The organism is Vibrio sp. E14 (genome assembly GCF_020515785.1).
Taxonomy (GTDB): domain Bacteria; phylum Pseudomonadota; class Gammaproteobacteria; order Enterobacterales; family Vibrionaceae; genus Vibrio; species Vibrio diabolicus.
The window spans coordinates 173014-230684 of sequence record NZ_JAHPJI010000006.1; the positions used below are offsets into that span (position 1 = coordinate 173014).

The 57671-nt window shown below is 44.3% G+C and carries 48 protein-coding genes and 1 pseudogene (1 of these 49 running past the window's edge); 23 read left to right on the forward strand and 26 right to left on the reverse strand.

Annotation, left to right across the window (positions count from 1 at the left end):
• Positions 1–57: 57 nt before the first annotated feature.
• Together LIX84_RS17100 and LIX84_RS17105 are read left to right on the forward strand one after the other, a co-directional pair.
• Positions 58–714, forward strand: a complete 657-nt coding sequence (locus tag LIX84_RS17100) for a 2OG-Fe dioxygenase family protein (RefSeq protein WP_226421875.1) — start codon at positions 58–60, stop codon at positions 712–714.
• On the forward strand, positions 698–1933 hold the full coding sequence (locus tag LIX84_RS17105) for a cysteine desulfurase-like protein (RefSeq protein WP_006742611.1): 1236 nt from the start codon (positions 698–700) through the stop codon (positions 1931–1933). The genes LIX84_RS17100 and LIX84_RS17105 overlap by 17 nt, the downstream gene beginning before the upstream one ends.
• A gap of 95 nt (positions 1934–2028) precedes the next feature.
• Here LIX84_RS17105 and LIX84_RS17110 read toward each other — a convergent pair whose 3' ends face one another.
• Positions 2029–2853 carry a DUF2797 domain-containing protein gene (locus LIX84_RS17110; RefSeq protein WP_005393189.1) on the reverse strand — a complete coding sequence of 275 codons (825 nt, stop codon included), beginning with the start codon at positions 2851–2853 and terminating at the stop codon, positions 2029–2031.
• A 336-nt stretch (positions 2854–3189) separates the two neighbouring features.
• Here LIX84_RS17110 and LIX84_RS17115 point away from each other — a divergent pair, with 336 nt between their 5' ends.
• On the forward strand, positions 3190–4527 hold the full coding sequence (locus LIX84_RS17115) for a GGDEF domain-containing protein (RefSeq protein ID WP_226421815.1): 1338 nt from the start codon (positions 3190–3192) through the stop codon (positions 4525–4527).
• Between the two features lie 141 nt (positions 4528–4668).
• Here LIX84_RS17115 and LIX84_RS17120 read toward each other — a convergent pair whose 3' ends face one another.
• The 3 genes from LIX84_RS17120 to LIX84_RS17130 all read right to left on the reverse strand — a co-directional run bounded on the left by LIX84_RS17120 (position 4669) and on the right by LIX84_RS17130 (position 8836).
• Complete coding sequence (locus LIX84_RS17120; protein WP_005395853.1) at positions 4669–6039, reverse strand: SLC13 family permease; 1371 nt, start codon at positions 6037–6039, stop codon at positions 4669–4671.
• 219 nt (positions 6040–6258) lie between these two features.
• Positions 6259–6993: a SanA/YdcF family protein gene (locus tag LIX84_RS17125; RefSeq protein WP_031780501.1), complete on the reverse strand. Its 735-nt coding sequence runs from the start codon at positions 6991–6993 to the stop codon at positions 6259–6261.
• A gap of 154 nt (positions 6994–7147) precedes the next feature.
• The gene (locus LIX84_RS17130; RefSeq protein ID WP_005395857.1) at positions 7148–8836 is read right to left on the reverse strand and encodes an NAD-dependent malic enzyme; all 1689 of its coding nucleotides are present in this window, start codon (positions 8834–8836) and stop codon (positions 7148–7150) included.
• Between the two features lie 213 nt (positions 8837–9049).
• Between LIX84_RS17130 and LIX84_RS17135 the strand changes: the two genes are divergently transcribed.
• The 3 genes from LIX84_RS17135 (at position 9050) to LIX84_RS17145 (ending at position 14073) form a co-directional block, all read left to right on the forward strand.
• Entirely contained in the window at positions 9050–11404 is a 2355-nt protein-coding gene (locus LIX84_RS17135) for a helicase-related protein (RefSeq protein ID WP_226421816.1), read from the forward strand.
• 288 nt (positions 11405–11692) lie between these two features.
• Entirely contained in the window at positions 11693–12070 is a 378-nt protein-coding gene (locus tag LIX84_RS17140; RefSeq protein ID WP_005377965.1) for a hypothetical protein, read from the forward strand.
• Between the two features lie 329 nt (positions 12071–12399).
• Positions 12400–14073 (forward strand): alkaline phosphatase D family protein, encoded by a 1674-nt coding sequence (locus tag LIX84_RS17145; protein ID WP_226421817.1) that lies wholly within the window; start codon positions 12400–12402, stop codon positions 14071–14073.
• A gap of 79 nt (positions 14074–14152) precedes the next feature.
• Here LIX84_RS17145 and LIX84_RS17150 read toward each other — a convergent pair whose 3' ends face one another.
• From LIX84_RS17150 to LIX84_RS17180, 7 genes are all read right to left on the reverse strand, one after another.
• Positions 14153–15256, reverse strand: a complete 1104-nt coding sequence (locus LIX84_RS17150; RefSeq protein WP_226421818.1) for a phosphoribosylaminoimidazolesuccinocarboxamide synthase — start codon at positions 15254–15256, stop codon at positions 14153–14155.
• A 203-nt stretch (positions 15257–15459) separates the two neighbouring features.
• Positions 15460–15852 carry a SulA-like leucine-rich domain-containing protein gene (locus LIX84_RS17155; protein ID WP_048626264.1) on the reverse strand — a complete coding sequence of 131 codons (393 nt, stop codon included), beginning with the start codon at positions 15850–15852 and terminating at the stop codon, positions 15460–15462.
• A 413-nt stretch (positions 15853–16265) separates the two neighbouring features.
• Positions 16266–16448 carry a hypothetical protein gene (locus LIX84_RS17160; RefSeq protein ID WP_005377960.1) on the reverse strand — a complete coding sequence of 61 codons (183 nt, stop codon included), beginning with the start codon at positions 16446–16448 and terminating at the stop codon, positions 16266–16268.
• 177 nt (positions 16449–16625) lie between these two features.
• A complete protein-coding gene (locus LIX84_RS17165) occupies positions 16626–17600 on the reverse strand; it encodes a J domain-containing protein (protein WP_226421819.1) in 975 nt (324 codons plus the stop codon).
• A 76-nt stretch (positions 17601–17676) separates the two neighbouring features.
• Entirely contained in the window at positions 17677–18336 is a 660-nt protein-coding gene (locus tag LIX84_RS17170) for an OmpA family protein (RefSeq protein ID WP_005377956.1), read from the reverse strand.
• A 217-nt stretch (positions 18337–18553) separates the two neighbouring features.
• Positions 18554–19249 carry a DUF2786 domain-containing protein gene (locus LIX84_RS17175; protein WP_005395879.1) on the reverse strand — a complete coding sequence of 232 codons (696 nt, stop codon included), beginning with the start codon at positions 19247–19249 and terminating at the stop codon, positions 18554–18556.
• 209 nt (positions 19250–19458) lie between these two features.
• The gene (locus LIX84_RS17180) at positions 19459–20139 is read right to left on the reverse strand and encodes a DUF3334 family protein (RefSeq protein ID WP_006742601.1); all 681 of its coding nucleotides are present in this window, start codon (positions 20137–20139) and stop codon (positions 19459–19461) included.
• Between the two features lie 263 nt (positions 20140–20402).
• On the opposite strand from LIX84_RS17180, the gene ydiJ reads away from it, so the two are divergent.
• Complete coding sequence (gene ydiJ, locus LIX84_RS17185) at positions 20403–23438, forward strand: D-2-hydroxyglutarate dehydrogenase YdiJ (RefSeq protein ID WP_226421820.1); 3036 nt, start codon at positions 20403–20405, stop codon at positions 23436–23438.
• Positions 23439–23511: 73 nt separating this feature from the next.
• Positions 23512–23973 (forward strand): methyltransferase family protein, encoded by a 462-nt coding sequence (locus tag LIX84_RS17190; protein ID WP_053807257.1) that lies wholly within the window; start codon positions 23512–23514, stop codon positions 23971–23973.
• Between the two features lie 110 nt (positions 23974–24083).
• On the opposite strand, the gene LIX84_RS17195 is transcribed toward LIX84_RS17190, so the two are convergent.
• The 6 genes from LIX84_RS17195 to hutC all read right to left on the reverse strand — a co-directional run bounded on the left by LIX84_RS17195 (position 24084) and on the right by hutC (position 31564).
• Positions 24084–24809 carry a DUF3581 domain-containing protein gene (locus LIX84_RS17195; RefSeq protein ID WP_226421821.1) on the reverse strand — a complete coding sequence of 242 codons (726 nt, stop codon included), beginning with the start codon at positions 24807–24809 and terminating at the stop codon, positions 24084–24086.
• A 337-nt stretch (positions 24810–25146) separates the two neighbouring features.
• Positions 25147–26682 carry a histidine ammonia-lyase gene (gene hutH / locus LIX84_RS17200; RefSeq protein WP_226421822.1) on the reverse strand — a complete coding sequence of 512 codons (1536 nt, stop codon included), beginning with the start codon at positions 26680–26682 and terminating at the stop codon, positions 25147–25149.
• An 11-nt stretch (positions 26683–26693) separates the two neighbouring features.
• Positions 26694–28391, reverse strand: coding sequence for a urocanate hydratase (gene hutU / locus LIX84_RS17205; RefSeq protein WP_005395885.1), 1698 nt, complete (start codon positions 28389–28391; stop codon positions 26694–26696).
• A gap of 73 nt (positions 28392–28464) precedes the next feature.
• Positions 28465–29475, reverse strand: coding sequence for a formimidoylglutamase (gene hutG, locus LIX84_RS17210; RefSeq protein ID WP_226421823.1), 1011 nt, complete (start codon positions 29473–29475; stop codon positions 28465–28467).
• 1 nt (position 29476) lies between these two features.
• Positions 29477–30727 (reverse strand): imidazolonepropionase, encoded by a 1251-nt coding sequence (gene hutI / locus LIX84_RS17215; RefSeq protein ID WP_226421824.1) that lies wholly within the window; start codon positions 30725–30727, stop codon positions 29477–29479.
• A 129-nt stretch (positions 30728–30856) separates the two neighbouring features.
• Entirely contained in the window at positions 30857–31564 is a 708-nt protein-coding gene (gene hutC / locus LIX84_RS17220; RefSeq protein WP_006743323.1) for a histidine utilization repressor, read from the reverse strand.
• 247 nt (positions 31565–31811) lie between these two features.
• Between hutC and LIX84_RS17225 the strand changes: the two genes are divergently transcribed.
• Complete coding sequence (locus LIX84_RS17225; RefSeq protein ID WP_152812314.1) at positions 31812–32555, forward strand: sporulation protein; 744 nt, start codon at positions 31812–31814, stop codon at positions 32553–32555.
• A 6-nt stretch (positions 32556–32561) separates the two neighbouring features.
• On the opposite strand, the gene LIX84_RS17230 is transcribed toward LIX84_RS17225, so the two are convergent.
• Entirely contained in the window at positions 32562–33539 is a 978-nt protein-coding gene (locus LIX84_RS17230; protein ID WP_226421825.1) for a DUF3187 family protein, read from the reverse strand.
• Between the two features lie 410 nt (positions 33540–33949).
• Between LIX84_RS17230 and thrS the strand changes: the two genes are divergently transcribed.
• The 12 genes from thrS (at position 33950) to pheT (ending at position 48323) form a co-directional block, all read left to right on the forward strand.
• Positions 33950–35878, forward strand: a complete 1929-nt coding sequence (gene thrS / locus LIX84_RS17235) for a threonine--tRNA ligase (protein ID WP_005395892.1) — start codon at positions 33950–33952, stop codon at positions 35876–35878.
• A 3-nt stretch (positions 35879–35881) separates the two neighbouring features.
• Positions 35882–36433 (forward strand): translation initiation factor IF-3, encoded by a 552-nt coding sequence (gene infC / locus LIX84_RS17240; protein WP_074191168.1) that lies wholly within the window; start codon positions 35882–35884, stop codon positions 36431–36433.
• 121 nt (positions 36434–36554) lie between these two features.
• Positions 36555–36749: a 50S ribosomal protein L35 gene (gene rpmI, locus LIX84_RS17245; RefSeq protein ID WP_005377932.1), complete on the forward strand. Its 195-nt coding sequence runs from the start codon at positions 36555–36557 to the stop codon at positions 36747–36749.
• Between the two features lie 40 nt (positions 36750–36789).
• On the forward strand, positions 36790–37143 hold the full coding sequence (gene rplT / locus LIX84_RS17250) for a 50S ribosomal protein L20 (protein WP_004727974.1): 354 nt from the start codon (positions 36790–36792) through the stop codon (positions 37141–37143).
• 190 nt (positions 37144–37333) lie between these two features.
• Positions 37334–37651: a heavy metal-binding domain-containing protein gene (locus tag LIX84_RS17255; protein ID WP_005377919.1), complete on the forward strand. Its 318-nt coding sequence runs from the start codon at positions 37334–37336 to the stop codon at positions 37649–37651.
• Positions 37652–38017: 366 nt separating this feature from the next.
• Positions 38018–38827, forward strand: coding sequence for a helix-turn-helix domain-containing protein (locus LIX84_RS17260; protein WP_006741660.1), 810 nt, complete (start codon positions 38018–38020; stop codon positions 38825–38827).
• A gap of 487 nt (positions 38828–39314) precedes the next feature.
• On the forward strand, positions 39315–40103 hold the full coding sequence (locus tag LIX84_RS17265; protein ID WP_005395898.1) for a TetR/AcrR family transcriptional regulator: 789 nt from the start codon (positions 39315–39317) through the stop codon (positions 40101–40103).
• 246 nt (positions 40104–40349) lie between these two features.
• Positions 40350–42728 (forward strand): efflux RND transporter permease subunit, encoded by a 2379-nt coding sequence (locus LIX84_RS17270; RefSeq protein ID WP_226421826.1) that lies wholly within the window; start codon positions 40350–40352, stop codon positions 42726–42728.
• Between the two features lie 18 nt (positions 42729–42746).
• Positions 42747–43538 (forward strand): outer membrane lipoprotein-sorting protein, encoded by a 792-nt coding sequence (locus tag LIX84_RS17275; RefSeq protein ID WP_226421827.1) that lies wholly within the window; start codon positions 42747–42749, stop codon positions 43536–43538.
• Positions 43539–43548: 10 nt separating this feature from the next.
• Positions 43549–44724, forward strand: a complete 1176-nt coding sequence (locus LIX84_RS17280) for a hypothetical protein (RefSeq protein WP_167426676.1) — start codon at positions 43549–43551, stop codon at positions 44722–44724.
• 191 nt (positions 44725–44915) lie between these two features.
• Positions 44916–45899, forward strand: coding sequence for a phenylalanine--tRNA ligase subunit alpha (pheS, locus tag LIX84_RS17285; protein ID WP_005385470.1), 984 nt, complete (start codon positions 44916–44918; stop codon positions 45897–45899).
• A gap of 18 nt (positions 45900–45917) precedes the next feature.
• The gene (gene pheT / locus LIX84_RS17290; RefSeq protein ID WP_226421828.1) at positions 45918–48323 is read left to right on the forward strand and encodes a phenylalanine--tRNA ligase subunit beta; all 2406 of its coding nucleotides are present in this window, start codon (positions 45918–45920) and stop codon (positions 48321–48323) included.
• Between the two features lie 216 nt (positions 48324–48539).
• Here pheT and LIX84_RS17295 read toward each other — a convergent pair.
• Positions 48540–49417: pseudogene (locus LIX84_RS17295) on the reverse strand (AEC family transporter).
• A gap of 533 nt (positions 49418–49950) precedes the next feature.
• Between LIX84_RS17295 and ihfA the strand changes: the two are divergent.
• Positions 49951–50247: an integration host factor subunit alpha gene (ihfA, locus tag LIX84_RS17300; protein ID WP_005377899.1), complete on the forward strand. Its 297-nt coding sequence runs from the start codon at positions 49951–49953 to the stop codon at positions 50245–50247.
• 123 nt (positions 50248–50370) lie between these two features.
• Here the strand turns inward: ihfA and LIX84_RS17305 are convergent, their stop codons facing one another.
• The gene (locus tag LIX84_RS17305) at positions 50371–51150 is read right to left on the reverse strand and encodes a RelA/SpoT domain-containing protein (RefSeq protein ID WP_006741655.1); all 780 of its coding nucleotides are present in this window, start codon (positions 51148–51150) and stop codon (positions 50371–50373) included.
• Between the two features lie 316 nt (positions 51151–51466).
• On the opposite strand from LIX84_RS17305, the gene LIX84_RS17310 reads away from it, so the two are divergent.
• Positions 51467–52117, forward strand: coding sequence for a thiopurine S-methyltransferase (locus LIX84_RS17310; RefSeq protein WP_041853041.1), 651 nt, complete (start codon positions 51467–51469; stop codon positions 52115–52117).
• 72 nt (positions 52118–52189) lie between these two features.
• Here the strand turns inward: LIX84_RS17310 and purT are convergent, their stop codons facing one another.
• The 6 genes from purT to LIX84_RS17340 form a co-directional block, all read right to left on the reverse strand.
• Positions 52190–53365: a formate-dependent phosphoribosylglycinamide formyltransferase gene (gene purT, locus LIX84_RS17315; RefSeq protein WP_226421829.1), complete on the reverse strand. Its 1176-nt coding sequence runs from the start codon at positions 53363–53365 to the stop codon at positions 52190–52192.
• A gap of 145 nt (positions 53366–53510) precedes the next feature.
• Positions 53511–54398 carry a cytidine deaminase gene (gene cdd / locus LIX84_RS17320; protein ID WP_005397788.1) on the reverse strand — a complete coding sequence of 296 codons (888 nt, stop codon included), beginning with the start codon at positions 54396–54398 and terminating at the stop codon, positions 53511–53513.
• 443 nt (positions 54399–54841) lie between these two features.
• Positions 54842–55519, reverse strand: a complete 678-nt coding sequence (locus LIX84_RS17325) for an LrgB family protein (protein ID WP_005377888.1) — start codon at positions 55517–55519, stop codon at positions 54842–54844.
• 1 nt (position 55520) lies between these two features.
• Entirely contained in the window at positions 55521–55895 is a 375-nt protein-coding gene (locus LIX84_RS17330; protein ID WP_005397786.1) for a CidA/LrgA family protein, read from the reverse strand.
• A 55-nt stretch (positions 55896–55950) separates the two neighbouring features.
• The gene (gene sbcB / locus LIX84_RS17335) at positions 55951–57372 is read right to left on the reverse strand and encodes an exodeoxyribonuclease I (RefSeq protein WP_226421830.1); all 1422 of its coding nucleotides are present in this window, start codon (positions 57370–57372) and stop codon (positions 55951–55953) included.
• A gap of 156 nt (positions 57373–57528) precedes the next feature.
• Positions 57529–57671: the end of an L-cystine transporter gene (locus LIX84_RS17340; protein ID WP_226421831.1), read on the reverse strand. It continues 1231 nt past the right edge of the window; 143 of the gene's 1374 nt are visible here — the last part of the coding sequence; its start codon lies off the right edge, out of view — the gene reads right to left on this strand; it ends in the stop codon at positions 57529–57531.

Sequence of the window (57671 nt, forward strand, 5' to 3'; positions counted from 1 at the left end):
CGTAACCTAGTGTGTGAATTAAATGTTAATTAATGTGCCTCATTAAAGGAGACAATGATGTTACATTCACGTGAGAATACTCTGCATTTAACACAGCTCAGCATGGCAGCAATTGAGCAGCTTTCCCCATCGTTTGAAGAACTGCCTCGTACCGAGCATGCAGATGGTCAGTATCGACTAAGACGTTATTCTGTGGTTGGTTTTGATAACGACAAAGTCATTGACTTAAACAAAAATAGCTTTGTTCAATCGTCTGATATCAACCGATTCCAAGGTGATGTTGTAAGACAATTTGAGCCGATTGAGAAGGATATTCTCACCAGTGATGGTTTCCGAGAAATGTGCGAATTGTTTGTCAATGTGAATCATCTGCCTAACGGCCAGGAAATAGAAATTCACCAGATTCGAATCACAGCGCTAGAAGAAGAAACTCAAGTGGCACCTGAAGGTGTACACCAAGACGGTTTTGATCATATTGCAATGGTTGGCGTAGGACGCCATAACATCATTGGTGGCGACATCATGCTGTACAGCAGTCATAACCAAGCCCCATTTTTCCGTAAGGTGTTAGAAACGGGTGAGGTTGCAATATTGGCAGACAGTAAACTGTGGCACAACGCGTGCCCAATCCGTTCTGTCATTGATGATGAAGCGGGTCATATGGATGTGTTTGTACTCACGGCTACGGATAAGCGCAATGAACTTCAATCTTAATCTGATCAGAGAGCAGTTTCCGGCACTCGCTCAATACCATAACGACAAACCTGTGACGTTTTTTGATGGTCCAGGCGGGTCACAGGTACCTCAATCAGTGCTAGACAGCATGGTGGGGTATTTAGGTCGTTTCAACGCCAACTTAGGCGGGCATTATTTTTCTAGCCAAAAGACGGTTGACGTGATGCAAAACGCACGCGAGTCAGCGCAAGCTCTGCTTAACGCGCCGTCATCTGGCAATATCGTCTTCGGTGCGAACATGACATCGTTAACCTTTCAGCTCAGCCGTGCGATTAGCCGAGATTGGCAAGAGGGAGATGAGATCATTGTTTCTGCTTTGGACCACTATTCGAATGTGTCCAGCTGGCAACAAGCGGCAGAAGATCAAGGCGTTATCGTTCATCAGGTTCGTATCAACGAAGATGATTGTACGTTGGACTTGGAGCATTTAAGCAGTCTTCTTTCTGATAAAACGCGCCTTGTAGCGGTGACCTATGCATCGAATACGACTGGTTCTATCGTGGATGTGCAGCGAGTAGTAAGCATGGCGCACAACGTCGGGGCACAAGTTTATGTGGATGCCGTTCATTACGCGCCGCATCACTTGGTTGATGTTCAAGCGTTGGGTTGTGACTTTTTAGCGTGCTCTGCTTACAAGTTTTTCGGCCCGCACGTTGGTATTGCTTACATTGCCGATCAGTGGCTGCACAGTATTCGTCCGTACAAAGTCGAGCCAGCAACCAATATTGGCCCAGGCCGATTTGAAACGGGGACGCAAAGTTTTGAAGGTCTTGCTGGTGTCGTTGCTGCGGTTGAGTATCTGGCTCAATTTGGTGAAGCCGGTTTACCTCTTCGTCAACGATTGGAACAAAGTTACCAGTTGTATGAACAACATGAGCAACGCTTGAGTGAGCGTTTCTTACAGCGTCTGAGTGCACTAGATGGTGTCAATCTATTTGGCATTGCGAAAGAAGATAGCCAGCTCCGCACACCAACTTTTGCGCTAACATTCGACCGATATTCTCCAGAGTTTATCGCGAAAACGCTGGGTGAACACAACATCTGTGTTTGGAACGGCCACTTTTATGCGCTGGGCTTAGTTCGTCAACTTGGTCTAGAAGAGTCGGGTGGTGTGGTACGAATTGGTTGCATGCATTACAACACAATAGAAGAAGTCGACATGTTGTTCGATGTACTAGAAAACATCCTTGATGCGTAACTGATTATATCTTCCTGATAGAAAAAAAAGCTCGAGTCAAACTCGAGCTTTTTCGTTTTTATTTCAACAAACCAGCTATATATATGTATATGCAGCTAGGCGCTTACTTCCACTTCATAGGAAGTGAATTTTCTTACGTTGATCACGCCAGTGTCAAAAATGAGGTATTGACCTTTGATGCCTTGCAAAGTGCCAGTAACAACCGGGTTTTTATCGAAATTATGCGAGGTGATCTTAGTTGGGTGCTGTTGCACCGGATAGCTAAGGTCGGTAATGCTTTCGCTTAATATTTCAATTGCATCTTCACCGAATTGCTGTTTTATCTCAGCAATCTTATCTTCGACTAAAGGTAATAGCTCAGCAAAACGATCTTGCAGTGCCATTGGTTCACCGTCGCCTTTCAGCAGTGTGCGCCAATTGGTTTTATCTGCGATATGTTTCGCCAGTTCAACTTCAATTAAACCGGAGATATGGCGAGTTTTTACCTTAAAAATTGGCAAACCCTGAGTCGCACCTTGATCAATCCAACGAGTTGGGATTTGCGTATGACGAGTGATACCAACTTTTAAGCTGGATGTATTGGATAGGTAGACAAAGTGATCCACCATGCAGTTCTCTTCGCCCCATTGTGGCTCGCGACAAGTCCCTTGGTCGTAGTGGCAAGTCTCTGGCTTCATGATGCACATATCGCAGCTTGCTAGCTTTTTCATACAGACAAAACAATGGCCTTGCGAATAACTCTTTTTCGTTTTCTTACCACATGAGCAACAAAAAATATTGCCCGTGTGAGTCAGTGTGAGCGTTTTACCCAGAAACGGCGATAGATCAATTTCTTCCTCACCAACAGGTAGACGGTAACTGACAGCACCGTCCAGAGATGCACGCATTTTATTTAGCGTACCAGTTGCAATTAATGACATGACATTACTCATTATTGTGTTTTTGCACAGTATATCCGAAGTGGTGATGAGATGCAGGGTTGACAGGCACATTAAAGCGAAATGTATCGCTCTGAAATGTTATGCACTGGCCTTCATGGGTTAGGAAATACGGCTGTGAAATGCTTCGCAAATAACAAGTGAACCGCATTTTTGAGAGATTTAAAAACGTGATAACGGTTCAAAACACGTTACCATGTATCGAAAGTAAGAACGAAAGCTAAAAGTAATTTTGTTTCTTGATAAATGACTTTGTTTGAAGTTAGAAAAATCATTGAGTACATTGTGTTGTATATAAGCTGAGCAGGTCACTCGCCCATGAAGTGGATCCATAAATTTATCTTTGCCCTCTCTATTTGCACTATTAGTTTGGTTGCGCTTTATAGTGTTCTTGGCGATACACGAAAGCTGACCATTACACCAGAACATTTCAATATCTATGCGACTAAAGACGCCAGCGAAGGTGGCTTGAGTGAGGCTGATATTTTTTACGATAAGCAAAGCCTAGTTCTCAGCTGTGACTTAAAGCAAAGCTCGTATGCTTGGCCTTATTGCGGAATCTCTGTTTATACCGATTCCACAACGCCAACACAGGGGATTGACCTTTCCAATTACCATACGATTCGATTGAAAGTGAGATATGAAGAGGCGGGGGTGGGGCCCAATCCGAGCCATGATTTGCGTTTATATCTGCGCAACTATAACCCTGAGTATTCCAAACCAGACGACGAGTACACGATTAAATACAATGGCATGCAGTTTTCTCCGTCCGGTTCAAACGACATCATCGAAATTCCGATTAAAAATTTACAGGTGATGACGTGGTGGTTAGTAGACAACAAAGTCGCGATTGAACACTCTGCACCTGAATTTTCAAACATCACACGTATTGATATCGCGACCGGATCTGGTGCGGCACTTGGTGAGCACAAAATTGTGATTGATAAAATTGAGTTTGAAGGCGCTTACCTTGCACAAGAAACGTTACTGTATGCGCTCTTACTCTCTTGGATGGCGCTTGGACTGGCATTTTCGCTGCACGAATTACGAAAAAATCGAGTCGCTTATGAAAAAGCGAAAAAACGTCATCGTCATTTAGAGAAGGTGAATGGTACGTTGCGAGCTCAAAACTATGAGTTTGCAGAGTTGGCGCATCGCGATGCGTTGACGGGAGCGATGAACCGTCACGCAGTGCAGCACTGGCTTGAGCAGCAATCACGGCAAGTTCGCTGGGGGCATAGTACATTCAGTATCCTTTATATGGATTTGGATAAATTTAAGAAGGTGAATGACAAATTTGGGCACCAAATGGGGGATGACATATTGCGCGAATTTGTCATGGTGGTGGCAAGTTCCATCTACCCAGATGACCGACTTGTTCGCTGGGGGGGAGAAGAGTTTGTTGTATTTTGCCCTGACACCAATATTGAGCAAGCTGTGAAGAAGTCGGAAATGATTCGCAAAAATGTGGAGAGTCATTTGTGGGTACACGGTGAATCATTAACATGCAGCATTGGCGTCGCCCAAATGCAAAATGAACGTGTCTCAGAAACCATGGCGAGAGCAGACGAAGTGCTTTACCAAGCGAAGCGCAATGGTCGTAACCGGGTCGAGGTTCATTATGGTTTGCTTGCCTGCGAAAGGAAGCAAGCCTAACGATTCGTAACTCAAAGGAATAAAAAAAGGTGGCCAACTGGCCACCAAGAGGGAAACTGCTGAACACCACTTAGGGGGAAGTTTGGGTCATCGATATGATTACCGTGAGCAGCAGTGTAGTGCTAATCGAACTTGCTGTTTTTACCAGAACAACCAAGCGAAAAGCGTTAGTGCAGCAATACAGGCAATGTTTAAGACGAAGCCAATTCGCATCATTTCTTTTTGCTTGATATGACCCGTACCGAACACAATCGCGTTTGGAGGTGTTGCAACTGGTAACATAAATGCACAAGATGCAGCGACGGCAATCAATGCAGAGAGAATGACCGGAGACATGCCTAAGGCCTCTGCGATGGTTGCAAATACAGGGACCAGCAGTGCAGCACTGGCGGTGTTACTTGCAAACTCAGTCAAGAAGACAACAAAAGCAACCACTGCAAGAATCGTTAGAAGAATACCGGCTTGCTCAAGGAAGCCTGACAAGCTATGAGCCAAAAATACGCTTGTTCCGGTTGCTTTTAGGACGTTACTCAAACAGATGCCACCACCAAATAGGATTAACACACCCCAGTCGGTTGTTTTCTCAATATCTTTCCACTCTACAGCGCGAGAAGCACCAAGTAGAAGGATCGCGCCAATGGCTACAAGAGTATCGAACTTAGCGAAGCCACCCAGCATAGCGTTAATAGGCTTACTGAAAATCCACAACGTGACTGTCAGTAAGAAAATCGCCAGCGTAATCATTTTGCCGTTTGTCCACTCGACTGGTTGATGGTCAAGGTCAAACTTGTGGCTAAGGTCAGGCTTAGTCATGGTGTACAAAACGAGAATAGCGATTGGCATTAGTACTAATGAGATAGGCACACCGAGCTTCATCCACTCAGTAAAACTTAGGCCGACTTCAGCTGCTGCAATGGCGTTTGGTGGGCTACCAACCAGCGTTGCAATACCACCAATCGAAGCGCTGTAAGCGATGCCGAGCAGAACAAACAAAAAGGTATTGTGATTTTTCTTCGCGTCTAGCTTTGTCATCACACCCAGTACAAGGGGCAGCATCATAGCGGCAGTGGCGGTGTTTGAAATCCACATCGACAGGCCAGCACTAACACCAAATAGCATGAATACAGCGACAGACATTTTGCCTCGTGCGAGTAACAGCACTTTATCAGCAATAGCTTGGTCTAACTTCTGTTTATGCAAAGCCGCAGCAAGTGCAAAACCACCTAAGAATAGAAAGATGATGGAGTTGGAGAAGTTGTTCAGCGCGGTCTGAGTGTTAAACACGCCTAAAAATACCGCAAGTAATGGTATAAGCAGCGCGGTTATGCTGACGTGAATCGCTTCGGTTAGCCAAAGAATAGCAACAAAAACTAAGATGCTTAGGCCGGTTACTACTTGTGGCTCAAAGGGTAGGGTATTAAACAAGATAATGAACAATACGATATTCGCGTTCAAAATCATGCTGTTGCGAGTGAAGAACCAGTTCTTCAATGTCACAGCGAGTGCGGTCATGGGTAGTGCTCCTTTTGCATTGCCTTTTGTCGGTTTTTTTATGGCAAAGTAACTGACTTGTAGTTATTTATTGATTAAATGTTACTTGGAATGCAAAAAAGAGTTTTGCCTGAATCGTAGAGCAAATTAGAAAATGTGATGTTGAGAATTGGAAATGGGTAGAAAACTACCCATTTGTTTTATAGAAATGTTATTAACCTTGTGAGCTGCGTTGTTCCTCTATTCGACGGGAACTTGCAGAGGCTCATTAGAGATTTTTTCAGGCTCTTTTACTGCAACGATAGGTTCTTGAGGACCAAGAAACTTGGGCTGCGTATTAATAATGTAGAGGTCTAAAAAGGCTTTCACACGGGCGAGCAACTCTCGAATACGCATTGATGTTTTTTGTTTGTTTGTCGTAGGTCCTGCTACCGCAAGACACTGCGCATCAATGTTGTAAGCATCGGCAATAAACAGCGCTCGCTCACAATGAAAGCGCTGAGTCACAATCAGAAAGCGCTCCGAAGCAAAAATCTTTTTCGCCCTCACAATCGAATCTAGAGTACGAAAGCCAGCATAATCAAGGTGAATCACTTCCTCAGGCACGCCGGCTTTAAGTAAGTCGCGTTTCATCGTCCACGGTTCGTTGTAGGAGCGATGGGCGTTATCGCCACTCAATAAAAACTGTTTTACTTTGCCTTGGTTGTAAAGCTCAATCGCCGCATTAATGCGATGAGTGTAGTAAGTGTTGAGGATCTTACCGATGTATTTACTGGTACCGAGAACCACAGCAACCTCATGTTGAGGTATTTGTTCGTATTCAGTGAAAATGCTTTCTTTGGCTTGTAAAACCACCCACCGGTCGATGGCAATAACAGAAACAAGCAGACTAAGTACAGAGATCGACAAAATCAAAGCAAGTCGCTTCCAGGAAAATTTCAGCTTCCACTTTGATCTTATGCGAGAAAACAACAAAACGTTTTATATCCTTAACTAAAAATGTAGTTCTCATCATATCTGATAGAAACAAAAAGAGAGAAGCCCATTTATGCCAAAATCTGGTTAGGATGATAAAAAAATAAAAGCCCCTACATGGTAGGGGCTAATTATTAAACGAAATGTCTCAAGCTTAAAACGCAGTGCGTTTGTAGCGACGGTAAACCGGTTGCCAGAACGATTGCTCAATCGCTACGTTTAATGCTTCATCAGTAATTTCTAATGCCACACCTTGTTCGATTGCCTTCTTACCAACAGCAAACGCGATTTTTTTCGATACCGAGTGAATCTCTTCCAACGGTGGAAGTAGTGCACCACGACCGTTGATTGCTAGAGGAGAGCATGTTGCGAGCGCACGGCTCGATTCCATTAGCATTTCGTCGGTGACACGTTTTGCGTTTACAGCAAGTACACCAAGGCCAATGCCAGGGAAGATGTAGCTGTTGTTACATTGTGCAATAGGGTAAGTGCGACCTTCATGAACCACAGGCTCAAATGGGCTACCTGTTGCAACCAGTGCTTCACCATTTGTCCAACGAATGATGTCGTTCGGTGTCGCTTCCACGCGGCTTGTTGGGTTAGACAGTGGGAAGACAATCGGACGCTTACAGTGTTTATGCATTTCTTCGATGACTTCTTGGCTAAATAGGCCAGGAGCACCAGAAACACCAATCAGTACCGTTGGTTTGGCGTTACGCATAACGTCGAGGAGTGAGAAGCCATTTCCTTCATTTTCCCACTCTTTCGTATTGGTATGTTTCTGCACCAGGCGTTGTTGGAAATCAAGAAGGTTAGGCATACCTTCTTGTAACAGACCCCAACGGTCAACCATGTAAACTTGTGAGCGAGCTTGCTCGTCAGAAATCCCTTCCGATACCATTTGTGCGATGATCGCTTCTGCGATACCGCAACCAGCAGAGCCAGCGCCCAAGAAGGTGATACGCTGTTTAGACAGCTGAGTGCCTGCTGCTTTACAGGCTGCAAGTAGAGAGCCAACAGTAACGGCCGCCGTGCCTTGAATATCATCATTGAAGCAGCACACGCGATCTTTGTAACGCTCAAGAAGAGGCATCGCATTTTTCTGAGCAAAGTCTTCGAACTGGATCAAGGCATCAGGCCAACGGCGCTGTACTGCTTGAATAAACTCTTCTACAAATGCATCGTATTCTGCACCCGTAATACGAGGGTGACGCCAACCCATGTACATCGGATCAGCTAAACGTTGCGGGTTATTGGTACCCACATCAAGCACGATTGGTAGCGTGTAAGCAGGGCTGATACCACCACACGCGGTATAAAGTGACAGTTTACCAATAGGAATACCCATGCCGCCGATACCTTGGTCACCCAAGCCAAGGATACGTTCACCATCTGTCACAACAATCACTTTAACGTTGTGGTTTGCTGCATTATTCAGCAAGTCGTCAATACGGTCACGGTTCGGATATGAAATGAATAGACCACGACCACGGCGGTAAATGTTAGAGAAGTTTTCACATGCTGCGCCGACAGTTGGCGTGTAGATGATAGGCATCATCTCAGAAATGTGGTTTTGCACTAGGCGGTAATACAGTGTTTCGTTGGTGTCTTGGATATTACGCAGATAAATGTGCTTATCCATATCGCTTTCGAAACTCTTGTATTGCTGGTAGGCACGTTCCACCTGCTCTTGGATTGTTTCGGTAGACTCTGGAAGCAAGCCTTCTAAGTTGAATGAACTACGTTCTTCAGCAGAGAATGCACTGCCTTTGTTCAAAAGAGGGGTTGCTAAAAGAGCCGGACCCGCATATGGAATATATAGTGGGCGTTTATCGTTGTTCATTGGGTGCCTTATGTAGGGTTGAAGGATGCGCACCAAATTTTAACGGGTTCACCATTTAGTTGTAAACATGCGTTGATGCACATCAATGTAATGTCTCAAAAAAACTCAGATACCGCCGAAAATATCGGCAATATTGGTTGTTTAGAGATACCTAAAGCAGGATTTTTTTACTTGGGTATAATGTTCTGCATCATCAAATCAAATCCAATTTCTATGTTTCAACTACCTATCGACAGCCTGCAAGCTGAGTTTGACCAACATGTGAACCAAAACCATCTCGTGGTGGAAGCCGAAACCGGGTCAGGTAAATCTACCCGTTTGCCTATGTGGGCGGCAAAACACGGACGCGTGCTGGTTATTGAACCACGTCGAATTGCTTGTACCTCGTTGGCTGAATATCTTGCGGAGCAATCTGGTGAGCCAATAGGTCGCAAAGTCGGTTACGCGATCAAGCTTCATGCCTACTTTGATGAAAAAACCGAAGTTGTATTTGTGACTCCGGGAGTCGCACTGCGTTGGTTTGCGGAAAACAAGCTAGCAGGCTTCGATATCGTGATAGTGGACGAATTTCACGAGCGACGCTGGGATATTGATCTATTAACCGCAATTTTGAATCAAGAAAATCAACATCGGTTGATCGTCACTTCCGCTACGCTGGAGGGCGAAAAGCTAGCGCGTTACCTGAATGCGAAGCGTCTGCGATCTGAAGGGCGTTGCTTTCCAGTCACGGTGACACATCGTTCTTTAGACAGCCGTTATTTACCGAATAAGAAGGGATGTGAACAAGAGGTTTTCAGAGCGGTAAAAGAAGCATTGGAAGATGAAGATGGCGATATTCTTGTTTTCCTGCCTGGACGCAAAGAGATCACCCAATGTGCTCAGATGCTACAAAGTTGCGGCGAAGTCATGGTGGTCAAACTTCATGCCTCGGTTAGTGATGAAGAACGGCACCGCGCGTTAACTACGCAAAAACAACGAAAAGTCGTATTGGCAACCAATGTTGCGGAAACCTCCTTAACGATACCTAACATCCGAGTTGTCATTGATAGCGGCTTAGAGCGCAGAACTGTACAACGAAATGGACGTACAGCACTGACGCTAACCAACATTTCTAAGGCCAGTGCCGCGCAGCGAATGGGGCGAGCAGGTCGCGTTGCCGAAGGGGCTTGTATTCGTCTATATGGTGAGCACGCGCCTTTAGAGTTGGTGACACCTCCAGAATTACACAGAGAAGAGCTCGTCGAGCCCATGCTGGCAGCAGCTTGTTGTGGGTATCGTCTCTCAACACTCGATTTTCTCGACTCAATTCCCCCAAAGTCGCTAGAGGCATCTCATTCGACGTTGTTATCTATGGAAGCGATTGATGAGGATGGCAATGTCACGCAGCACGGGAGAAAAGTATATCCACTACCCATTGATGCACTGTTTGCCGATCTTGTTACCAGAATTCAAGCGAAGCCAGAGAAGGAAGCAATGATTGATTTGGCTGCCGCCTTATCTGTGCCTGCGCAGCTCTATCAGCGACAAAGTGGTGAAGTTGCTGAGCTTCTATCTCAAGAGGAACCATACGGATGTGATGCCTCTTTGCTTATCCGTTTGGTTCGGGGGGAACGACTTCCGGGCATTGTCATTGATGCCAGCGCACTCGAAGAGGCACAAGGTTTAGCGAAACAAATGCGAGAAGTATTTGAATTACCGGAACTTGACGTTGCCTCTCGATATAAACGTGAAGCGCTCTTTTTCTCCATCGCCTCATTACACCCTGAGCTTGTGTTTGTCCGACGAGCTCGTCGAAGAGATGCTCTAGGAAATGGCGTAGTCGAGATGCTGGTTGGGCGTAACAGCCGCTTTCCTGATAAAGAAGAAGCGGCCATTGTGCTAGATAGCCATAGCGTGCCAGGACGAGGCGTTAAGCAAACACTAAACCTCGCATCGGTCATGATGCCTATCCCGCTGACGTTGTTACGCGAACTTGAACTAGGGGAGTGGCAACAAGGCGAGACGAATTATGAAGAGGAGACCCCAAGAGCAACGATGCATTTGGTCTACGCCGGGCGAACAATCTGTTCTGAACATCAAGCGTTACAAGGTGATGTTGCTGTTCAGTCTATTGTCGAAATGATAGAAGACGAGACACTGTTACCAGGTTTTGCTTCTCAAAGAAAACAACAAATCCAGCACTGGAAACTCTACAACGCATTGGGCCTTAATGTCGAAGGAGAAGAGGTTAACGACTTGGCCTCCTTGACATTTTCTAGCTGGTTAAAGGATCAGTTGGAAACATTAGGCGTTGAAAATGTCGATGATATGGCGTTGTTTGAACCGGAAGACTTTACATTTAACGGTGTTCCAGAATGGGAATACGACGATTTCACGGAGCAGTACCCTTTAGAACTTGCGCTGCCAGAACTCCAACTGGATGTTGAGTATTACGCGTCTCGCAAGCTGGTACAGGTCGTTTATCGAGAGGGAAACCGTAAGGGGGATCCAAAGCGTTGGGAGCTGCCACGCTGGGCTGGTTGGAAGATACAGTATAAAAAGGCCAGTCGAGTGATTGATGTGAAGTAGGTAGGCGGATGACGTTGTGACAAGAATTGATATTTTTTTGGTGAATCTATAATGATTTCATATTGATAGCGTTACTTACGTGTTGTTTTTAGTTTCTTAATTGAAATATTAATCAATTGAATGCTTATATATGGCGAAGCTGTACATCAGTTGTTACAAAGCTGGTTTTAATATTTCCTTTTGCATGTAAATTAGTGCATAAAAGACGAATGTTTTATATCCCATTGCTATATCAAAACAGTTGAACGATATTTGGTATATCTCATTTTCGAGTGTCGGGGGCATAGAATGGATCAACAAGGAAAGACGTGCATTGAATTCGACTACACTAGCTTTTTAGGGGCGACAGGTAGTAAAAAATGGACCTTTTTAGAGGCATTTGCCACCATCGCGCCTATTTTCGGTTTGATGTGGAAACAGAACATTGCGGAATTGAGCAAGCCTGAAGATCGGTTGTGGGATGCCGCATTAAAATCGATGTCTTCTCGTAAAAGTGATGAATCCAATTTGGTCCGCTTAACCCAGTTAGCTAAACATGAAGGGATCAATGAATTGCGAGTCGTTATGCCATATTCGCTCGATGTTCAGCAAATCGAGTACATAGAATCTCGCAGTCAGTTGAAGGTGGACACGTCAGAACAAGATGTTCTTAACATCAAGTTTTAGGCTGAGTATTTCCACTTCATCGATGTACTACTTAACAATAGTGCAATGAAAAGCGACCTCAAAGTAGGTCGCTTTTTTATTTTGAGGTTTTTGTCACAGGTCTTGGAAGTGTGATGAATATAGAGTATTTGCACTTAAATTAACAAAAATGTAACGTTTGGAAATGCAATTGTCATAACTAGCTTCTAACTTTGTGTTTTTAGGACAAATTACCGACTAAGTGGTTGGTACTGTAAGTTCGAATTAACGTCCCTTATTGGCACACAAGGATGATTGAGTCACCACGTCATTTGGGCATAAAAACAAACACAATAAGAAAGGAAGTCAATATGTCTTTGTCTCGTCGAGACTTTATGAAAGCTGCCTCTTCAACGGCGATTGTTACCGGGCTGGTGGGCTGTGATAGCGATGCTAGTGAATCTGTTGCGGTTACCTTTGAGCACGGAGTGGCGAGTGGAGATCCTACTCAAACACAAGTAATCATTTGGACTCGTGTTACGACCTCAGCAAGCTACGCAGATGTAAGCTGGCAAGTTTCATCTAACGAAAATTTTACTGATATCGTGCAAAGTGGCACTTTTGCCACAGACACGAGCCGAGATTTCACGGTAAAAGTCGATGTTCAAAATCTCAACGCAAATTCTCGCTACTACTATCGATTCATGGTTGGAGATGTCACTAGCGAAGTCGGGCAAACTCAAACATTACCAGAGGATGGTGTAGAAAAGGCATCCATGGCTGTTGTTTCTTGTGCAAACTATCCTGCAGGCTATTTCCATGTGTATCGAGAGATCTTAAATCAACATGAACAAGACCCGTTTGATGTGGTGCTTCATCTCGGTGATTACATTTATGAGTATGGTGCTGGTGGCTACGCTAGTGAAGATGCTGAGGCACTAGGGCGAGAGCCAAGCAAAGGCACTGAATGTATTACCTTAGATGATTACCGAAAACGGTATGCGCAATATCGCCAAGATGCTGATCTGCAAGCGTTACATGCGAGCCTACCAATGATTGCTGTCTGGGATGACCATGAGCTTGCAAATGATACTTGGAAAAATGGTGCGGAAAACCATCAAGAAGAGGAAGGCAGCTTTAATGATCGTCGTGCAGCTGCGGCTGCCGCGTGGACAGAATGGTTGCCCGTTCGTGAAAACACTTTCTCAAACATGCTGATTTACCGTCAGTTTTCGTTTGGAAGTTTAGTCAATTTGATGATGCTCGACACGCGACTTGTGGGGCGTGATAAACCGTTGGATTACTTCTCGCTCAGCTCTCCAAAGATGGAAGCTATTGGCGGTTTAGTTGCTCAGTCGCGCAGTGAAGACCGAGAGCTGTTAGGCGCTGACCAACTCGCTTGGCTGATGGATGCGTTCAGTACGCACGACGCAACTTGGAATGTGCTAGGGCAACAAGTGTTAATGTCTCGTATGGAGCTGCCAAGTTCGGTGATGACCGCTATGTTTCAATTGTTTACTGCCACTGAAGACCAAAAAACAGAGGCGTTATTAGCGGTAAACTCTGCGATTACGGGTTATCTCTTTGACCCAAGTTTAGATACCATTGCTTTGCCATATAACCTAGATGCATGGGATGGTTACTACGTTGAGCGAGAGAAAGTTTATCAACTGGCCAAAGCCAGCAGTGGTAACTTTGTCTGCTTGGCAGGAGATACGCACAACGCATGGGCAAGTGAGCTTAAAGACGTATCTAAGCATCCTATCGGGATAGAGTTTGCAACTAGCTCGGTGAGTTCCCCTGGGCTAGAGGCCTACCTAGCGTTAGATCCTGTTGCGATCGCTCAAATGGAATACACGTTGCCGCACTTAGTGTCAGAATTACAGTGGGCAGACATCAAACAGCGTGGCTTTATGCGCGTTACTTTTACGCCCGACAAGGCAGAGTCGACCTGGTATTTCGTATCAACGATTAAAGACAAAACATATCAGGTGACGACCAAGTCAGCCTCCACAACTGATGGTACTACGTTAAATATCGGCTAAACTGAGCCTAATACGAAAAAAGTCCGCAGGCTAGTGCGGACTTTTTATTGGAAAGCGTTTAGCTAATCTAGCGACAGTGCTAGTCAATCAATCCGTATTCTTTGCTCAGTACTTCGATGATTTCCGCTTTCGGATTCTCACTCAAATTAATCGGCTTTCCTGTAATCTTCTCGGCAATATCAATGTAGGTGCTCGAAATCGCCATCAAAGATTCGACGGGTAAAGCATTATCACGAGCGAGTGCTTCGCGCTCTGGCATACGTTCTTTGTTTAGCAAGATATCTGGGTCAGGGAAGTGGTTAAGTAGGAACTGGCGGAAACCTTCTTTTGAGTTCTCTACGATGTGACCTGCTTGGTACTCTTTAGCATCCCATATACGAGACGAGTCTGGTGTACCCACTTCATCCATGTAAATCAGCTTTTCATTGCCAGCAGCATCATGAACATAACCAAATTCGAATTTGGTATCGACAAAGATTTGGTCGATTTCTTCTAACGCTTGGCTGATAACGTTAAAGCCTTCTTTCAGCAGTTTTTCGTAGAGTGCGATATCGTCGGCACTTGAGAAGTTAAATGCTTCGTAGTTGTCTACGATGTTTTGACGAGTAATATTCACGTCATCCGCTTCTGGCACACCGGGAATACCTTTTAGAATGCCTTTTGTGGATGGGGTCATGAGCAACTCTGGCAGTGCTTTGTCTTTTTCTAACCCTTCAGGAAGTTGGATTCCACAAAACTCGCGCTCGCCATTTGCGTAAGCGCGCCACATCGAACCCGTGATGTATTTGCGGCAGATGGCTTCTATTTTTACCGGTTTGGCTTTTTGTACAATCCAAACAAAAGGGTGAGGAATGTCTAGAATATGGCTATCAGCTAAGCCATTTTCTTTGAACAGTTTGAACCAGTGATTAGAAATCGCATTAAGCGCAGCCCCTTTACCTGGGACACCATTAAGACCACCTTCAGCATGCCAAATACAATCGAATGCAGAGATTCGGTCGCTAATCACCATGATAGCCAAAGGCGCATCTGGAGCGACATCGTATCCTTTTTCTTTGATCAGTCGGGCACTGTCTTCTTCAGTTAACCAGTAAACTGAACGAACTTTTCCGCTATGAACGGGTTTATGGGTGCGAATTGGCAGGTCGTCATTGACGGCAAGTACTTGATTAGCAAGGCTCATTGCGACATTCCTATCATCTTAATCAAACGTCAGAAAGAGAAGATATTCAGCAAAATGTGGGCGCTGAATAAATCGAATGTGGGCATCATACCAGAACTATTTTAACTCGCCAGATAAAAAGCAAACGTTTGCTTGTTTTCTTTAATACAAAAAAAGCCCCCTTAAAAAGGAGGCGAGATGCAGGATGGATAACGTCGAACTTATTAGTGGTACTTATTAACTCTGCCTTCGACGAAAAAGACTTCACACTGATAGCGCTGCGCCATGTCGCGCAACATAGATTGATTCATAAGTGCAATTTTATTTGATGCTACAACAGCACTGGCATTGCCTGATCGGATGGCTTTGATCACGATCTCGACTTCTGAAAGCTGTTGAGAAGGCTTCATTTGAATCACGTTTCTACAGCAAATATTAGAAGCAGTGAGTTGTTCAAAGTCTGGACGAGGGCAGTCTGCTGTAAACAAAATCCATTGTTTCTGCTGCGATAAAACAGCCAGCTTAGATAGAAGCTGATCCGAAACGGCCATGGGCTGAGTTGCTTGTGCCAATACGTTGTAACGAGAGTATGTATGAGATTGACTTTGTAACTGCATCTTACTGTTCCTTTATACATGCTGTATGTGTATACAGTAGTCTGTTTTGACGACCTGATCAACCCGTTTCTCAAAAGTCATTTGCGTTTTTTTGAGAAAAAAACAAAAGGATTATATTTTAAAGCTTTGAATTTATTTGGTTATTTTTTATTTTTGATATGTCTAACATCAATTTAAAAATGTGAGATGAGTAGAAGATTGGACGAGAGACATACAGGGGTTCACTACTGTATATACAGGTGTTGTTTCACGGACAGTGGTTTGTATACAGTAGGAGAGGGGCTGATAACCGATGCGACATGCTATGTAGGATAGGAGGGAATACGAGATAGAGATTGGAAATAGGGCTTGGCCGATCAAAAAAGCGCCTTAAAAGGCGCCTTTGAAAATCAGTTCCGTTGATTCCGTCTTGCTTAGCTCGCTCGTTGCAAGCGTTCGCGCATTTGCAATTCGCCTTGGTTAAATAGGCGCACGTCGATTTTTGCCATGTCGTAACAAGCTTTACATGAGTAATGGTGCTTGCCATCTAAATAATCGTGACGAGTTACAAGACTAGGTTTTTTACACCAATCACAGGTGCCTTCTTCAGTGAACATTGATTTTCTCCCCACCTAGATTAATTTGAGTCGTTAGGTGTTATTTTGCGCTGAGCATTATGGCATAAAAGCGAGACTTAAGTTAAATGTCTGTTAATTTGTTTGAGAGGGAGATCGATTGCGGCGCTTGATTATATGGGTCTAAAAGCATGCTAGCCAAAGTATCTTTACCGATTTTTACTGTTTTGTAACATTTTGTGAGACAAGCTTAAAGGCATGATTGAGTCGCTTCATTTCTTCTTCACTGCCTCTTGTGTCCGGATGATAAAGCTTTGATAGCTGTCTATAGCGTAGCTTGATTGCTTGTAAATCAGGGATGGTTTGTGGTGTGTAGCCAAACATAGCACACGCGACGCTTAGCTTATGGTTTTCTGCCTGAGTTTTGGATTTCTTAAATTCTCTGAATACTTTCTCTAACTGACGCTTCAGTTGCTTGTTCGTAAACTCTAGCTCTTTTATTTTTTCCGCCATTCGTTGATTTTGGCTTTCCTCTTTGGCTTCACGCGCTTTTCTATTCTGCTTAAGTTTCTTGATCACGAGAAAACTTAAGCCGCAGATGATGAGTATCGCCGCTAGCCAAATCAGCCATAGAAACTGCGAGTGTTCTACTTTGGGGTTTGCAACTGTGCTTTTCTCTTCTAGTGTTTGCTCAGCCTTTTTATCGAGCGACTTTATTTGCGAGACTTGCTTAGCTCGCAGTTGGTTGAAGCGCTGCTCTAACAGTTGATTATAAGCTTGTTCTGCTGCTGGATTATGCTGAGAAGCCATTCGATACAAGGCTTCAGTCAATTGAGAAGTTGTGACCTTATCTGGATTGCGCTGAATAAAATCGGCGAGAAGAAAGCCACGATCGGTTGGGTCATTGAGTGCGATAGAGGTTAGCCAATATAATGCTTGTGTTTCATTCTTTTCGCCATATATCCCCTCAGCAAAGTCGTTCGCGAGCTGTTTTTGCGCAGGGAGGTAACCTTGGTTGGCGGATTGCTCTAGCCAGTAGCGCGTTTCTGGTGAGGCTTCAGCTTTGTTTGATGCCAATAATTGTTGTGCGTACTCGTATTGTTCTATGGGGTCATTTGGAGCTTGAGAGGCAAGCGAGTAACCAGAAAAGCTGAGGCTAAATAAGCAGAGTAGGGCAGACGTTTTGACAGACATTGATATGTCAGGCCTAACGATTATGGTTAGGCCTGCTCCGGTAATTTTTTATTATTACCGCTATGGTGCAACCAAATTACTTCAGTGGCAAGATCTGGATTTCAACACGACGGTTGCACGCACGACCTTCAGAAGTTTGGTTTGAGCAAATTGGGTTACGTTCGCCGTAGCCACGTGCAATTGCACGACCAGGTGCAACGTTTTGAGATACTAGGAATTGACGTACGGACTCTGCACGACGCTCAGACAACGTTTGGTTGTATGACTCACTGCCCGTGCTATCAGTGTAACCGTCGATAACAAGGCTGGTATCTGGGTATTCAACCAAGATGCGAGCAACACCGCGTAGCGTATTATGAATGCTAGCATCAAGCTGGTAAGAGCTTGAAGAGAAGCCGATACCATTTTCCATACGCAGTAAAAGCTGGTTCTCACCAACACGCTGAACCTGTACACCAGAGTTTAGCAAAGCGCGACGCAATTCTGCTTCTTGTTGGTCAAAGTAGTAACCAACGCCAGCGCCAGTCGCTCCGCCTGCGGCCGCACCAATGAGTGCATGCTGACGGCGTTCTTTAGCGTCATCGCCCGTTGCTAGACCGATTGCTGCACCAGCGATAGCACCAATAAGCGCGCCTTGCGTGGTTGAGTTAGTTTCGTATTCACCCGTTGTTGCATTTTGGCGTTGAGTGGCTTGACAGCCAGTAAGAGCTAGCACTAGAGCTAGTGCAATAGGCATCTTTTTCAAGGGAAAATCTCCGTATAAAACTGAGGCGAAACCATGCCTCATAATGGGATGCAAATTATGAATAAGTAAGCATTGATATTTGTTATGAGAAAGTAAGATTGATAAGAGTTTCTGTAAGAAAATTCTTATCGTTACTATCACAACTTCAAAAAGTAGGTCCCAATAACATTGGAATATTGGAACCTACGTCAATCAATTGCTGCTCTGGTTATTTCGATGGATTGCCCAACATTTTACGCGCTTGCTCGCCGCCAACACCACGGTTAACGGAGACTCTTCTACCTTTTTTCAAGCCCACTTCGTAGTCTTCGGTTAGGTTTTTCATCGCTTCTTTCAGTTGCTTCTTGAAGGTTTCGCGGTCAATGTTTTGGAATTCTTTATCAATATAATCATTGATTTTGTTGGCCGACTCTTCGTCTGGGGAAATGACTGGAAGTTTCTCTATCGCGCCCTCTACCCAACCAGATACAAATGAGTTCACGCGGCGAGTCACCTCTTGAGAAGAGGTGCCCGTACCTGCGAAGCTGTTTCGGAATTGTCCGGTACTTTCGTTCATCTCGCGATAAATAATATCGAAAGCAAATGCAGCAAAAATCGCGCGATCTGCTTCACCGATAAACTCGACACGTTTGAGCCCTTTGTGATTCAACAACACCGCTTCAACACCGAATTTAGTGTTAATGCCGCGAATCACTCGCAATATGGTAGAACTGATATTCGCTGGTAGTAGGTGGGAAGATTGTGTTTTCCCCATTCTGATAAACTCAATATCGTCTTTATCCAGACCATATTTGAGCATGAGGCGATGTGCCATTTTGATAGCATTGGCAGCCTCATTAACATTAGCGGAATTGCCCAGTTCTAAGCACTTGGCGATTTTTTTCAGAGCTTTTTGTTTATCCATCGACAACCAGTAACGAAAGCAGAAAATTTATGAAGTCAGACATATTACCTTTTTTGACATAAAAACGAAATACAAGGTGGGAGTGAAGGTGGTTTATGGACATAAAAAGAAGCCCCGCGGAAGGCGAGGCTAGGCGTTTTAGTTCGTCATAATCAGTATGAAGTCGTACTTGTGTCTAAGAAGCCATTCTTCATTAAGATTAGTTGGAATTACAACCCGAGCTGGTTGAGTAAATCATCGGCGTCATCGTTCGAACTCGACGATTTAGATTCTTTCTCAGCCATATTTTTACGTGTTGCTTCTAAAATATCGTCTGGATTTTCGTCTTCTGCGATTTCAAACTCTTCTAGTTGGATGAACTCAGTTTTGTCCATCGCTAACTCCAGATAGAAAATGTTGTTATTTTCGGTGGAGAACGTCACTCGGCGAGCTTGAGGGCGGTCAAGGTTGGTATCAACTTGTAAGATGACTTGCTTATTCAGCGCCATCATTTTTGGCTGGTTTTGTGTGATGTTCGTTTGCAGCTCTTTACGAATTTTATTGGTGAAATCTCCAACCAGTTGGTTCATTAGCTCACCCAGAACATCTCCCACCTCGTCAGAAGTATGAGATATTGCCAGTTCTTCTTCTGGCATACCCATATTACGCATGTAGTTGGTGTAGATCTCTAATGCGGCTTTTGCCGTAAAGTTAATTACGACCAGCCCGGTAAACCCGCCATCAAACAGAACAAAACAGCCAAAATCTGGCTTGAGGCTAGTCTTGTGGATTTTTTGCACCATTGCAGAGTAATTTACTTGAGAAGATGTCGCCGAAGTTAGGACGCCAGAAACAGACTGGCAAAGTTTGAGAAGGATATCTTCAGTGGTCACAATTTTATTTTTTTTCATTCTGAAAACTCATCTAGAAACGCGATTCGTTCCCCAATGTAAGGCATCAAGCGTGAAAAAATAAAGCATAAGTTTAATTATTGTATCGAGATTCTGATTTGCTCGTCTTTTTAAATGTTGTAAAGTGACGAAATTCAAAGAATATTACTTCACTTACTCTTTTGTGGTGTTTTGTTTCGCTGAACGCCAACTTGTATGATAAGTGAGCAAATAATTACATAACCCGCAGCTGATCGGATTCAGCGTCGTAGGGCAGGAAGCAAATGTTACCAAGATTACACTCGCAAACTGATGTCGATCCTCTTGTTCTTAGTTTTCTGAAAGAGCTTGAGCACGCCGGATTCACTGGTGATATCGAAAGCCAATATTCAAGCCGACTAGCGGTTGCCACTGACAACAGTGTTTACCAGCAACTTCCTCAGTCTGTCGTTCATCCCAAAACGACAGAAGATGTTTCTCTCCTCGGGAAACTGAGCAATAAAGAAAAGTACGAACGAATTACCTTTTCACCTCGTGGTGGCGGCACAGGGACCAATGGTCAGTCGCTAACCAAAGGTATTGTGGTGGATATGTCTCGCCACATGAACAAAGTGCTTGAGATTAATGAGAAAGAAGGCTGGGTTCGTGTACAAACTGGTGTAGTGAAAGACCAGTTAAATGATGCGGTTCGCCCTTACGGTTACTTCTTCTCTCCGGACTTATCAACCAGTAACCGTGCCACGATTGGCGGTATGGTCAACACTGATGCTTCTGGTCAAGGTTCTCTGAAATACGGAAAAACATCCGATCATGTATTGTCGTTACAAGCGGTGTTTGCTGATGGTTCAATTTTAGAGTCGGACTTGTCTCATGGTTACCCAAAAGAGGGCGAGTTTGCTGCCAAGGCGCTACGAGTAACGGAATCCGTATGTCGTGAAAAACGCCAGCAGATCGTAGATAAATTCCCTCCTCTTAACCGCTTTTTAACGGGCTACGATTTAAAAAATGCCTTGAATGAAGACGGTGGCCGTTTCGATATCACACGAGTGCTGTGTGGCGCGGAAGGTTCATTGGCATTTATTACCGAAGCGAAGCTAAATCTGACGCCAATTCCGAAAGCACGTACTTTGGTTAACGTTAAATACAACAGCTTTGACTCTGCGCTCCGTAATGCACCGTTGATGGTCGAAGCGAAAGCGCTATCTGTAGAAACCGTTGACTCGAAAGTGCTTAATCTCGCGAAGCAAGATATCGTCTGGCACACCGTGAGTGATTTGCTTACCGATGTTCCAAATAAAGAGATGCTTGGCATCAATATGGTGGAATATGCAGGTCAGGACGAAGAAGAAGTTGCAGCGCAGGTTGCAGCGCTGACCGCCAAGCTCGATACCATGCTGGAAACAGAAGAAGCGGGCATCATCGGTTACCAAGTCTGTAACGATGTAGCGAGTATCGGGCGTATTTACAACATGCGTAAAAAAGCGGTGGGTTTGTTAGGCGCAGCAAAAGGCCGCGCTAAACCGGTCGCATTCGCTGAAGATACCTGTGTACCACCAGAAAACTTGGCTGATTTCATTGTTGAGTTTCGCGAACTATTAGATAGTAAATCGCTGAATTACGGCATGTTTGGTCATGTGGATGCAGGGGTGCTGCATGTGCGTCCTGCGTTGGATCTGTGTGACCCGCACCAAGAAGCATTGATGCACGAAGTTTCTGATGAAGTGGTTAAGCTGGTGGCGAAATACGGCGGTTTGATGTGGGGTGAACACGGCAAAGGTTTCCGTTCAGAATATGGCCCTGAGTTTTTCGGCGATGAGTTGTTTACTGAGCTGAGACGTGTGAAGGCGGCATTCGATCCACACAACAAAATGAACCCGGGCAAAATCTGTACGCCGCTTGATAGTGATGCAGAGTTAGTAAAAGTTACCGATACCAAACGTGGTTACTTCGATCGTCAGATTGACGTTCAAGTACGTGACAGCTTTAAGCAAGCGATGGAGTGTAACGGGAACGGTTTGTGTTTTAACTACGATACCAGCTCGCCAATGTGTCCATCGATGAAAGTAACAGCCGATCGTCGTCATTCACCCAAAGGTCGTGCGGGTTTGGTTCGCGAGTGGCTGCGTCAGCTTACTGAGCAAGGTATTGATATTCTTGACTTAGAAAAGCAAACGCTAGAAAACAAAACATCAATCAAAACCATGATTGACCGCGTACGTCATTCTATCAATCGTCGTCACGAATACGATTTCTCCCACGAAGTGTATGAAGCGATGAATGGTTGTTTAGCGTGTAAAGCGTGTGCGAGCCAGTGTCCGATTAAAGTCGACGTTCCGAGCTTCCGCTCACGCTTTTTAAACATTTATCACTCTCGTTACCAACGTCCAGCAAAAGATTATCTGGTTGCGAACATAGAGACTATGCTGCCGATGATGGCGAAAGCGCCAGGTGTCGTAAATGGTGTTTTGAAGCAGTCGTGGGTCAAGAGCTTAACAGCTTCAACAGTTGGGTATGTCGATGCGCCGTTGTTATCAGTACCTACATTGAAACAGCGAGTAGAGTCGCTGACAACCCCTTATGATCTGCAAGCGCTCAGCGGTTTGTCTTCGTCTGAAAAGAGCAAGCATGTTTTAATTGTTCAAGACCCATTCACTAGCTACTACGACGCCGATGTTGTAGAAGACTTCGTTAAATTATTGAAAAAGCTGGGCATGCATCCGGTGCTTCTGCCATTTAAGCCGAATGGTAAAGCACAACACATTAAAGGCTTTCTACGTCAGTTTAAGGATACAGCAGCTGATACAGCGAAGTTCTTGGCGATGGTAGCGGATTTGGATATTCCATTAGTTGGCGTCGATCCTGCTTTAGTGCTGTGTTATCGAGATGAATACGCTGAAGTACTTGGCAGTAAGCGAGGTGATTTCGATGTACTGACGGCCCACGAATGGCTTTACCCAAGACTAGAAGCGTTTGAAAGCGGAGAGCATAAGGCGCAGGAACCTTGGTATCTGTTTGCGCACTGTACTGAAAAAACCAAAATGCCGAATGCAGAAAAAGAGTGGGGCGCTATTTTTGCTCACTTTGGTGCGGTTTTAAATACGGTACCAGTTGGTTGTTGTGGTATGGCGGGTACGTTTGGTCACGAGGTCGATAAGTTGTCGATGTCGAAAGACATTTACAATTTAAGCTGGAAGCCAAACCTAGATAAGTTAGATAACGAGAGATGTTTGATTACTGGCTACTCTTGCCGCAGCCAAGTGAAACGCTTTGAAGGAACAAAGCCCAAACATCCCGTTCAGGCGCTGTTAACTTTGATATAATCACATCAAATTAAGCCCAGTTTTACTGGGCTTTTTTAGAAGTCACATACAACAATTTCAAAGGATATGAATCTTGAGAAAACTTGAACTCAAAGTCCCACCTGTTGCGGTGTTTTTGTTGGTCATACTACTCATGTATGGACTGACAGTTCTGGTGCCGAGCCTGAATATTAGCGTGCCCTTTGTCGAGGTTGTGGTTGGTGGGTTAACTTTGCTTTCTGGTTATATGGGCATTGCTGGTGTGTATGAATTCCATAAAGTAAAAACGACGGTTAACCCTGTAAAGCCTGACACGGCCTCTTCCGTGGTGAGAACTGGCGTATTTTCTTTTTCGCGCAACCCGATGTATATGGCGCTACTGCTTCTAATCATTGCAATTGGTTTGTGGTGGCAGCACTTGAGTGTGGTGCTTTGTAGCGTTGTATTTGTCAGTTATATGAATCGATTTCAAATCAAGCCAGAGGAACGTGTTCTAGAGCGATTGTTTGGTGAAGAGTATGTGGATTACAAAAACCACGTCCGCCGCTGGATCTAAGCATTGCGTTTAGTTTTATTTGGATGAGACATAAAAAGAAAGCCCAACGATCGACGTTGGGCTTTCTTTTAGTAAACACGTTTTTTGAGCGCTTCTGATAGGGCAGTCGATTAGGCTGCCTTAACGAACTTTGCTAGGAATGCATCCTTACGTTCATTGAAACGGCGTACAAGGTCATCAACCGCTTCTTGGTCATATGGTTTCAAGCCGCTTGCAACCATGCGCTTGATGCCTTTGCCAACAACTTCACCGTCTTCTTTGAACGCAAAGTTTAAGGTGACTACCCCACGTTTACCTTCCACGTCGAATGTTGCGCCAGTGAAATCCACTTCTGGATGTGTAAGGTCTAAGCGTGAAAATTCAACTTCCATGCTTTCATAAATAACCAATGGACGTTGGCAGTTGATCATCATTTGCTTCTCTTCCATAAGAGGAACCATGATGTGAGGGAAGTTCATGCCAGAGAATTGCACGTAATTTGTTACGACATGCTCAATAAATGCGGGATCGTGGTTAGTCTCACCTTCACGGGACATGTGTAAGTATTCTTTACCGGCCTTGTCAACAACGGCGCTTTCTTTTTCACACTTATTTTCAATATGAAGTGCTACACCATCGTTTACCATGCCAGAGAAGTTAAAACGCATCTTTTGGCTGACGCCTTCTTTACTAAGAAGTACTGCGAAAAGTAAGTCCCCAGGGACACAAAAGCGTTTGTTGTCTTCATCGTGGATTGGGTTGTAGTCACCTGCGACACGTTTTGCAAAGTGGCTTGCTTGTTCGCGAGTGAACTGAAACTGGTGATTAGTGTTTGAAAAATAAGGTGTTAGAAACATAATTTTTACGTAGTAACCAAAACTGTGTGGGATTATATGCGAATATCTGCGTAGCAATGGTCCATCCAGTGAAAACTTCACCGTATCCTAACAATAAGACACTATTTCGGCGGATAAATCGTTAAAAACGCATACTTTAGCAACGCTTTTATTTGTGAAAGCAATAAACAGCGACTTTATTACGTCGGCTATTTTTAAAAGTATAGCAATAACAATATGCAAGTGTTCATAAAGATCGCTGGGAATACGTTTAATGAGGAGATAAAAAAGCTCCACGCTAAACGTGGAGCCTTCAAATTATCATCCGGTTTTTAGATTAAGTGCTGGTAATGCTGGATTACTGAACACTTGGTAACAGACTCTCTGGCATAAGCGTGTTGTGAATAGCCAGCTTAAGCAGAGTATTGGCCTGTTCAATGTCCGGCGCAAAGTAGCGATCTTTATCGTAGAACGATACTTTTTCACGCAACATTTGTTTGGCAATCTCGATACGCTCAGAAGACTTGTTTGGTGCTCTAAAGTCTAGGCCTTGTGCTGCTGAGAGGTATTCGACCGCCAGAATGCCGCGAGTGTTTTCCCCCATTTCTTTTAATCTGCGAGCCGCGAAGGTTGCCATTGACACGTGATCTTCTTGGTTTGCTGATGTTGGCAAGCTGTCTACTGATGCTGGGTGAGCGAGCGTTTTGTTTTCGCTTGCTAGCGCAGCAGAGGTGACTTGGGCAATCATGAAACCAGAGTTCACACCGCCATTATCAACTAAGAACGGTGGTAATTTTGATAATGCGCTATCGATAAGCAATGCCATACGACGTTCAGACAGGCTGCCGATCTCAGCAATCGCCAGTGCTAGGTTGTCAGCTGCCATTGCAACAGGCTCAGCGTGGAAGTTACCGCCAGAGATGATGTCGTCATCTTCAGCAAACACCAACGGGTTATCTGATACGGAGTTCGTTTCTACTTGCAATACTTCGGCGGCGTTGCGGATTTGCTGCAAACACGCCCCCATTACTTGAGGCTGACAGCGCAACGAATACGGGTCTTGTACTTTTTCACAGTTAGTATGCGAATCACCAATGTCACTTGATGTATCCAATAGATGACGGTAGGCCAGTGCAGCGTCCATTTGGCTGCGATGACCACGTACACGATGAATGCGCGGATCGAATGGACGTCGGCTGCCGAGAGCGGCTTCGACAGACATTGCCCCACATACTGTAGCCGAAGCGAAAAGATCTTCCGCGATAAACAGACCTTCTAATGCGAACGCTGTTGATGCCTGGGTACCATTTAGCAGCGCTAAACCTTCTTTCGGCGCCAGAGTTATGGGTTCTAGACCTGCGATTTTTAACGCTTCTTGCCCAGAAATGATATTACCGTTGTGACGAGCTTGTCCTTCACCTAGTAATACTGTGCTCATGTGGGCCAGAGGAGCTAAGTCACCTGATGCGCCAACAGAGCCCTTTTTAGGTACACAAGGGTAAACTTGTGCGTTAACTAGGTCGGTCAGCATATTAATGACTTTTAGGCGAATACCAGAAAAACCACGAGACAGACTATTGATTTTCAATACCATCATCAGACGAACCGTTTCGTCTGACATAAACTCACCGATACCTGCCGCATGAGAAAGAACGATACTGCGTTGCAGAGTTTCTAAATCTTCTGGTGCTATTCGTGTGTTAGCCAATAGACCAAAACCAGTGTTAATTCCGTAAACCGTTCTATCTTCCTCGATGACACGATCCACGACTTGCGTGCTTTCTTCAATGGCCGGAATGGCTTCAGGATCCAAAGTAAGGTTGACTGGTGAACGGCTCACTTGGCGTAGTTCGTTTAAGCTAATATGACCTGGCTTTAGCGTTAAATTTAACATCTCTTTCATCCTTACTTGAGCTTCTTCAGTTCTTCGTTGAGCATTGGCAAATCTAGCCCTTGCTCTGCTGCACATTGTTTAGCAATATCGTATCCCGCATCAGCATGACGCATCACGCCTGTTGCTGGGTCGTTATGCAGCACGCGGGCAATACGTTTTGAGGCATCTTCACTGCCGTCACAGCAGATAACCATACCTGAGTGTTGCGAGAAGCCCATACCTACGCCACCACCGTGGTGCAGTGAAACCCAAGTTGCGCCGCCCGCCGTATTGAGTAGTGCGTTTAATAGTGGCCAGTCTGATACGGCGTCAGAACCGTCCATCATGCCTTCTGTTTCTCGGTTCGGGCTTGCTACGGAGCCAGAGTCTAAGTGGTCACGACCAATGACAACAGGCGCCTTAAGTTCGCCATTTTTCACCATTTCGTTGAATGCTTGACCAAGACGCTCACGATCTTTTAGACCAACCCAGCAAATACGTGCAGGTAAACCTTGGAACTGAATGCGCTCGCGCGCCATATCTAGCCAGTTATGTAAGTGTGGATTATCTGGAATTAGCTCTTTTACTTTTTGGTCGGTTTTATAGATATCCTCAGGATCGCCAGAGAGAGCGGCCCAGCGGAAAGGACCAATACCTTCGCAGAATAGAGGGCGAATGTAGGCTGGAACGAAGCCAGGGAAATCAAATGCGTTTTCTACGCCTTCTTCCAATGCCATCTGGCGGATGTTGTTACCATAGTCGAGTGTTGCGGCGCCGCGATTTTGTAGCTCTAACATGGCTTGAACTTGCACTGCCATGGATTTTTTGGCTGCTTTAACAACCATTGCTTCATCTTGCAAACGCATTTCTGCAGCGTGAGACATGCTCCAGCCTTGTGGTAAGTAGCCATTGAGCGGGTCGTGTGCAGATGTTTGGTCTGTTACTACATCTGGCGTGATATTACGTTCTACCAACTCAGAGAAAACGTCTGCTGCATTACCTAGTAGACCAACTGATACTGGTGTGTCTGATTCTTTGATGATAGCAAGCGCTTCATCTAAAGATGTCGCTTTCTTATCGACATAGCCTGTACGTAGGCGGTAATCGATACGCGATTCATCACACTCTACCGCAATCATGGAGAAGCCCGCCATCGTACCAGCTAGAGGCTGAGCACCACCCATACCACCAAGACCGCCAGTTAGAATCCATCGGCCTTTTGCTTCGCCGTCAAAGTGCTTTTTCGCAACAGATACGAATGTTTCGTATGTGCCTTGGACGATGCCTTGTGAGCCAATGTATATCCAGCTGCCAGCGGTCATTTGGCCGTACATCATCAAGCCTTGTTTATCGAGCTCGTTGAAGTGTTCCCAGTTTGCCCAATGAGGAACGAGGTTTGAGTTTGCGATAAGCACGCGTGGGGCGTTTTTATGGGTAGGGAAAACACCAACAGGCTTGCCTGATTGAACTAAAAGCGTTTGGTCATCTTCGAGTCTTTCAAGTACTTCAACAATCTTGTCGTAACATTCCCAGTTTCGTGCTGCACGGCCAATTCCGCCATATACAACCAGCGAATGTGGATGTTCTGCAACATCAGGATCGAGGTTGTTCATCAGCATACGAAGAGGGGCTTCGGTTAGCCAAGATTTTGCGCGCAGTTTATCTCCGTGAGGTGCACGAATTGTTCTGCTTGTATCAAGTCGTGGATCTTGTCCCTGGCGCTGTGTCATTTCAGACTCCTTTAGTTTCTCGTGATGACCAAGTACTTGCTTGGTCGTAATAATAAGTGGCATCTAGGATGCGTTATGGTTTGTGTTGCTTTTCCGCCATCGCGTTGGCGATATCCCAACACAAACGGGCAGCTAAGCGTGCAGTTTGACTATCGACGTCATAATTAGGGTTGTATTCGGCGATATCAGCCAGCATGAGCTTATTTTTGTAATGAAGAATTCGATCTAAAAAGGGGGCAATAGTGTCGTAACTAACTCCTCGAGCTGCTGGTGCGCTGACCCCAGGTGCGGTTGCGGCGGGAAATACATCCAGATCAATGGTCAAATAGAGGTAGTCACAGTCGTCAATAAAATGTTGAAGCTGGGTTAAGTGATAACTGTGGTTTAGGTAGCAAAGCTGATTGTCTTCTACATACCAAACATTTAACGCATCTGCTTTTTCAAACAGCGCTTTAGTGTTGCTACTGCGGCTTACGCCAATGCAAGCGTAATGAAAGTCCCAATCATTGCGTTGGCAAAAATGATGAATTTGGTTGAAGGGGGTGCCAGAGCTTGGTTTGATGTCGGCGATGCTGCTCTCGAATGCGCGTAAATCGAAATGCGCATCGAAATTTATGATACCGATTTTAGGCTTCTTCTCTGGATAGTGCGCTTTAAAATACTCCGCTAAGCCGGAAAACGAGGCCCACGCAATCTCATGCCCACCACCTAACACGATGACAGGCGTATGAGGCAGTGCGCTTGAAATGGTTGCCGCACATAGAGATTGGCTCTCTTCCAGTAAGTCGTCTTCGCACACCACGGTACCTAAGTCATATAGTGGGACGTCTTGGTGCCATGCTAAATTAGCGAGTGCTCGTCGGATTAAGTCTGGCGCTTTTTTCGAGCCAATGCGTCCTTTGTTTCTGGCTACGCCAGCGTCGGTAGCAAAACCCAGTAATGAGACGCCATGCGCAACGCCCCCCAACTCATCTGCTTTCTGGCGTTGAACCACGTGATGAATTCGCTGACCAAGTTTGCCGTCCTCGGCATCATGACGGCCTTGCCAATGAAATAGGGGAGAGTGTAAGTCGAATTGAGACATATTATTGGCCTCCGTGTGAAATGTATTCACCATTTACTATACGACCTACCAGACGTTTTGCTCCGACTTGATAGCTTAAATCTGCAGGGCTTTCGATATCCCAGATAGAGAAGTCCGCATCAAACCCTACTTTGATGGTGCCACGTGAGTTTTGATAACCCAGAGCTTTGGCTGCATGTTGCGTTACACCACGCAGTGCTTCTTGCGGCGTAAGGCGAAATAGTGTGCACGCCATATTCAGCATGAGTGTGAGATCAGAAAACGGTGATGTACCTGGGTTGACGTCCGTAGCAATTGCCATCGGCACGTTATGCTCCCTCAATAACTCAATCGGTGGTAACTGAGTTTCTCTTAGAAAATAAAAAGCGCCAGGCAGTAGAGTGGCGACAGTGTTTGAGCGAGCAAGTGCTTTAACACCTTGCTCATCTAAAAACTCGATGTGATCCGCTGACAGACCGTTGTATTGCGCAGTGAGGGCTGTACCACCGAGATTCGAAAGTTGCTCTGTATGCCCTTTAACCTTTAAGCCGTGGCGTTTTGCAGCTATAAACACTTTTTCTGTTTGTTCAAGATTGAAGCCAATCGATTCACAAAAAACATCGACACTCGTGGCTAACTCTTCCTTTGCGACGACAGGGATTATGTCCTGACAAATGTGCTCAATATAGTCATCTGCACGGCCTTGGAACTCCGGCGGAATGGCGTGAGCGGCAAGAAGTGTAGTGGTGATTTTAACTTTGCGCTCTTGTTCAAGCATTTTGGCTGCACGGAGCATTTTTACTTCGTCATTCAGTGTCAATCCGTAGCCTGATTTCACTTCGACAGAAGTGACGCCGCTCGCGAGTAGCCCGTCTAAACGTGGCAACGCTAACTCAACTAATTGCGCTTCGGTTGCTGAACGCGTCGCATGCACCGTTGAAAGTATCCCACCGCCTTGTTTGGAAATTTCTTGATATGGCACGCCGTTTAAGCGCATTTCAAATTCGTTGGCACGATTGCCCGCATAAATAAGATGAGTGTGGCAGTCGATCAAACCTGGCAGAACTAACTTGCCTTGAAGGTCGATACTCTGAGCGTAATGTTGGGCAGACAGCAGAGACTCGGTTTGCGGTTCGTCTTCACCAATTGCACAGGTGCTGATCGCAACGATTTTTCCAGATTGAATGCCAATACGAGCAGGAGACGTTGGCAGATAACCGCGCTCTCCCGACTGCATGGTGACCAGACGTGCGTTTTCAATCAGCAAATCCATTTTTGTGTCCCTGTGTTTATTTGTATCATTAAATGTATATACAAATAAATAGAGCAAAATAAGAACACTGACAAGATTGATGTTGCTAAAATGTGATCAAAACGTAGATCTAGAGGACCAATCTTGTCATTAAATGAGCACTTTTGAGCTCAGCTTATATTTGTTACCAGGGTGATAAAGTAGGGCGGTACTGACTAACTTATCTTGGCTCCACGTTCTGCGATTCAAGAGAAGGCAAGGCTCATTGGCTTGCATTTTTAAGTCTTGCTTAATACGGCCGTCAGGCACAATTGCCTCTACGGTGTGTTCAATAGCGCTGAGTGGGCAATTATCTGACAGGTATTGATTCGGAGTGATTTGTGTGAAGTCTTGATTTAAATAACTCGGGGCATATTGGCTGTTCACCCAGCGGAGTTCCAATTGAATAGGCGTTTGGTCTTCATAGTGAATGATTTCACTGTAAAACACCGTTGTGCCAAGCATGACGCCGAGTTTTGTCGCAATGCTGTCATCTGCTTTTATGGCAACTTGTTTGAGCACTTTACTGCTATATTGTCGCCCTCGGTCGCTGACTTCTTCGGCAATGTTTCGAATGTCTAACAGAGGAGATTCTGACTTTTCACCAGGATCACACACAAACGTACCTAAGCGTGGGCGACGTTGTAATCGGCCCTCATTAACTAAGTCCCGAATTGCTTTGTTCACTGTCATTCTACTGACACCAAATTGCTCGGTAAGCTCAATCTCTGTGGCGATACGATGACCAACTATCCACTCTCCAGCATCAATTTTATCGAGGATAAATTGTTTGATTTGAATGTAGAGTGGTGCAGACATAATGATTCCCTTTTATTTGACTATACAAATACTGCTTAATTTAGGTACAAATTGCAAACATTTCTCGACGAATGCACCACTTAGTGACAGAACAATCCTATTGTGGGGCTGAATGATTCTTGCTGTTGAGCATTATTTGGATTGATGATGGAATTCGAACATTTTCTTGTGGTCTATTGCTTGCAGAGTATAAAACAATTGTGTAAACAAACGATTATGAGAAGAAAAGTCGCTAAAAAGGAAAAACATGTTTAAAAAATTGAAAGCATCACTGGGGATCGGTTCTGCAAAAGTAGATACGATTTTAGACGAAATGAGCGTGTTTCAAGGAGAGACGCTGAAAGGGCATGTTCATATCAAAGGCGGAGACGTCGAACAACAAATTGATGCTATTACGATTAAATTGAACACAGAGATGAAAGTTGAAGTGGATGATAGCGTAAGTTACCAAACGTTCACTATTGATCAGCTGAAGGCGGTAGACCCCTTTGTGATTCAACCTAATGAAGAGAAGCAGGTTCCGTTTGAGCTAAAACTGCATGATGAAACTCCAATTACTGCGGTTAGCGCACTTAAAAATCAATGCCATGTTTGGGTTGAAACGACGTTAGATATTGATTTTGCGATTGACCCGCGTGACCGTGACTATATTGAAGTGAAACCACTACCAGTAGCATCTCGCGTTATTCAAGCGATCGAGCAAGCTGGTTTCACTATGGTTAAAGCCGATGTTGAAAAAGGCTTTTTGCGCGGTGGCTCGTTTGCTTCTCGCTCTGGAATTTATCAAGAGCTAGAGTTCCGCAATAATGGTTTTATCTCATCAAAAGAAATTGAGCTTTCTTTTATTCTGGAAGGGCAGGTCATGCATTGTTTGGCGGAGATTGACCGTTCGCTCAGCTTGGCTGGTGACCAATATCGCTCGTTTACGTTACCGATCAATGCAACTGATGCTCAAGTCGCTGCCGCGGTTGCACCAACGCTAAATCTATAGTTCTCATCAACTTGATGAGAATATGTACCGATATCCTATTGTGAAAGCGATATCGGTACTGTTATCCATGTTTCGTGCGTTCTCAACGGCTAAAAACTCAAGCGCGGAGTTTTCCATGAGATATCGATAGCCTAATACCAGTTCATTAGAGGCATCAGCAAACTCTGCGGGTCCTTCTGTTGAGCCTTGATACCAATGGTATTCAAACATCAGGTGGTGGTTATCTTCCAATGCATAACGGTACCCAGCTGCAACGGCAATCGTATTATGCCGATAGGGTAGATCCAGCAAGGCGCGATCATCTGAGCGAAAAGTCATGCCAACCATCGAGTAAAATGCATGGGCGTCACTCAAATAACTGTAATTTATTTGGAAGCCTTGCTCGAAATTACTGCCTTGAAAAGTCCCGTGAGCAACATCATTAAAATATAAGCTGCCACCAATAGATAGGCCGTGATGTTCATTCTGAAACACTTGATATTGCAAATAAGTAGATAAGTTGTTGGCAAGCGTTTGTCCTTCGAAGTCGTCTTCTAGCACATCATATTGCGGCATTGAAATGTGAAAACGATCTCTGTCTACTTTGTCTCGGCCATTCTGTCCGATACCGAAAAGGTTATGGAAGCTTTTCGTCAGTCCATCTAAATGGTTATCAGCGGCAAAAACCCACCGATAATTGAGTTCCCATTGCCAACTGCTATTGATTTGCCACTTGCTGCCAATTTCGATTTGGTTGTGGTAATAATCCAGTGCGTATTCATCAGTATGAGCCCAAACACTGGCCACGGTTCCTGAGCCATAGGTTTCGACAAAATCAGAGGGAAGGCTATGCCCTGAGCGCAGTATATTGGTATGGCTAACCACTTGCATCGGAGATTGTGCGTAAGAACGTAGCGGCCCATATAGGTCATTTGATGCCATGGCTGGTACACAGCATATCGAAGTGCTTAGAAGCACCATAAAGCGCGATTTGAAATAGATCATGATGAACACCTACATGCAAACTACTCAATAAAACAACTATATACCTAAATTGCACTTTGAGGTGGAACTAGGTGTGCTGGGTCCTGTGTTGGTTAATATGTATCAGGAACTATTATACCAGTTGTGTATTCAAGTTCTATTGGGAGGGGGTAACTCCGTTTACAAGTGATGTGAGCCCTTAAGAAGAATCATCAGATTGTCGCGACGAGGCCTGAGGTTAAGTTCTTATGATAAAACAAAATCGCGCTTTGCAATCTAAATGTGAGCTAGGTACAATCCCATTTTCGATAACGGTCCGGTATTCGTGTTACCGAGAGGCCTTTATTGACTCTTAACTATTTTCAACAAATAGCTTCTAATTTGAATAACATGTGTTGCTTGGTGTGCAACACCACTGTAAAGGACATAGCATGCCTATTATTACTCTTCCTGACGGCAGTCAGCGTCAATTTGACAACCCAGTTTCTACTATGGAAGTTGCGCAATCGATCGGTCCTGGTCTTGCAAAAGCAACGATCGCTGGTCGTGTAAACGGTAACCGCGTTGATGCGTGTGACCTAATTGAAGAAGACGCAAGCCTTGAAATCATCACAGTAAAAGATGAAGTAGACGGTTTAGAAATCGTTCGTCACTCTTGTGCTCACCTTCTTGGTCACGCTCTTAAGCAGCTTTACCCACAAGCTAAAATGGCGATTGGTCCAACCATCGACAACGGCTTCTACTACGATATCGACCTAGATGAGTCTCTAACGCAAGAAGATCTTGAAAAGATTGAAAAGCGTATGAAAGAGCTAGCGAAAACCAAGTACGAAGTTGTTAAGAAAAAAGTAAGCTGGCAGGAAGCGCGTGATACGTTTGAATCACGTGGCGAACCATACAAAGTGGAAATCCTAGACGAAAACGTATCTCGTGATGATCGTCCAGGTCTTTACCACCATGAAGAATACATCGACATGTGTCGTGGTCCTCACGTTCCTAACATGAGCTTCTGTCAACACTTCACTCTATTGAATGTGGCAGGTGCTTACTGGCGTGGTAACAGCGACAACAAAATGCTTCAACGTATCTACGGTACGGCTTTCCACGACAAGAAAGCACTGAAAGCACATCTAACTCGCCTAGAAGAAGCAGCGAAGCGTGACCACCGTAAGATTGGTAAGCAACTAGACCTATTCCACATGCAGCAAGAAGCACCGGGTATGGTGTTCTGGCATCACAATGGTTGGTCTATCTTCCGTGATCTAGAAGTATTCATCCGCGCTAAGCTAGATGAGTACGGTTACCAAGAAGTAAAAGGTCCGCTAATGATGGACCGTGTTCTTTGGGAACGCTCTGGCCACTGGGATAAATACGCTGATGCAATGTTCACAACTTCTTCTGAGAACCGTGAATACGCAATTAAGCCAATGAACTGTCCAGGTCACGTACAGATCTTCAACCAAGGTCTAAAATCGTACCGCGACCTACCGCTACGTATGGCAGAGTTCGGCTCATGTCACCGTAACGAACCATCTGGTGCACTGCACGGCATTATGCGTGTACGTGGCTTTACTCAGGATGATGCTCACATTTTCTGTACTGAGAGCCAAATCCAAGAAGAAGTAACAAACTGCATCAAGATGGTGTACGATACGTACCAAACATTTGGTTTCGACAACATCGTAGTGAAACTGTCTACTCGTCCAGAGAAACGTGTAGGTTCAGATGAAATCTGGGATCAATCTGAAGAAGCATTGAAGCAGTCTCTTGAATCGATGGATATCCCATACGAAATTCAAGAAGGTGAGGGTGCGTTCTACGGTCCTAAGATTGAATTCACACTATACGATTGTCTAGACCGCGCTTGGCAGTGTGGTACTGTCCAGCTAGACTTCAACCTACCAGGTCGCCTAGGCGCTACTTATGTAGGTGAAAATAACGAACGTCTTGTACCGGTAATGATTCACCGTGCGATTCTAGGTTCACTAGAGCGCTTCATTGGTATCCTTATCGAAGAATATGCTGGTTTCTTCCCAACTTGGTTGGCGCCAGAACAAGCAGTTCTTATGAACATTACTGATAAACAGTCAGGTTATGTTCAAGAAATAGTACAAAAACTACAAAAAAGTGGAATTAGAGCTAAAGCGGACTTGAGAAATGAGAAGATTGGCTTTAAAATCCGCGAACATACTTTGAAGCGTGTACCGTATATGCTTGTTGTTGGTGACCAAGAAATGGAAGCTGGCGAAATTGCAGTACGTACTCGTAAAGGTAAAGATCTTGGTAAATTTAAAGTGGATGATTTTATTGCATACATCCAAGACGAGATCTCTAGCCGTAAGCTCAATCTGGAGGAATAAGCTATTAAAGGCGGAAGACGTGGCCAACAGCCGGTAAAACAAAACCCGCACCGTATCAACGGTGAAATTCGTGGTATTCGTGAAGTTCGACTAACAGGCGCTGACGGTGAATCAGTTGGTGTTGTATCGATTCAAGAAGCCATTGCAGCTGCTGAAGAAGCTGGTATGGATCTCGTTGAGATCAGTCCTAACGCCGAGCCACCTGTTTGTCGTGTGATGGACTATGGTAAGTTCCTCTTCGAGAAGAGCAAAACTGCTAAAGAGCAGAAGAAGAAGCAAAAGCAGGTCCAGATCAAGGAAGTAAAATTCCGTCCTGGAACTGATATTGGAGACTATCAGGTAAAACTACGCAACCTGACGCGTTTCCTTGAAGAAGGCAACAAAGTGAAGGTAACAATTCGCTTCCGTGGCCGAGAGATGGCACACCAAGACATCGGAGTTGACGTTCTAAATCGTCTTAAGGAAGATACTGCAGAACTTGCTGTGGTTGAATCTTTCCCTAAGAAGATTGAAGGTCGCCAGATGATCATGGTGCTAGCCCCTAAAAAGAAGTAATTAACGGCTCATCAAGTAATTAAAACCTAGCCGCTTTCCTTTCGATAAAGGCATAACGGCTGGGTTTTGTTCGCCCTAATTACGTTGTTTATTAAACCTACTCAATGCGGAGTTATTCATCATGCCTAAGATGAAAACCAACAAAGGTGCTGCTAAGCGTTTTAAGAAAACTGCTGGTGGTATTAAGTACAAGCACGCTACAAAACGTCACATCCTGACTAAGCGTACTACTAAGAACAAGCGTCAACTACGTCCGAATGCAATCCTTCCAAAATGTGAAGTGGCTGCAGTAATCCGTATGTTGCCATACGCTTAATTCTTTTTAGTTATCAATCGTTTAGTTTAGGAGAAGCATAATGCCTCGCGTAAAACGTGGTGTACAAGCTCGTGCACGTCATAAGAAAGTTCTAAAACAAGCTAAAGGTTACTACGGTGCGCGTTCACGTGTTTACCGCGTAGCTTTCCAAGCAGTTACTAAAGCTGGTCAATACGCTTACCGTGACCGTCGCGCTAAGAAACGTCAATTCCGTCAACTATGGATTGCACGTATCAATGCGGCATCTCGTCAAAATGGTCTATCTTACAGCCGTTTCATCAACGGTCTTAAGAAAGCATCTATCGAGATCGACCGTAAGATCCTTGCGGACATCGCAGTATTCGACAAAGCTGCATTTGCAGTTCTAGTTGAAAAAGCGAAAGCTGCTCTTTAATTAGCAGTTTAGGATTAAGAGAAGGAGAGCATTAGCTCTCCTTTTTTATTGCTAAAATATATACCCAAATATTTTTCAGTTTTGCCATTCAGAATCTTGTCTATCAGTCTTCCCGATTTGATTAGTGATCACTGCTCTGTTGGTAATAAAATGGCTTGGGTATATATTTTACGTTTATAAGGGACTAAAAATGATCTACACAACGACAGAAAGCATTCCGGGCAAGCAGATCTCTGAAATAAGAGGGGTTGTAACTGGTAATGTTGTTCAATCAAAACACATCGGTCGTGACCTCATGGCGGGTATCAAAAGCATTGTTGGCGGTGAAATTCGCGGTTACACGGAAATGATGACCGACGCGCGTGATATAGCTATACAGCGCATGGTAGCAGACGCTGAATCTAAAGGTGCCGATGCAATTGTAGGGATTCGATTTACCACAAGCTCAATCGTAGATGGTTCTTCGGAAATTTTGGCATTTGGTACTGCAGTGAAACTGGCGGACTAGTCTACTTGAATAGCAGTGCAAAAATGCTAATAGAGAGCGGTGAATTATTATGCATTTACCGTTCTGTTCCTTTTAGGTTAATTATTCTAGATTTTTGCAGAGCGAATAGGTTTATATTCTCAACTCTACGTTACTATTAAAATTAATTGCGATGATTTAGAGTAATTGCTTCACTTTTGTTTTGTGTATTATTTTATATTCATAATGAAATTGAATTCATATTGAATTTTTCATTTATCGTGTGAATTTTGATTTCGATATATTAATTCATATTTTTCTTATAAAAATATGAACTTATACCTTGCCAAGCGGTTCTAAATTGTTACAAATACTATACAGCTGTAACATTGCCAAAAGGAATTGTAGATGAGAGATCTGACTCCCGAATACTTGCTAGCCGCATTACGCCAAGCGATTAAAACAAAAGGGCTAACATATCGAGAGCTATCTGAGAAAATGGGCATGCCGCTGTCCACTTTTAAGAGACACTTAACAAGCACAAATCTCGCTTTGGATAAACTGCTTGAATACTGTAGAGCTGTTGATTGCACGTTAGATGAGCTACAAAAGCTTGCGAATCAATTACAAGGTGAAGACGAGGATTACTTTAGCCGTACGCAAGATGAAGTCTTTTTTCAATTTCCCCATCTTTACGATTTTTATCGTGAATTGAGAATGCTGCGAGGCAAAGATGGATATTCCATTTTAAAGAAAAAGTATGATTTGTCTGAGCAAAGCATGTCTGATTACCTAAAAGCTTTGGAGTTATTGGATCTTGTTTACGTTGATGAAGATAAAAATATAACGTTGCACGGGCCGTTATATTACAGCTATGCAGAAAACTCCAAGCTCAATGATAAATATACGGAAATCATAAAAGAACAGACAACAACCCACGATAAATGCGTTCGTGTGGCTTTGGCACGCATGAAAATTACTGAAGAGCAGCTTTTGCAATTGGAAGATCAAGTCGCAAAAACGGTTATCGATTTTCATTCCAAAAATGTTGTGGCAGAGAACTTTAACGTCTCTGATTTTACTAATATTGTTCTACTTGCAGGGCCACATCAACCAGTCACATTCTCTGATGGAATTATCGAGACAGAAGGGCGATTTATTGACGATATTCGTTATGCCATTGCATCTGCAGGTGATAAACCAAGCCTCTCGATTTAGAAATTCAGTCTTTTACTTAAAGAGAATCGCTTTCTCACTATGTTATTGAGTTTTGTCGCTCTAATATTGAAAGGAAGCAGTAAAAGAAAAGCCCAAGACAGAGCACACTTTGTAAATAGAGCATCTATCAGTTGCTGTTTTGAATCCAAACTTTAAGTGTTTTGGGCTTTTTTGAATCACATCATTTCAATATCACTCGTTGTCCAATTTTTAAGGTTCTGATTTTTGGGTTATTTCCCCGCACTCCACTCTAGATTTTCCTTACAATCAAATCATTCTCGCTGAACCAAGCATATTGATGTTACTTGGTTATATATAATCAATGCTTATTTTTGGGTTGGCTATAAATTCATACTTGCAATGTTTGTTTTTTGATCTATTATGACGAAGTGTCATTTATGACGGTTCGTCAAGTTTAGTGGCGTTCCTGTATTCAAGAATCGTGTTACAATTATTGGGAGTGTGTTGGTATACGGATCAAAGGATTATGTTTAACTTTCGCTGTAAAAAAGATAGCAAGCAAGACGGATGTCGTACGTCTTCAGGGCTAACTAAAAAACAACAGGCGATTGCTGATCGTGAAATAGAGCTTATTCAATTGGCTAAGTCTCTGGTTCAAGAGCAAGGCTTTGCCAACTTAACGATGGACAAGCTCACAGCGGCAAGCCCTTACTCGAAGGGAACGATCTACAATCATTTTTGCAGCAAAGAAGATGTGATTCTTGCGCTTTGTATTCACTCGCTGAGAAGCGAGGCAATATTTTTCGAACGTACCGCTAAGTTCAATGGCAATACCAGAGAAAAAATCATTGCTATGCATGTAGGTTATCGTATTTACGCTCGTATGGAGCCTGTACTATCAACCTGTGCGATTGTTGCAAAGACGCCTTGGGTCCTAGAGAAAGCTTCGCCTAAGCGTGTGAATGAATTGAACAACTTAGAAGAACAAGTAATAGATGGTGCTGATGCGTTGGTGAATAATGCGGTGGAATGTGGGGACCTTAAGTTCTCTCCCGCAATTGGTTCTGATGCCATCGTATTTGCTAACTGGTCTATTGCCTTCGGTTCAAACGCTCTAGCGCAAAATGCATCGAACAGTCGATGTATTCAGCGAATTCAAGATCCATTCTCAGTACTGCATAACGCGAATATGTTACTTGATGGTTTAGGGTGGTCACCTTTATCGACAGAGTGGGATTACCGTAAAACGTGGCGTCGAGTGGAACAGGAATTGTTCAGCGAAGAGCTGGCTTATTTAGAGTCTGTGAATCGCTAATCGTTATAGAGGCCATCTAATATTTTAGTTGGCTTTTTTATTACACCATTGTGACGAATCGTCAAAAAATTAGAAATTGGTACTCAAATTACCGATCTCGAGAAGTATAGGAAGTTACTCAAAAACTAACTTATATAACCAAATAAATTCGATCTGATTTTTATATGTTGAAGTTATCTGGTTATCACAGCATTCGCTGTTTTTTTAGTTTTTAAATTTGACGAAACGTCACAAAAGGAGAGTGTGATGCCACATCACAACGTTCAACAACAAGCCCGAATCGGCTGGGTCAAGCTACCAACGAATTATAGTGTGTTGGTTGTACTTGCTACCGTTTTATTGATTGTTATAGCAACTATTGGAGGAAAAAATCTTTATTTTAGAGGGGATTACGACATCTTCTTTGACGGAACAAATGAGCAGTTACTTGCGTTTGATGAAATTCAGACTACCTTTGCAAAATCTGACAGTCTTGCTTTGGTCATAGCGCCAAAAAGTGGCACTGTTTTTACTCCTAACACCTTATCTCTTATTCAGCAGATCACTGACGAGGCGTGGCAAGTCCCATACTCCACCCGTGTTGATTCCCTTGCCAACTACCAGCATACCGAAGCGTTTGAAGATGATCTTCTTGTCGAAGATTTACTGTATAGCGAATATGAATTGACGCCTCAGCAAATCGAGAAAGTCAAAAGTATTGCGTTGAGTGAGCCGGTTCTGAAAAGTTCACTGATTTCCGAAAAAGGGGATGTCACGGTCGTGAATATTACGGTCCAACTCCCTGAGATCGATAAAACCGCTGAAGTACAAGAAGTGGTTGCCTACATAAACGGAATGATTGAGCGTTATCAACAAGTGTACCCGGATACTGAGTTCCACAAAGCCGGTATTATTGCAATGAACTACGCGTTTATGACCGCAGCTCAAGATGACAGCGCAACATTAGTGCCTACTATGTTACTAGTGATATTGGTGTTTTTGACCATCATGTTGCGCTCATTGCTTAGTGTTATCGCGACACTCATCGTTATTATCGGCTCAGTTATGGTGACAATGGGCTTATCAGGATGGGCTGGTATGTTCTTAAGCACGGCGACAGTTAATGTGCCTACCTTGGTGATGACGCTTGCCGTCGCCGACTGTGTGCACATCATAGCGACGATGCGTCAGTCTATGCAAAACGGCTTTAGTAAAGCCCATTCTATTGAACGAAGTATTGCGCTCAATTTCATGCCCATCCTGATTACCTCCATTACCACCGCGATCGGCTTTTTAATGATGAATATGTCGGATTCTCCAATCCTGAGAGATTTCGGCAACCTATCAGCCCTTGGCGTCATGATTGCTTGTTTCCTTTCCATCACATTACTTCCGGCGTTACTTCATATCCTTCCTGTTAGGGTGAAGTCAGACACTGCTGATGAAAGAAAGCACTTTATGGATCACTTAGGGGATTTCGTGGTGTCAAAGCGACATGCGTTATTGCCGTTGTCGGTGCTTGTTATTGTCGCGAGTGCGAGTTTGATTCCGCTGAACAAAGTCAACGATGAATCCGTCGAATATTTTGGTCATAGCAATGAATTTCGTCGAGCGGCTGATTTTATGGAAGAGCGAATCAGTGGCATGGCGAACATCAGTATCGCGATAAAAACTAACGAATCGCAGGGTATTGCGGATCCTAATTTTCTCAATACCGTGGGTAAATTTACTGACTGGCTAAGGTTGCAGCCAGAAACGGACCATGTTGCGACCTTGAGCGATGTTTATAAGCGTCTAAACAAGAACATGCATGGAGATGATCAGGCTTATTACTCGCTCCCTCAAGACAGAGAATTAGCGGCTCAATATCTGCTGCTTTATGAAATGTCACTACCGTATGGCTTAGATTTGAACAACCAAATCAATGTTGATAAGTCGTCAATCAAGATGGTTCTCACTGTGGAGAACTTGGGCAGCGTCGAGCTTGTTGATTTGGAAAATCGTATTTACCAATGGTTTAACGAAAACGCGCCTCAGTATGATGTTGTTGCTTCTAGTCCATCACTGATGTTTGCGCATATTGGCGAAACGAATATGGCTAGCATGCTGTCAACCTTGCCTATCACTCTGGTCTTAATTTCGGCATTACTGATCTTTGCCTTACGCTCGTTCAAGCTCGGTTTAATCAGCCTGGTCCCGAATATCGCCCCTGCGCTTATTGGTTTTGGTATTTGGGCGCTGGTTTCTGGTGAAATTAATTTGGGGTTGTCTGTTGTTGTGACGTTGACGTTTGGCGTTGTGGTTGATGATGCCGTTCATTTTCTCTCTAAATACCAACACGCTCGTAAAGATGGCCATAGCGCGGAACAAGCGGTTCGTTACGCTTTTCGCACCGTGGGGCGCGCGCTTTGGATTACGACTGTCGTGCTTGTTGCTGGTTTCTCCGTTCTGGCGATGTCGAGCTTCCGCTTAAATGCCGATATGGGGCAGTTGAGTGCCATTGTTATCTTCATTGCTCTTGTTGTGGATTTCATCTTTCTACCGACTCTACTGATGTTGTTTGACAAAGGCGTCTACGACGAGGTGGACCGCCGAAACAAGCTTAAATCAACTGACTCTCAAACCACGGCTGTTACTCAGTCATAACGAATCAAAGGATTGAACATGAATTTACTAAAAAATGCCTTAAAAGTATCTGCACTTTCTGTCTCGCTTTTTATGAGTCATGCGGTGTTAGCGGATGAAGCGAAAGGATTAGAGATTGCTCAAGAGCGCAAAGCCCGTGATGAAGGGTGGGGGGATTCTGTTGCTACCATGAAAATGATTCTGCGGAACGCACAAGGAGAAAGCAGCACACGTTTAATGCGCCTCCAATCACTCGAAGTTGAGGACGATGGTGACAAAGGACTCACAATATTTGATGAGCCAAGAGATGTGAAAGGCACCGCGTTTCTCAACCACTCTCATACAGTGGGTGCCGATGACCAGTGGCTTTACCTTCCAGCATTGAAGCGTGTGAAACGTATTTCCTCGCGTAACAAATCAGGCCCTTTTATGGGTAGTGAATTTGCGTATGAGGATCTCAGTTCTTTTGAGATCGAAAAATATCGTTTCAATTACTTAAAAGATGACAGCATAAATGGGCAAGATGTTTTCGTCATAGAGCAAATCCCTACAGACAAAAATTCAGGTTATACCAAGCAAACGGTGTGGTTAGATAAAGCGCATTACCGCCCACTGAAAGTTGAGTTTTACGATCGCAAAGGGTCGTTGTTAAAAACGCTTTCTTTCTCAGATTACAAGCAGTACCTCAACCAATATTGGCGAGCGCACACCATGGCGATGACAAATCATCAAACAGGAAAAAGCACTGAGCTAACAACAAGTGAAATGCGCTTTAACACTGGGCTAGAAGACAATGATTTTCATAAGAATGTGTTAAAGCGAGTGAGGTAGTGGAGGAGAAATGAACCGATCAAATGTTGGGTTGTTGCTTAGCGCAGCAACCTCTTTTTACTCGATGCCTCTTGCCGCCGTTGAGCTTGCTGGACAAGTCAATATTGAGCATCGTCAGTTTTTTGAAACTGGCTCTCAGGGTCAGAGCAAAGCGCAAACGTCATTGGTTTTGCAGCCAGAATTTTACTGGGAGATGCAAAATGGTGATGCGAGCTTTACCCTCACACCTTTCTATCGTTTGGATAGTCTAGACGATGAGCGAAGTCATGGAGACATAAGAGAGGCGCTTTATCTGACGTACTGGGATGATTATGAGCTTCGAGTTGGGATTAGTAAGGTTTTTTGGGGAGTGACGGAATCCGCCCATTTGGTTGATGTAGTAAACCAGACAGACGCCATTGAAGCCGTCGATGGTGAAGATAAGCTCGGTCAGCCGATGTTGCATTTTACCTCATTCAAAGATTGGGGCACCGTCCATGCAATGTTATTACCTTACTTTAGGGAGCGAACGTTTGCGGGTACTGACGGGCGCTTGCGAACCGAACCTGTTGTCTCAGATGATGCTATCTATGAATCAAGCAGAGAAGAAAAGCAGGTAGATGTGGCTTTTCGATATTCGAAAATGCTTGGCGATTGGGACGTAGGCCTGAGCTATTTATATGGAACAAACCGGGATCCTTACTTTCGTTTTGAGTACGGGGAGTTAAAGCCTTACTACGCTCTGATGAGTCATGTCGGTCTCGATGTACAAGGAATCGTTGGCGATTGGTTATGGAAACTGGAAAGTGTTTATCGAGATAGTGCTGATAATCATGTCGGTCTTGTGACGGGTTTTGAGTATACCTTCGTCGGTGCATTTGACACGGTTTGGGATGTGGGGGTTATTGGTGAGTACCTCTATGACAGTCGTGGGAATAACGCACAAACTATCGGTCAAAATGATGTGTTTGCAGGCATTCGTTGGGCGCTCAACGACGAGGACGGAACGGAATTATTGACGGGAATCACAAAGGATTTAGATAACGCCGATGTTTACAATGCCAAGTTAGAAGCCTCGAGCCGAATATCGAATAACTTTAAGTGGCAAATTGATGCTTGGTTGTTCAAAAATGAAACGCCAAACGATTTGCTCTATTTCGCCCGAGATGACGATTTTATCGAGCTATCTATTCAATACTATTTCTAAAACAAAAGGGCACAACTTAACGTCAGATTAATGAAAGATGACATTTTTGACGTTTTTGTGCTCTTTTTATTCAATAACCTCTTCTTTTCGTAATTCAATTTGGCATTGGTGCCCGGTTTGGCTACTATGTACAGCTATCAAAAAACCAATCACTCCCTTATGGACACTACCAACAGGTAGATGAGGAAACGATGCAACATCTAGAAGAGATCATTGCTAGCGCGAGCACTGCAATTGAAGCTGCCGAATCGCTAGTCGCACTTGATGAAGTGCGTGTTCAGTATCTGGGTAAAAAAGGTGAGCTAACTGCTCAACTTCAAAGCCTAGGTAAACTACCACCAGAAGAACGCCGTGAAGCTGGTCAAGAAATCAACAAAGCGAAAGGCGTCGTTCAGCAAGCTATCGCAGCTCGTAAAGACGCACTACAACGTGCAGAGCTTGAAGCGAAACTAGCAGCAGAAACAATCGACGTAACACTACCAGGTCGTCGTATTGAAAACGGTGGTTTACACCCAGTAACTCGTACTGTAGAGCGTATTGAGAAGTTCTTTGGCGAACTTGGTTTTAACACCGAAGCTGGCCCAGAGATCGAAGATGCATTCCACAACTTTGATGCGCTAAATATTGCCGCTGATCACCCAGCGCGTACTGACCACGATACTTTCTTCTTCAATCCAGATTTGATGCTTCGTACTCATACGTCAGGCGTACAGATCCGTACGATGGAAAATGGTAAACCACCATTCCGTTTCATCGCACCGGGCCGTGTATACCGTAACGACTACGACCAAACTCATACCCCAATGTTCCACCAAGTGGAAGGTATGCTGGTTGATGAGAACGTAAACTTTGCACAGTTGAAAGGTATCCTGCACGATTTCCTATGTAACTTCTTCGAAGAAGAAGTAGAAGTACGTTTCCGTCCATCTTACTTCCCATTCACTGAACCTTCAGCTGAAGTAGACGTGAAAGGCAAAAACGGTAAATGGTTAGAAGTACTAGGCTGCGGTATGGTTCACCCGAACGTACTACGTAGCGTAGGCATCGATCCTGAAAAATACTCTGGTTTCGCATTCGGTATGGGTGTTGAGCGTCTAACGATGCTTCGTTATGGCGTGAACGATCTACGTGCGTTCTTCGAAAACGATCTTCGTTTCCTAAAACAGTTCAAGTAATCCAGAGGGTTCATCAACATGAAATTCAGCGAATCATGGCTTCGTGAGTGGGTAAACCCAGCGGTTACTACTGACGAACTCACTCATCAAATTACAATGGCCGGCCTAGAGGTAGACGACGTTCTTCCTGTAGCGGGTTCTTTCACTGGCGTTAAAGTGGGTCACGTTGTTGAATGTGGTCAACACCCAGACGCAGACAAACTTCGCGTTACTAAGGTTGACGTGGGTGAAGAAGAGCTTCTAGACATCGTTTGTGGCGCACCTAACTGTCGCCAAGGTCTGAAAGTAGCGGTAGCAACAGTTGGTGCTGTTCTTCCAGGCGATTTCAAAATCAAAAAAGCGAAACTACGTGGCCAGCCATCTCACGGCATGCTTTGTTCGTTCACTGAACTAGGCATTGATGTTGAGTCAGACGGCATCATGGAACTAGCAGAAGACGCAGTAATCGGTACTGATTTCCGTGAATTCCTAGGTCTAGATGACGTAACGGTAGACGTAGATCTAACAGCAAACCGCGCTGACTGTTTCAGCATTCGTGGTCTAGCTCGTGAAGTTGGCGTACTAAACCGTGCTGACGTGACTGAGCCATCAGTAGAAGCAGTTGCCCCTTCAATCGACGATAAAGTGTCTATTGAAGTGAAAGCTCCTGCTGCGTGTCCTCGTTACCTAGGTCGTGTTGTTAAGAACGTAAACGTTCAAGCTGAAACGCCACTATGGATGCAAGAGAAACTGCGTCGTTGTGGTATTCGCTCTATCGACCCTGTTGTAGACATCACTAACTATGTTCTTCTAGAGCAAGGTCAACCAATGCACGCATTCGATCTAGCGAAGATCGAAGGTGGCATCGTAGTTCGTATGGCTGAGCAAGGTGAGAAGCTAACACTTCTTGACGGCAGCGAAGCAGAACTAAACGCAGATACATTAGTTGTTGCTGACCACAACAAAGCACTTGCAATCGCAGGTATCTTTGGTGGTGAAGAGTCTGGTGTAACAACTGAGACTAAAGACGTTCTACTAGAGTGTGCATTCTTTGCACCTGACCACATCCGTGGTCGCGCACGTAGCTACGGTCTGCACACTGATTCTTCAATGCGTTTTGAGCGTGGTGTGGATTACGCACTACAAGCGAGCGCAATGGAGCGTGCAACTCAGCTTCTTGTTGAAATTTGTGGCGGTGAAGTAGCACCTGTTGTTGCAGTAGAGTCTGAAGCAGACCTACCTAAGCCAAACAAAGTTGCTCTACGTCGTACGAAGCTAGACAACCTACTAGGTCACCACATCGCTGATGCTGACGTAGTAGAAATCCTAGAGCGCCTAGGTTTGACTGTTGAAGCTTCAGAAGAAGGTTGGATGGCAGTAGCGCCAACATGGCGTTTCGATATCGCTATCGAACAAGACCTGATTGAAGAAGTTGGCCGTATCTACGGTTACGACAACATTCCTAACCAACACCCAGCTGCAGCACTTAAGATGCACAACCACGTTGAAGCGGATCTTCCACTGAAACGCGTTCGTGATCTTCTTGTTGACCGTGGTTACCACGAAGCAATTACATACAGCTTCGTTGAGCCTGAGCAACAAAAGCTAGTTGTACCTGGTGTTGAGCCTCTAGTGCTTCCAAACCCAATTTCTGCAGACATGTCAGCAATGCGTCTTGGTCTTATCCAAGGTCTGCTGAACACGGTTGTTCACAACCAGAAGCGTCAACAGCCACGTGTTCGTCTATTCGAATACGGCCTACGTTTCATCCCATGTGAATCTGCAGAAAACGGCATGCGCCAAGAGCCTATGCTTGCAGGTGTTATTGCTGGTACTCGCGGTGAAGAGCACTGGGATATCGAAACTAACACTGTTGATTTCTTCGACCTTAAGGGCGATCTAGAAGCGATTCTAGAGCTATCTGCGAACGAAAAAGCGTACTCTTTCGCAGCACTGTCACCTGAAAGCAAAAAAGCTAACCCAGCACTTCACCCAGGTCAATCTGCGGCAATCATCGTAGATGGTAAAGAAGTGGGTGTGATCGGTACCGTTCACCCTGAGCTTGAGCGTAAGTTCGGTCTAAACGGTCGTACTATCGTATTCGAAATCGAATGGTCTGCAATCAACAGTAAAGTGATTCCAGAAGCGGTTCAGCTTTCTAAATTCCCATCAAACCGTCGTGACATCGCAGTAGTTGTGGACGAAGCGGTAGCATCTGGTGACATCGTTAATGCTTGTTTAGAGCAAGGTGGCGAGTTCCTTAAAGATGCGAAACTGTTCGACGTGTACGTAGGTAAAGGCGTTGAAGACGGTAAGAAGAGCCTAGCAATCGCTTTGACTCTACAATCAGTTGAGCGCACGCTTGAAGATGCAGATATCGCAGGTGCGGTAGACGCTATCGTTGCTCACGTTTCTGAGAAGTTTGGTGCGTCTCTACGTGACTAAGCGTTAGATGAACTATCTCTCTTAAGAAACTAAAAACCCTGTCAAATCGGCAGGGTTTTTTATGTTGAGCATTGTCTTATTGTGATTCACGTACTAGGCCGTTTACGTCACCTCCCACAACCTCAAAAATCTGGACCAAACTTGAGGTAGCGCTTAATCGAGATTTGGCATATATCGTTTTTCCGCCAACAGACGCTAACGCAAGTTTATTGGCAGCTAGGCGGCGAGTGAGAGGGTATAGCTAAGCAGAAGAGGCAGCGTAAGAATACTGAAAAAGTTGCCAAATAGTACCATTGACGCCACTTTCATGGGCTCTATATTCAGCCTTTCCGCAAATAGGTAATTCATGACGGCTGGTGGCAGCATTGTGAAGAGTACCATCATTTGCAATTGCATCGTTGGAAGGGGAATTAACCAATAAATAAGTGCAAATGCAACCGCCCCAGTTGCAAGCGACTGCACGGTACACAATACACCAACCTTTAAACCATCCACTCTTAAATGACACATTTGTGCCCCCAGGGATAAAAGCATCACGGGTACTGCCGCTTGGCCAAGTAGAGCAGTCGCTTCGTATAAAGGTGCCCATGCCCCCACATTTGACACGTTGAGAAACAGAGCCAACGACGCAGCTAAAAAGATTGGCATCTTGACTATTTGCTTAGGTTGCCATGACTAAGTAGCATTACACCTAAACTAATGTGCAAGCATGCTGACACGACAAATAGCAGTACTGCTGAGGATAGCGCAATTTCTCCAAACGTATAGGTAAACAAAGGAATAGCAAGGTTTCCGCTATTGCGAAACATATGTGGTGGTGCCCAGGTTTTAAACGACAGTGACGTCAATCGACATACAGGGATCATGAGTAGTGCGGGAACCAAAACCGCGACAATTGCTGCAAAAAGGAGTGGTCCCTGATTCGAGTCTAACGGCATGTTAACGAGTGAAGAAAACACCAGCGCAGGTGTGAAAACCTCAATGTTAATGCGGTTGATTGGACGAAAGTCAGGCTTGATGTAACGACCTACCAAATAGCCGACGCCGACAAGAGCAAAAACAGGGAAAAGAATATTTATGATTTGATTAATCATGGTCGCCTAGATGAAGTGTAAGGAGCTAATGTAGAGATACACGAAGAACCACATTATCAACCTTTATATATTGCGTCATCGCTGAACAGTGAGAAGCGTGGGTTTAATCAAGCTTTCTAAGCACAGTTACAAAGCCAGGTGGTCATACCATTTAGTTCAATTGTTACGTATCGAGTTACATACAAATCACTGAATTTACGACAAGTTCTATGTCAAGTGTCTGTTAAATAACCAATCTCTGATATTTTTATTAAATAGTGATTAATGTTGGTATTTAAACTGCTTTTAGTTTTATCAGCTGGATGTTTTTCCTATTAAAGAGAAAACAAAAACAAAAATATCAAGATGTTGGCGTTTAACAATAATTTACATAGTGCTATTCCTTTTGTTCGCCAAGAAAAAAGTTGGCGAAAATCATAAGCTTGTCATACACTTCCTGATGTAACCCCGATATGTTGTTGAATTGGTAGGGTAAAACTGCTCTGGCGCTACACTAACGTAGCATTGTTTAACATAGCTTTGAGGAAAGTTTTATGGCGCTCACAAAAGCCGAACTGGCAGAAAACCTGTTTGATAAATTAGGATTTAGTAAGCGGGACGCCAAGGAAACGGTGGAAGTGTTCTTTGAAGAGATTCGTAAGGCACTGGAAAGTGGCGAACAGGTAAAACTGTCAGGTTTTGGTAACTTTGATCTTCGTGACAAGAATGAACGACCTGGTCGTAACCCGAAAACCGGTGAAGATATTCCAATTACTGCTCGACGTGTAGTGACTTTTCGCCCGGGTCAGAAGTTAAAAGCTCGTGTAGAAAACCTGAAGAAAGTACAGTAAGCCGAATAAATGGATCACGCTAAGGCGTGGTCTTTTTTTTGCGTAAAACTTGTGTCGCATATAAACGAAAACCACCGCAATGCGGTGGTTTTTCTGTTTTTGAGTATATCTTAATGATATGGATTACGCTGCTTCTAGGTGCGTTGTTAAGTATGGTTGCCATGCTTGTTGGTACAAGTTTTTAGACTGTGCACGCATGTTGCGAATAGAAGCGAGTTCTAGTTCGCTTAGTTCGCGTTTCTCCATCATCGCTTGGCGTTCTAGTTTCTGGATTTTTTCGTATAGGTCGTGTTCAGGACCGCTTTTCACATCTGCGATGGCTTTTAAGTGCAGTTGAACTTCGGCAACCAGATTTGTCTTTGGTAAACGAACGAGTAAGTTCAAGTCTCTATAGCCTGAAGGACCAGGTTTTTTGAAGCGATTTTTTACTTTAACAATTGTTGTTTCACGCTCTAAGGTTTCATAAATGGAGACTAAGCTCGCGACGTCTTCAGCAACAATCGTGGCACGGGCTAGGTCAGTAATGCGTTCGACTTTTCCATCTAACTCCAAAGCTATTTTTTCTTCTGCTCGTTGTTTGGACTTTACGCCTGCGAAGTATGGCTGAGCATCATTAAGAAGTGCGGTACTTTTACAGATAGTTTCAAGCTCAAATTGTGCTTGGTGAGCTTTGCTGTAAAGAATGTCGAAGTCAGTGTATGGCTGAGTTGGAGTTGCGTCGATTGACTGAATACCATACAAGCCGCTAAGGCTATGTTTAAAGAGTTTCGAACAAACTTCGTTTTGACTTGTTGAACGATTTTGATCGCCACTCGGCGCTGGGGTAATTGGAAGTGCGGCAAATGCCGGTGCACGGCTAAGTACCAAAAGCATCAATGCTGTAGTACGAAGAAATAAGCTCATTCACTCTCCTTAACTTGCTTGTACTTAGAAAATAGGGAACATAAAGGTCGCTAAGTTCGGCAAATCAGGTACTAACTTATTAATGGGGTCATTACGAAAGATTCCAAGGTTTCAGTTTTGTCTTGAAGTGGAATCGTGCGTTAGATCACCATTTCTCTTTTCTTTATTCTGTTTATCAGATAAAGGCGTGGTTCCTATAAGAACGTTTACATCCTATCACCGCTGTATTAACCAAAGATGAACGGCATAGACAAATTGAAAAAAATCGTTAGTCTTACTTCTCAAAATGAAAATCAGCCGACAAGTAGAAAGTAAAATGAGAGACCAAGAGTTTTGGCATAATAAATGGGCCAGTAATCAAATCGGATTTCACTTGGAAGATGTAAACCCGCTATTACCTGCATATTGGCAACACACAAACCCAAAGCGTGAAGACAAAGTGTTAGTGCCTTTGTGTGGAAAGTCAGAAGACTTGATTTGGTTAGCGATGAAGCATGATTCAGTTGAAGGTGTTGAGCTGAGCCATATCGCTGTTCGTGCCTTTTTTGCTGAACATTTTTATACGCCAACCGTGACGCCTGTTAATGGTATGCACGAGCTTTATCAATTTGATGAGCTCTCTATTTATACTGGGGACTTTTTCACTGCACCAGTATCTCAAGCCGATATCATTTATGATCGCGCCGCGTTGGTTGCTTTACCGAAAGATATGCGAGAGGAGTATGTAGAGCGTCTCAAGCAACTTTTGAATCCAGGCGGTCGTATTTTGCTTGTTACACTCAACTATCCTCAAGAAGAGATGGCGGGGCCTCCATTTAGTGTGCCAGTCGAAGAGATTGAGCAGTTATTTTCAGGTTACAAAGTTACCTGTTTGAACGTAGATGAAGCTGATGAAAACCATCCTAAAATTGCAAAAAAAGGCTTAAGTCGCTTCTCTGAAGAAGTGTACCTAATCGAGAGTGAATAGGTTTTTTGGGTTTGTAAAACGAAACAGCGCAGCAATTAGAGCTGCGCTGTTTTTTGTAGGAGCGGAGCTCGTTTAATATGTGATATTCACTTTTGATGCACTTTCAACAGCATCTTGAACGGCTTCTTCGGTGGTTTTTCGTCGCGTAAGGACAACACCTAAACGACGGCGACCATCGATTTCTGGCTTGCCGAATAGACGAACTTGCGTTTGAGGTTGATCTAAGGCTTTGGTTAGGTTGTCAAAGCGAATGTTTGTGGAAGTCCCTTGCCCAAGAATAACGGCCGACGCAGATGGACCATATTGTACGATATTATTAATCGGCATTCCGGTAAATGCACGTACGTGGAGAGCAAACTCAGACATTTCCTGCGAAATCATTGTGACCATGCCTGTATCGTGAGGGCGAGGAGAGACCTCATTGAAAATGACCTTATCACCTTTAACAAACAGCTCTACACCAAAGATGCCGTAGCCACCGAGTGCGTTGACTATTTTCTCTGCCGTGTATTCTGCTGCTTTTACTGCGTTTTCTGACATGGCTTGTGGTTGCCATGATTCGCGGTAGTCGCCATCTTCCTGACGATGGCCAATTGGAGCACAGAAGTGAACACCGTCAACGGCTCTGACGGTCAATAAAGTGATTTCGTAATCGAAGTCGATAAAACCTTCCACGATCACGCGACCTGCCCCCGTACGTCCGCCTTCCTGTGCGTAATCCCATGCTTTTGCTACGTCGTCTTCGGTCTTGATGACACTTTGCCCTTTACCTGAAGAACTCATAACTGGCTTTACTACGCACGGGATGCCTACATGCTCAACCGCGGCTTTGAAGTCTTCAAAAGTATCTGCAAAACGATAAGGTGATGTCGTCAGTTCTAGTTCTTCTGCAGCCAAACGTCGGATACCTTCACGATTCATTGTTAGCTTGGTTGCCTTAGCGGTTGGAACAACATTCAGCCCTTTTTCTTCAAGTTCTACCAGTTTGTCGGTTGCGATAGCTTCGATTTCAGGTACGACGTAAGTAGGTTGTTCCTTCGCAATAACTTCTTCTAAGGCGCTTCCATCTAACATATCGATGACGTAACTACGGTGAGCAACTTGCATCGCTGGAGCATTAGCATAGCGATCACAAGCAATCACTTCTAAACCAAGTCTCTGACATTCAATTGCGACTTCTTTACCGAGTTCGCCAGAGCCTAAAAGTAATACACGGGTAGCATTTGCGCTGGTTGCTGTGCCAAACATAGTGTTCCCTTACAAAATAGAGTGGTGAGACAGAAATTGCAGGAGATCATACTGAAGTTTTATGACAAAGCAAACGTTTGCTTTTGGTTTTTAGGCAATAAAAAAGCTCTACATGCCGTAGAGCTTTTTATACTGAAATTGTCGCTTATACGTTGACAAAACTAAGTGGAATATCTGGATTCAACGCTTCTAACGTTGATTGTGTATCAGCCAAATGACTGATCTTGCCTTCTGAGTTTTCTACCAGAGCAGCGGCTTTGATATTGTCAAAAGTTTCACCCGCAAGTAGTACTTGGATCAGCGCAACTTGTAATGGCGGCAAGCTAGGGTTAAACGCCGCATTTTCCGCATAAGCACCTTGGAATACACGACCGCTAGCCATTTCTAATGCTAAGCCACTCAAGTTGTTGGTATATGGTGAGTGGCTCATGTTCATCGCTTCAACAGCGCTTTGTATTAGAGTGTCTTCATCATCACATGAGAACTGATGCTTTACTTCTGCCATTAAGCCGGATTCGATACCGAGATCGTTTGGTCCAAAGGCTTCAGGTAGGTATTCATGCAGCGACTTTTCTTCGCGTTCTGGGAGCTGGATTTTAAGCTCGTTTGCGGTAGATAACTCGTTCATGAACTGGCGGCAGTGACCACATGGGCTGAAGTTAATAGTGATATCTTTAATACCACGTTCACCTTTCATCCAAGCGTGGCTAATTGCAGACTGCTCTGCGTGAACTGTTTGACCTAACTGAACACCAAAGAATTCCATGTTGGCACCGAAGTAAAGGCGACCTGAGAGACCACGAACGATAGCACCGACATAAAATTCAGAAAGAGGAGCATAGGAATATGCTGCGGCAAAAGGAAGTAGAGCAACACGAAGCTCTTTATCTGATAGACCGGTAGCTGAAAGCAACTGCTCAAACTGTTGAACTGAAAGCGTAGCATCAAAATCATCAGCTTGGATGATAGGAGCAAGTTGTTTGGAAAGTGCTTCTGGAGCGCCTGCTAGCGCCTGTTCAATGCGACTTTTCATGTTGAATCCTTGTTATTGCATGGACAGTTATTCTATGTGAAGGATAGAAATGTTCCGTGCGTTAGATCACGATAAATAATGCAATTGATAATTCTGTTACATAATTAGAGTGAGCTCACACATGTATTCGATTGCACTGACGTGAAGCGTTATCTCCGTCTCACAATTAACCATATCAGTATATATTCATATGACCAAGACGCTGGGATATGTTAATTACGATGCCTACATGTCCACACAACGTTATTCCTAGATATCTAAGCAACGTTGAGTCAGTAATATTGCACTGAATGTTGAAGTTATTAGTGTGTATCTCGACAGAGTGCCTTAACGATCTTACTAGAACGGGTTGTTAGATGAGGTAATACAGAATTTTGGAAGGGATAAGGAAGAAACGGGAAGGCCACGGCCTGCCGGAAGGAGGGCAGACCGAGAGCGCTTAACTATTGATATAGCCAGACAGCCAAAGCAAAAAAGCTTGGAGCCAAAATAGAAGTGATGATACCGCATAAAACCAAGGCGAGTGATGAGAACGCGGCATCAATGGGCTGTTTCTCTGCACATGTCGCGGTGCCTAAGGCATGAGACACGGTACCCATTGTTAGGCCACGTGCAATCGGGTGTTTAATTCCAATTAAGTTGTAAATTGGGTATGCCAAAATCGCGCCCAATAAACCAACAATCAGAACCAAGATCGCCGCAACAGCAGCTTCACCACCGAGGTGACTCGAAATTTCCATTGCTATTGGCGTAGTGACGGATTTACCCACTAGACTCGCGATTAAACTGATATCTGCTTTGAAAGCGACTGCGATCAAGGTGGTTGTCATCATCGACATCACACTGCCTACTGTGCAAGCAAAAGTGATGATTCGCCAGTTTGCTTTAATCTGTGGTAGTTGTTCATATAACGGGTAAGCCAGAGCAACTACGGCTGGTTGAAGTAAAAAACTGATCCCTTCGTTATCCGCATAATACGTTTCAAACGGTACATTTAAGTAAGTAAGCAAAGGAATGAGCACTGCAATACTGATCAGCAAAGGATTTGCGAGAGGGTTATTCACTTTGATTGCGATTTGGCGCGCGACAAGAAAAACCGCAATGGTAACAACTAACCACATATCAGTGCTTCTCCTTTAGCAAGTAGTCCAGCAGCCAAGCGAGGCTAACCAGTACAATGAGTGAGCCTCCAACTGCGCTAGCAATGATAGGGAGGGCATTAGCGAGTAGCATATCGAAATGTTGCATTAATCCCACGCTAATAGGAACGAACAACAAAATCATGTAGCGGATAAATAGCGTGGCGCCCGGTTTGACCCAATCGACCTTTACAAGCCCAAGAGTCATGGAGAAAAACAGTACGAGCATACCGATGACACTTCCTGGGACGGAAACGCCAGTGAACTTTTGAATGGTAATTCCGATGCCAAGTGCCCCCATGATGAGGAAGATTGAAATGAGCAGTTGGATCAGTTGTAAGAATCGTTCTTTAATCATTTTGACAGTATATAAACAACAAGCACACCATAAGGTGCGCTTGTATTAGGAGGAGTTAAGAAGCTAAGCTCTCTACATAACGGTACACGGATTTTAATATCGTAATCTTCTTTTCGTCACTTTCATGTTCGTGAACTAAGTTTTCTAAATTCAGCATGTACTCTTCAATTTGGCTTTCAAACACTTCTCGACAGTGTAATGCCCAGCGTCTCTGTTCTTGCTCGTCTAATGTGCCTGGGAAGTTACGCGCACGATAGCGGAACAATAGAGGTTTAATGCGCTTGTCATCAAATTCAATGTCCAATGCGGCAAGATTGTTCGGGTCGGTTTCTCGAATGATATCCATGGCTGCGCGATCGGCCGGAGAGAAGAATCCGTCGTAAAGTTGCGTATCGACGTCATCACTTTTATCGAATTTACGCTCGACTGAAAAGAGGCTAATCAGCTTTTCTCTAATTTCAGGATGTTGGCGCAACAAAGCGAGATTAGCGAGACATTGCTGGCGATCAATGCCAATAGACTCCGCATTTTCAGCCGTTAACGTTTTTGCAGGGGCGAGAATAGGGCATTTGTTTAAATGAACTAACTTAACAGGCACTGGTAGCAATTCACCAAGATCTTCTCGCTTAGTGTAGAGTCTTTCGTGTAGCTCTTCTGCGGATAGCTCTAGAATAGGCTGAGGGTCTTTCGCTAAATCGATAGTGATAACGGCGTTATTATTGGTTGGGTGCCAAGCAACAGGCACAATCCAGCTAGTGTACTGGCATTCGCGCCCTAGCATGCCTGAAACGTGCATCAACGGCGTCATGTTGACGATGTCGACTAATTCATTGAGCTTGCGCTTTTGGCGCATAGAAAAGAAGTAGTCAAACAATTTTGGTTGCGCTGCTTTGACTTTTTTCGCCATTTCGATAGTCGCAATCACGTCTGCCATCGCATCGTGCGCGTTACTATGTTCTATGCCGTTAGCAACAGACAAGTGCTCTAATTTAAAACTAGTGAAGCCATCTTCGTTTTCTGGCCACTCTACGCCTTCTGGGCGAAGGGCATGGCACGCGCGTAATACATCGAGTAAATCCCAACGCGAGTTACCGTTTTGCCAACTCCATGCGTATGGATCGATAAAGTTGCGATAACAAGTATAACGTGTCACTTCGTCATCAAAGCGAATGCTGTTGTAGCCTAAACTGGTGGTATTTGGTTTCGCGAGTTCAGCGTGAATCTTAGCGATAAACTCAGGCTCAGAAAGGCCTTCTTGAACCGTTTTTTGCGGAGTAATACCAGTAATAAGTGCAGCTTCAGGAGACGGAAGATAATCAGCCGGTGGTTGACAGTACATGACTAAAGGCTCGCCGATGATATTAAAGTTTTCATCTGTACGAACACCAGCAAACTGGCTTGGGCGATCTTTCGCGGGGTTGGTTCCCCATGTCTCATAATCAAAGAAGAAAAAAGTGGGCTGATTATCTTGGTGCATTCTGCTTACCGTTTACAAAACCGATGACAGTATTAGACCATTCAACGCCTTGACTAGCAACGAAAGATGCAAGTTGAATTTTTGAAAATGAAAAAGCCGATGGCGAACCATCGGCTTGATATTTTACGTTTTATCGATTTGGAAGGAATTTGAGTTCTATGCTCGTGTTTCTTCCAATGTTGCTTCACTTTCTGGTGACTTCAGCACTCGGCTAGCAATCGTACCCGCAGTCATTGATCCTGAAACGTTCAGTGCGGTACGTGCCATGTCAATCAATGGTTCAATAGAGATAAGCAGCG

What these genes read in the sequence shown, in the direction of transcription:
- LIX84_RS17100 (WP_226421875.1), top strand. Translation starts at nt 58, where the DNA reads ATGTTACATTCACGTGAGAATACTCTGCATTTAACACAGCTCAGCATG.
- LIX84_RS17105 (WP_006742611.1), top strand. Translation starts at nt 698, where the DNA reads ATGAACTTCAATCTTAATCTGATCAGAGAGCAGTTTCCGGCACTCGCT.
- LIX84_RS17110 (WP_005393189.1), bottom strand. Translation starts at nt 2,853, where the DNA reads ATGTCATTAATTGCAACTGGTACGCTAAATAAAATGCGTGCATCTCTG.
- LIX84_RS17115 (WP_226421815.1), top strand. Translation starts at nt 3,190, where the DNA reads ATGAAGTGGATCCATAAATTTATCTTTGCCCTCTCTATTTGCACTATT.
- LIX84_RS17120 (WP_005395853.1), bottom strand. Translation starts at nt 6,039, where the DNA reads ATGACCGCACTCGCTGTGACATTGAAGAACTGGTTCTTCACTCGCAAC.
- LIX84_RS17130 (WP_005395857.1), bottom strand. Translation starts at nt 8,836, where the DNA reads ATGAACAACGATAAACGCCCACTATATATTCCATATGCGGGTCCGGCT.
- LIX84_RS17135 (WP_226421816.1), top strand. Translation starts at nt 9,050, where the DNA reads ATGTTTCAACTACCTATCGACAGCCTGCAAGCTGAGTTTGACCAACAT.
- LIX84_RS17140 (WP_005377965.1), top strand. Translation starts at nt 11,693, where the DNA reads ATGGATCAACAAGGAAAGACGTGCATTGAATTCGACTACACTAGCTTT.
- LIX84_RS17145 (WP_226421817.1), top strand. Translation starts at nt 12,400, where the DNA reads ATGTCTTTGTCTCGTCGAGACTTTATGAAAGCTGCCTCTTCAACGGCG.
- LIX84_RS17150 (WP_226421818.1), bottom strand. Translation starts at nt 15,256, where the DNA reads ATGAGCCTTGCTAATCAAGTACTTGCCGTCAATGACGACCTGCCAATT.
- LIX84_RS17155 (WP_048626264.1), bottom strand. Translation starts at nt 15,852, where the DNA reads ATGCAGTTACAAAGTCAATCTCATACATACTCTCGTTACAACGTATTG.
- LIX84_RS17160 (WP_005377960.1), bottom strand. Translation starts at nt 16,448, where the DNA reads ATGTTCACTGAAGAAGGCACCTGTGATTGGTGTAAAAAACCTAGTCTT.
- LIX84_RS17165 (WP_226421819.1), bottom strand. Translation starts at nt 17,600, where the DNA reads ATGTCTGTCAAAACGTCTGCCCTACTCTGCTTATTTAGCCTCAGCTTT.
- LIX84_RS17170 (WP_005377956.1), bottom strand. Translation starts at nt 18,336, where the DNA reads ATGCCTATTGCACTAGCTCTAGTGCTAGCTCTTACTGGCTGTCAAGCC.
- LIX84_RS17175 (WP_005395879.1), bottom strand. Translation starts at nt 19,249, where the DNA reads ATGGATAAACAAAAAGCTCTGAAAAAAATCGCCAAGTGCTTAGAACTG.
- LIX84_RS17180 (WP_006742601.1), bottom strand. Translation starts at nt 20,139, where the DNA reads ATGAAAAAAAATAAAATTGTGACCACTGAAGATATCCTTCTCAAACTT.
- ydiJ (WP_226421820.1), top strand. Translation starts at nt 20,403, where the DNA reads ATGTTACCAAGATTACACTCGCAAACTGATGTCGATCCTCTTGTTCTT.
- LIX84_RS17195 (WP_226421821.1), bottom strand. Translation starts at nt 24,809, where the DNA reads ATGTTTCTAACACCTTATTTTTCAAACACTAATCACCAGTTTCAGTTC.
- hutH (WP_226421822.1), bottom strand. Translation starts at nt 26,682, where the DNA reads ATGTTAAATTTAACGCTAAAGCCAGGTCATATTAGCTTAAACGAACTA.
- hutU (WP_005395885.1), bottom strand. Translation starts at nt 28,391, where the DNA reads ATGACACAGCGCCAGGGACAAGATCCACGACTTGATACAAGCAGAACA.
- hutG (WP_226421823.1), bottom strand. Translation starts at nt 29,475, where the DNA reads ATGTCTCAATTCGACTTACACTCTCCCCTATTTCATTGGCAAGGCCGT.
- hutI (WP_226421824.1), bottom strand. Translation starts at nt 30,727, where the DNA reads ATGGATTTGCTGATTGAAAACGCACGTCTGGTCACCATGCAGTCGGGA.
- hutC (WP_006743323.1), bottom strand. Translation starts at nt 31,564, where the DNA reads ATGTCTGCACCACTCTACATTCAAATCAAACAATTTATCCTCGATAAA.
- LIX84_RS17225 (WP_152812314.1), top strand. Translation starts at nt 31,812, where the DNA reads ATGTTTAAAAAATTGAAAGCATCACTGGGGATCGGTTCTGCAAAAGTA.
- LIX84_RS17230 (WP_226421825.1), bottom strand. Translation starts at nt 33,539, where the DNA reads ATGATCTATTTCAAATCGCGCTTTATGGTGCTTCTAAGCACTTCGATA.
- thrS (WP_005395892.1), top strand. Translation starts at nt 33,950, where the DNA reads ATGCCTATTATTACTCTTCCTGACGGCAGTCAGCGTCAATTTGACAAC.
- rpmI (WP_005377932.1), top strand. Translation starts at nt 36,555, where the DNA reads ATGCCTAAGATGAAAACCAACAAAGGTGCTGCTAAGCGTTTTAAGAAA.
- rplT (WP_004727974.1), top strand. Translation starts at nt 36,790, where the DNA reads ATGCCTCGCGTAAAACGTGGTGTACAAGCTCGTGCACGTCATAAGAAA.
- LIX84_RS17255 (WP_005377919.1), top strand. Translation starts at nt 37,334, where the DNA reads ATGATCTACACAACGACAGAAAGCATTCCGGGCAAGCAGATCTCTGAA.
- LIX84_RS17260 (WP_006741660.1), top strand. Translation starts at nt 38,018, where the DNA reads ATGAGAGATCTGACTCCCGAATACTTGCTAGCCGCATTACGCCAAGCG.
- LIX84_RS17265 (WP_005395898.1), top strand. Translation starts at nt 39,315, where the DNA reads ATGTTTAACTTTCGCTGTAAAAAAGATAGCAAGCAAGACGGATGTCGT.
- LIX84_RS17270 (WP_226421826.1), top strand. Translation starts at nt 40,350, where the DNA reads ATGCCACATCACAACGTTCAACAACAAGCCCGAATCGGCTGGGTCAAG.
- LIX84_RS17275 (WP_226421827.1), top strand. Translation starts at nt 42,747, where the DNA reads ATGAATTTACTAAAAAATGCCTTAAAAGTATCTGCACTTTCTGTCTCG.
- LIX84_RS17280 (WP_167426676.1), top strand. Translation starts at nt 43,549, where the DNA reads ATGAACCGATCAAATGTTGGGTTGTTGCTTAGCGCAGCAACCTCTTTT.
- pheS (WP_005385470.1), top strand. Translation starts at nt 44,916, where the DNA reads ATGCAACATCTAGAAGAGATCATTGCTAGCGCGAGCACTGCAATTGAA.
- pheT (WP_226421828.1), top strand. Translation starts at nt 45,918, where the DNA reads ATGAAATTCAGCGAATCATGGCTTCGTGAGTGGGTAAACCCAGCGGTT.
- ihfA (WP_005377899.1), top strand. Translation starts at nt 49,951, where the DNA reads ATGGCGCTCACAAAAGCCGAACTGGCAGAAAACCTGTTTGATAAATTA.
- LIX84_RS17305 (WP_006741655.1), bottom strand. Translation starts at nt 51,150, where the DNA reads ATGAGCTTATTTCTTCGTACTACAGCATTGATGCTTTTGGTACTTAGC.
- LIX84_RS17310 (WP_041853041.1), top strand. Translation starts at nt 51,467, where the DNA reads ATGAGAGACCAAGAGTTTTGGCATAATAAATGGGCCAGTAATCAAATC.
- purT (WP_226421829.1), bottom strand. Translation starts at nt 53,365, where the DNA reads ATGTTTGGCACAGCAACCAGCGCAAATGCTACCCGTGTATTACTTTTA.
- cdd (WP_005397788.1), bottom strand. Translation starts at nt 54,398, where the DNA reads ATGAAAAGTCGCATTGAACAGGCGCTAGCAGGCGCTCCAGAAGCACTT.
- LIX84_RS17325 (WP_005377888.1), bottom strand. Translation starts at nt 55,519, where the DNA reads ATGTGGTTAGTTGTTACCATTGCGGTTTTTCTTGTCGCGCGCCAAATC.
- LIX84_RS17330 (WP_005397786.1), bottom strand. Translation starts at nt 55,895, where the DNA reads ATGATTAAAGAACGATTCTTACAACTGATCCAACTGCTCATTTCAATC.
- sbcB (WP_226421830.1), bottom strand. Translation starts at nt 57,372, where the DNA reads ATGCACCAAGATAATCAGCCCACTTTTTTCTTCTTTGATTATGAGACA.